A 57,671-nucleotide genomic window follows, 5' to 3' on the forward strand; every position below is an offset into this window, starting at 1 on the left:
CGGCCCAGGCGAGCACGACCGTGGTCAGCGTGTAGCTGACCACCGTGACCGCCACGCCCGCCGCCGCGCCGAGCGCCGCGTCGCCGCCGCCGGTCACCCCGCCGACCACCGCGGCGACGGCGCCGAGCACCGCCGACGCGGCCAGCAGCACCGGCAGGTGACGCAGCCGCCAGCGCGGGTCCGCGGTCAGCTCCGCGCCGCGCGTCCCCGGCTCAGCCACGGGGGTACGCCGGGAACGCGGTGACCAGCTCGGTGACCTCGGCGGCGATCCGGGTCAGCTCGTCGGCGCCCCCGGGGTCGCCGGGATCGGTACGAACCGCCCGGGCGACCAGGGCCGCCACCCGGCGCATCTCGCCCTCGCGCATGCCCTGGGTGGTGACGCTCGGGGTGCCCACCCGGATGCCGGAGGCGACCATCGGCTTCTGCGGGTCGTACGGGATCGCGTTCTTGTTCAGCGTGATGCCGGCGGCCTCGCAGCGCGCCTCCGCCTCGGCCCCGGTGACCCCTAGCCGGCGCAGGTCGACCAGGGCCAGGTGGGTGTCGGTGCCGCCGGAGACCGGCCGCATCCCCTCGTCGGCCAGCCCGGCGGCGAGCGCCTGCGCGTTGCCGACCACCTGGGCGGCGTACGCCCGGAAGTCGGGCTGCGCGGCCTCGCGCAGGGCGACCGCCTTGGCGGCGACGGCGTGCATCAGCGGCCCGCCCTGGGTGAACGGGAAGACCGCCTTGTCGATCCGCTGGGCCAGCGACTCCCGACAGAGGATCATGCCGCCGCGCGGGCCGCGCAGCACCTTGTGCGTGGTGGCGGTGACCACGTCGGCGTGGGGCACCGGGGACGGGATCGCCCCGCCGGCGACCAGGCCGACGAAGTGTGCCGCGTCCACCAGCAGGTAGGCCCCGACCTCGTCGGCGATCTCCCGGAACGCGGCGAAGTCGATCAGGCGCGGATAGGCGGTCGCCCCACAGATGATCATCTTGGGCCGGTGCGCCCGGGCCAGGTCGCGCACCTCGTCGTAGTCGATCAGCTCGGTGTCCGGACGCACGGTGTAGCCGACCGGGTGGAACCACTTGCCGGAGAAGTTCACCCGGCTGCCGTGGGTCAGGTGGCCGCCGTGCGGCAGGTCCATCGCCAGCACGGTGTCCCCCGGCTGCACCAGGGCGGCGTACGCGGCCAGGTTGGCGCTCGCGCCGGAGTGCGGCTGGAGGTTGGCGTGCTCGGCGCCGAAGAGCTCCTTCGCCCGGGCGACGCCGATCTCCTCCGCCCGGTCCACCTCGGCGCAGCCGCCGTAGTAGCGCCGGCCGGGGTAGCCCTCGGCGTACTTGTTGGTCAGCGTGGAACCGAGCGCGGCCAGCACCGCCGGGGAGGTCAGGTTCTCGCTGGCGATCAGCTGGAGGCCGCCGCGCAGCCGGTCCAGCTCGCCGAGCACCACCCCGGCGATCTCCGGATCGACGGCGCTGAGCTGCTGGAAGTCCGGTCCCCAGAAGGTGTCCCTCGCGTTCTCCACAGCGAAGCAGTCTACGGAGCCGCACACTGGAGATCGTGAGATGCCTGGTCACCGGAGCGACGGGTTACATCGGCGGGCGCCTGGCGCCCCGGCTGCTGGACGAGGGGCACCAGGTGCGCTGCCTGGGCCGCAAGGCCGGACGGCTGCGCGACGTGCCGTGGGCGGCCCGCGCCGAGATCGCCGAGGGCGACCTGCGCCGGCCGGAGACCCTGCCGGCCGCGTTCGACGGCGTCGACGTGGCGTACTACCTGGTGCACTCGCTGGGGCAGGCCGGTTTCGAGGCGGCCGACCGGGAGGCCGCGACCAACTTCGCCGCCGCCGCCCGCGCGGCGGGCGTACGCCGGATCGTCTACCTCGGCGGACCGGAGCCGAAGGAGGGCGGCGAGGTCCCCTCGCCGCACCTGCGGTCCCGGGCCGAGGTGGGGCGGATCCTGCTGGCCGGCGGGGTGCCGACCGTGGTGCTCCGGGCGGCGGTGATCATCGGTTCCGGCTCGGCCTCGTTCGAGATGCTGCGCTACCTCACCGAGCGGCTGCCGGCCATGGTCACCCCGCGGTGGGTGCGCAACCGGATCCAGCCGATCGCGGTCCGGGACGTGCTGCGCTACCTGGTCGGCTGCGCGACGCTGCCGCCCGAGGTGAACCGGGGCTTCGACATCGCCGGACCGGACATCCTGACCTTCCAGGAGATGATGCAGCGGTACGCGAAGGTCGCCGGCCTGCGCCGCCGGATGATCCTGCCGGTGCGGGCGCTCACCCCGTCGCTCTCCTCGCACTGGGTCGGCCTGATCACCCCGGTGCCGAACGCGATCGCCCGGCCGCTGGTGGAGAGCCTGATCCACGAGGCGGTGGCGCACGAGCACGACATCGCCGGGTTCGTCCCCGACCCGCCCGACGGGCTGACCGGCTTCGACCAGGCGGTCGGGCTGGCCCTGGCGAAGGTCCGCGACGCCGAGGTGGAGACCCGCTGGTCCACCGCGAGCGGGCCGGACGCACCGGCCGAACCACTGCCCAGCGACCCGAAGTGGTCCGGCGGCACGGTCTACACCGACGTCCGGGAGAGGACCGTGGACGCCCCGACCGCCGCGCTGTGGCGGGTCATCGAGGGGGTCGGCGGCGAGCACGGCTGGTACTCCTTCCCGCTGGCCTGGTCGGTGCGGGGCTGGCTGGACCGGCTGGTCGGCGGGGTGGGGCTGCGCCGGGGCCGGCGCGACCCGCACCGGCTCCAGGTGGGCGAGGCGCTGGACTTCTGGCGGGTCGAGGAGATCGTGCCGGGTGAGCTGCTGCGGCTGCGCGCCGAGATGCGGCTGCCCGGCCGGGCCTGGTTGGAGATGCGCGCCGAACCGGCCGGCGACGGCCGCAGCCGGTACGTCCAGCGCGCCGTCTTCCTCCCTCGCGGCCTGCCCGGGCACGCCTACTGGGGTTCGGTGGCCCCGTTCCACGCGATCGTCTTCGGCGGGATGGCCCGCAACATCGCCCGCGGCGCCGAACAGCTCGGCTGAGGGGCCGAGCAGCTCCGCTGAGGGGGCGCGAGCCCTCAGTTGCCGTCCCGGGGACCGGCCTGGCGGAACGCGATCGACTCGCTCGGTGGGACGAAGTCCCGCCGCGGCTCGTCGCGCAGCGTGGTGGCGAGCACCCGGCCGACGGCGTCGATCATCTCCTTCTGCACCGCCTTGCCCACCGCGTCGCGCGGGTCGTCCGGGTTCGCCGCGATCGAGGCGACCGCCAGCTGCGGGGTGAAGGCGACCACCGACTCGGTCTCGTTCCGCTCCGAGCTGCCGGTCTTGCCCGCCACCGGCCGGCCGAGCCGGGGGCCCAACTGCGGGGCGGTGCCGCCGTCGCAGCGGCCGTACATGGACTGGTCGCCGACCGGGCAGCGGGCCGCGTCGGTGGCCGCCCGGGCCACGTCGGTGTCGAGCACCTGGCGGCAGTCCGGCCGGCCGGCGGCCACCGGGCGCCCCGATGGGTCGATGATCGACCGGACCGGCGACGGCGCGCACCAGGTCCCCTCGGCGGCCAGGGTGGCGTACGCGCCCGCCAGGTCGAGCGGGGTGGTGGCGGAGACCCCGAGGGTGAACGCCCCCCAGTCCCGGGCCGAGTAGCGGGCCAGCTTGGCGTCGTCCTCGGCGCGGAACACGATGCCCAGCCGCTCGGCCATCTCCACCACCCGGTCCGCGCCGACCCGCTCCGCCAGCCAGGCGAAGTACGTGTTCACCGAGCGGCCGAAGGCGCTCCACATCGTCCGCTGCCCGTCCATCCCGGTGAGGTCGGCGTTGGCCGGGCACCAGCGGCCGGCGCAGCTGGCCGGGCCGCCCGAGGCCGGGAACCGGGTCAGCAGCCGGTGCGGGGCGTCGAACCGGGTGTCCAGCGGCAGGCCGGCCTCCAGGGCGGCGAGCAGGGTGAACAGCTTGAACGTCGAGCCGGCCTGGTAGCCGGCGATCGTCCCGCCGCCGGCGATCAGCTGGTTGACGGTGTTCGGGTAGTTCTTCTGGCCGGGCGGGTTGCCGGCGACGCCGTAGTCGCGGTTCACCGCCATGGCCAGCACCCGCCCGGTGCCGGGCTGCACCACCGCGGTCGGCACGGCCAGCGGGTCGTCGGTGGAGTAGATGCCCAGCACCTGGCTGCGGGTGGTGGCCTGCACCGCCGGGTCCAGCGACGAGACGATCCGGAAGCCGCCGCGCCGCAGCAGGCCCTGCCGCTCGTCGACCGACGCCCCGAACGCCGGCTGGGCTCCCCACCAGCGGGTGAACCAGTCGCAGAAGAAGCCCCAGTCGTTGTGCTCGGCGGGCACCGCCGCGCAGTCGTTCGGCGTCTCGCTCGGGTCCAGGGCCAGCTTCTCGGTCCGGGCCTTCGCCGCCTCGGCGGCCGGCACCTGGCCGGTCTCGACCAGCCGGTCCAGCACGTACGACCGGCGGGCCAGGGCGGCGGCGGCGTCGCCGTTGATCGGGTCGTCGGTGGCCGGTGAGCGGACCAGGCCGGCCAGCAGGGCCGCCTCGGCCAGCGTCAGTTGGGCCGGCGACTTGGAGAAGTACCGCTTGCTGGCGGCGGCGATCCCGTACGCCCCGGCGCCGAAGTAGGCGATGTTGAGGTAGCGGCTGAGGATCTGGTCCTTGTCCAGGGTGCGTTCCAGGGCCAGGGCGTAGCGCATCTCGCGCAGCTTGCGACCGGTGCTGATCTCGGTGGCCCGGGCCCGCTGCTGGGCGGTGAGCCGCGGGTCGCCGGCGAGCGCGTTGCGGACGTACTGCATGGTCAGCGTCGAGGCGCCCTGCCGGGTGGCGCCGTCGCGCCGGTTGACCGTGAAGGCACGTACCACCCCCCGGACGTCCACCCCCCGGTGCTGGTAGAAGCGGACGTCCTCGGCGGCCACGATGGCCTGGCGCATCACCGGCGCCACCCCGGCCAGCGGCACGTCCACCCGGTCCTCCACGTAGAAGGAGGTGATCAGGGTGTTGCCGTCGTTGGCGTACAGGTTCGACCGCTGGACGGTCGGTGGGGTACGCAGCGAGTCCGGCAGGTCGGACCAGGGCGTGGCGATCGCGCCGACGCCGAGCCCGAGGACCAGCGCGGCCGGCAGGGCCGCCACGGCCAGCACCAGCCCGGCCAGCGAACCGGCGATGAGCACGGTGAAGATCTTGTCGAGATGGGCCCGGATCATCAGCTCTCCCCGCAGGAGCCGGTCACGCTAGGACCCGTACAGAATGCCCTTTTCGCTCTTGTTTGCGGGCAAACCTGGAGAAAGCTCGCGAGGATTACACACGACCGGTCGACCCGGGGCGGCGCCCGGACGGGAGGTCAGGGCAGCAGACCGGCGGCGAGAGGGTGGACGGCTTCCTCGATCTCGTCGGCGACCCGGCTGAAGCACTGGTCGCCGCGACCCCACGGGTCGTCCAGGTCGTCCGTGGTCAACGCGGACGCGCCCCGGCGGGCCTCGTGGACGGCGGCCACCAGGGCGACACCGCGGGCGTGGACCGCGTCCGGCGTGGCCGCCGCCGCGGGCAGGGCGGCCAGGTCCACCGCCGGCAGCAGCCGGCCGAACTCACCCAGGACGAACGTCCGGGCGGCCGCGTCGGGGCGCAGCGCCAGCACGTACTCGTGCTGGTCGGCGGTGGCGGTGAGCACCAGGTCCGCGGCGTCGATGTGGTCCGAGCGCAGCTTGCGCGCGGCGAAGCCGTCGACGTCGCCGCCGCGGGCGAGCACCTGCCGGGCCGCCGGCGGGTTCATCTCCTCACCGGCGTGCCAGCCGCCGGTGCCGGCGCTGTGGCTGTGCAGCAGCTCGTCGGCCCGGGCCGGGTCGACGTCCAGCCGGCCCAACCGCTCCCGCAGGGCGAGCACCAGCAGCCGCTCGGCCATCGGGGAGCGACAGATGTTGCCCATGCACACGTGCAGGACGGTGAACGGCGGCACTCACGCCTCCCGGGCGTCGAGGATGTCCGGGACCACGTCGCGCAGCTTCTGGATCGGGATGGCGCCCCGACGGAGCACCTGCGGCACCTCGCCGGTCACGTCCACGATCGTGCTCGGCACCGGGTCCGGGCAGGGGCCCGCCTCCAGGTAGGCGCGCACCGAGTAGGCCAGCTGGTCACGGGCCTCCTCCGCGGTGACCGCGGCCGGCTGACCGGTCCGGTTGGCCGAGGAGACGGCCATCGGGCCGGTCTCCCGCAGCACCTCCAGGGCCACGGGGTGCAGCGGCATCCGGACCGCCACCGTGCCCGTGTCGTCGCCCAGGTCCCAGCTCAGCGTGGGCGAGTGCTCGACCACGATGGTGAGCGCGCCCGGCCAGAACGCCTCGACCAGGTCGCGGGCCGCCCGGGGCAGCGAGAAGACCAGGCCGTCGAGGGTGTGCCGGGAGCCGATCAGCACCGGCGGCGACGCCTGCCGGCCCTGGCCCTTCGCGTCCGCCAGGGCCTTGACCGCGTACGGGGTGAACGCGTCCGCGCCGATCCCGTAGACGGTGTCCGTCGGCAGGACGACCAGCTCGCCGTTCTTGACCGCCTCGATGGCCGCAGCGATGCCGCGGTCCCGGTCGGCGGGCGACCGGCAGTCGTAGAGCATCACGAGGAGCCAGTCTGCCACGCCGGGCCGGCATCGGCGCGGTCGCCGTCCGGACGGCGGGACGCGGTGGCGAACCGGGGACGCCCGGCCAGGTCGTGGTGCTCCGTCACGGACGTGAACCGGCCGTCGGCGGCGAGCAGTTCCGGCACCGCCGTGCCGTGCGTGTCGTCGTGCTCGATGCCGAGCACCCCGCCGGGGCGCAGCAGCTCCGCCGCCCGGCGCACCACCGGGCGGATCACCGCCAGCCCGTCCGCCCCGCCGAAGACCGCCTCGTCCGGGTCGTGCCCGGCCACCTCCGGGGGGACCACCACCGAGCGCGGCACGTACGGCGGGTTGCAGAGCAGCACGTCGACCCTGCCGGCCAGGTCGGCCAGCAGCTCCGGGTCGGTGACGTCGGCGACCACCACCTCGACCGGCCGGTCCCCCGCCGCGGCCCGGTCCGCCGCGTTGCGCCGCAACCAGCGCAACGCCTCGGGTGAGCGTTCCACCGCCACCACCCGGGCGGCCGGCAGCTCCTGGGCGACCGCCAGGGCGATCGCGCCGGAACCGCTGCACAGGTCCACCACCAGCGGTCGGTCCGCCGCCTCCCGGCCCCGGGCCACCCCCCAGCCGGCCAGCAGCTCGGTCTCCGGGCGGGGCACGAACACGCCCGGGCCCACCGCCAGCTCCAGGTGCCGGAAGCCGGCCGTCCCGGTCAGGTGCTGCAACGGCTCGCGGTCGGCCCGCCGGGCCACCAGCTCCTCGAAGCGGCGCAACTGCTCCGGGCCGAAGCCGTCGGCCAGGGCCAGCCGACCCCGCGGCACCCCCAGCACGTACGCGGCGAGCTGCTCCGCCTCGGCCCGGGCCGCGTCGACGCCGGCGTCGGCCAGCCGCCGGGCGGCGCCGGACACCGCCCGGGAGGGCCGTACGGGATCTGTCCCTTCGGACGGGTGTCGGGCATGGTGGGTCACGTCATAATCATGAGTCGTCGCCGGGGCGTACCGCGTCCGGGTGCGGCGCGGGACACACCGACAGGGAGGTCGCGGGTGGGCTGGTTCGACCGGGTCACCGACCAGGTTGACGCCCTGCAGCACGCCGAACGCCTCCAGGAGGTGAGCCGGTCCGCCGAGGCGTGCGAGATCCTGGACCGGGTCGTCGCCACCACCACCGACCCCTACGCCCGGGCGTACGCGCTGGTGCAGCGCCTCTCCGCGCTGATCAACCTGGGCCGCACGGCGGAGTACAGCCGGGCCATCGACCAGGCCTCCACCGCCGTCCGGGACCTCGCCGAGCCGTACCTGCACGGGCACCTCAACGCGCTGGCCGCCCTCGCCGCCCACCACCAGGGCGCGCTGGACCGCTGCGTCACCCACCTGGTGAAGGCGGCCCGGGCGTTGGGCGCGGCGGAGGACCCGGACTCGCGTACCGCCTGGGGCTGGCACGACCTGGCGATGGCCTACTCCTACCTCAGCTTCCACGGGTACGCGCTGGGCGCCATCGAGCGGGCCCGCCAGCTCGGCACCGCCGCCGGCATCCCCGAGGAGACCTTCGCCGCCCCCGGCATCCGGCTGCGCAACGCGGTCGCCCTGGACCACAACGGCGACAGCGACGGCTGCCTGCGGGTGCTGCGGGACGTGGCCGCCGACCTGGCCCGGTTCGTCCGCGCCGGGCGGGCGGGCCGGATCCGGCCGAGCAGCCTGGCCGCGTACGGCTACGCCGCCGCCCGCCGCGCCGCCTTCGGCGACCGGGTGGACAGCGGCACCGACGCCGACCCGGTCCGGCTGCTCGGGCACGGCGGGGACAGCGCCCGGGCCCGCGACATGCGGGAACTCGGGCGGGTCTGCCTGGCGGTGGCGGACGGCCGCCCGATCGAGGCGGTCACCCGGCTGGACCGGATCCGGGTCGGCGACGAGACGCTGGGCGCGGCGGAGCCGGCGCGGCTGCGCAGCATCGCGCTGTCCCGGGCCGGTGACCACGCCGCCGCGCACCGCACCGACCGGCTGGCGTTCCGGCTCGCCGCGCAACGCAACGACCGGCTCCGCGACGTCTACATCGACGGCATCGCCGCCCGGATCGACCACGAGGAGATGCGCCGCGAGGCCGCCCGGTACGAGGGTGAGGCGCTCACCGACCCGCTGACCGGGCTGCCCAACCGGCGCCGGCTGGAGCGCTACATCGGCGCGGTGGTCGGCCGTGGGGAGCGGGTGGTGATCGGCGTCTGCGACCTGGACGGCTTCAAGGCGGTGAACACCCGGCACGGCCACCACTCCGGCGACCTGGTGCTGCAACGGATCGCCGGGGTGATCAACCGGGTGATGCGCCGGGGCGACTTCGTCGCCCGCTACGGCGGGGACGAGTTCGTGGTGGTGCTCCCCGGCGCCGGCATGGGTGAGGCCGCCGAGGTGGCCCGCCGGATCGACGCCGCGGTCCGGGACGAGGACTGGGAGTCCCTGGTGCCGGGCACCCCGGTCGGGATCAGCATCGGCTTCGCCGAGGTCGGCGACGGCGCCGGGCCGTCCCTGCGGGACGCCCTGAGCGCCGCCTTCGAGGCCGCCGACCGGGAGATGCTGCGCGCCAAGGCCCGCCCCCGGGCCAGCTGACCCGGCTTCCCCGTCGGCCGACCCCGGTCCCGGCCGGTCGACCGGGCTTCCCGGTCAGCGGCGGGACAGGTCCGGCTCCCCGGCCAGGCGGGCGGCGCGGTCGGCCTCGGCGAGGGCGTCCAGGACACCGTCGAGGTCACCAGCGAGCGCCAGATCCAGGTTGTACGCCGTGTAGCCGATCCGGTGGTCGGTGATCCGGTTCTGCGGGAAGTTGTAGGTGCGGATCCGCTCCGAGCGGTCCACCGTGCGGACCTGCGCCTTGCGGGCGTCCGAGGCGGCGGCGTCGGCCTGCTCCTGGGCGGCGGCCAGCAGCCGGGCCCGCAGGATCCGCATCGCCTGCTCCCGGTTCTGCAGCTGCGACTTCTCGTTCTGGCAGGAGACGGTGATCCCGGTCGGCACGTGGGTGATCCGCACCGCCGAGTCGGTGGTGTTCACCGACTGCCCACCCGGGCCGGACGACCGGAACACGTCGATCCGCAGGTCGTTCGGGTCGATGGTGACGTCGACGTCCTCGGCCTCGGGCAGCACCAGCACGCCGGCGGCGCTGGTGTGGATCCGGCCCTGCGACTCGGTGACCGGGACCCGCTGCACCCGGTGCACGCCGCCCTCCCACTTCAGCCGGGACCAGACGCCGTTGCCGCCCTCGGGCACGCCCTTGGTCTTGATCGCCAGGGAGACGTCCTTGACGCCGCCGAGGTCGGAGTCCTGGGCGTCGATCACCTCGGTGAGCCAGCCGTGCCGCTCCGCGTACCGGGTGTACATCCGCAGCAGGTCGCCGGCGAACAACGCCGACTCCTCGCCGCCCTCACCGGCCTTGATCTCGACGATCACGTCCTTGGCGTCGTGCGGGTCGCGCGGGATGAGCAGCTCGGCGAGGCGCTCCTCCAGCGCCGGCAGGCCCGCCCCGATCGACTCCGCCTCCGCCGCGAAGGACGGGTCCTCGGCCGCCAGCTCCCGGGCCGCCGCCAGGTCGGCACGCGCCTGCTCCAGCTCGCCGGCCGCCTTGTGCAGCGGGACCAGCTCGGCGTACCGGCGGCCCACCCGGCGGGCGGTGCCCTGGTCGGCGTGCAGCGCCGGATCGGCCAGCCGCTTCTCCAGCTCGGCGTACTCGTCGAGGAGGGCGGCCAGGCGCTCACTGCTCATGCGGGGGATGCTCCTTCGACGACGACGGCACCGGCGGGCTGGCGGGGGCCAGGGAGGACTTCCGGGGGCGGAACGGACGAACGCCCGTGCCCGGCACAGGGCCGGACACGGGCGTCGTCGGAAGAGCTACTTGGCCTTCTTCGCCTGAACCTTGGCGTACTTCTGCTGGAACTTCGCGACCCGGCCCGCGGTGTCGAGGACGCGCTGCTTACCGGTGTAGAACGGGTGGCAGGCGCTGCAGGTCTCGACCGTGATCGAGCCGCCCTTGGCGGTGCTGCGGGTCGTGAAGGTGTTACCGCAGGAGCACTTGACCTCGGTCGAGGTGTACTCCGGGTGGATGTTGGGCTTCATGTCGCCTCGGTCCTTTCGTGGGTGGTCGCCGGGTCGCCCCCGCTGCCGTTCGCGGCGGGTCGGGCGTGAACCGGAACCGGTGGCCGATTGACCAGTGTGCCATGGGCTCGCGCCGGCCCGGCAGGCGGGCCGCACAGGTGGTCCGGCTGGCTCAACGCCCACCTCCCCGTCCGCATTCCCGCCCGCCGGAGGGGCATTCGTCCGGCACCCGCCGGGGTGGTCGTACGGTGGGGGCCGCCGGAGCCGGACGGCCCGGCGGCAACGGGACGAGCTCGAGGAGACGGGGATGTTCCGCCTGATCGCCACCCGCGGCCTGCCCGCCTCCGGCAAGACCACCTTCGCCCGCGGCCTGCAACCCGGGGTGGTCCGGATCAACCGGGACGACCTGCGCCGGATGATGCACGGCGAGCGGCTGTTCACCCAGTGGGCCGAGGGGCAGGTGGCCCGGGCCCAGCGGGCGCAGGTGGAGGCGCTGCTGGCCGCCCGGGTGAGCGTCTGCGTGGACGACACCAACCTGCGCTCCCGGACGCTGCGCGACTGGGCGGAGCTGGCCGAGCGTTACGGCGCGGCGTTCGAGGTGCACGACTTCACCGACGTGCCGCTGGACGAGTGCCTGCGCCGGGACGCCGCCCGCCCGGAGGCCGACCGGGTCGGCGAGGCGGCCATCCGCCGGCTGCACGAGCGCTACCTGGCCCACCGGCCGCTGCCGCTACCGGTGCCGACGGCCGGCACCGGCGGGCCGGGCCGGGTGAGCCGGGCCGAGCCGGAACGACCGGACATCGTCCTGGTCGACATCGACGGGACCGTGGCGTTGAACGTCTCCCGCAGCCCGTACGACATGACCCGGGTCGGCGAGGACGTCCCCAACGAGGCGGTGATCGCGGCGGTACGGGCGATGCACGCGGCCGGACACGGGGTGGTCTTCTGCTCCGGCCGGGACGCCTCCGCCCGGCCCGCCACGGTGGCCTGGCTGGCCCGGCACGTCCGGGTGCCGTACCTGGCGCTGCACCTGCGGGCGGTCGGCGACCAGCGCAAGGACGCCGTCGTCAAGCGGGAGATCTACGACCGGGAGATCCGGGACCGCTACCGGGTCGTGGGGGTCTTCGACGACCGGCAGCAGGTGGTCCGGATGTGGCGCTCGCTCGGCCTGACCGTCTTCCAGGTCGCCGAGGGCGACTTCTGACCGGCGCCGCCGGCGGGTTCCCTCCCCCAGCGAGGAACCCGCCGACGGCGCGGTCAGGCGGCGGGGGCCTCCCCAGGTGCCGCCGCCGTGAGGGTGATCGTCGCCTCGGCGCGTACGCCGTTGACAGTCACCACGAGCCGGACCTGCGCGCCGGGGCGCATGGCGGTGAGCTGCCCGGTGGCCGGGTCGAAGCGGGCCACGTGCCACGGCTTCACCCCGTCGGCCGGGCCGACGTGCAGGTTCGGTGAGCCGGCCCAGTCGGCGCTGACCGGGGCGGCCACCGGGACGGTACGCCCACCGGGCTGGGTGAGCGTGGCGGTGACCCGGGCCGGTGCCCCGACCGGCACGGTGGCCGGGGCGGTCAGGGCCAGCCGGTCGACGTGGGCGTGGAACTCGGCGGCCACCCACTCCGGGCCCTCGGCGAGCGGGTCGCGCCGGGCCTGTTCCGCCTCGGGCCCGGTCACCGGGTCGACCCCGAACTCGGTCCAGCCGGTGAAGCCGCCCTGCTCGGCCGGGGTGGACGGGTTCTTGCCGGAGTTGCCGTTGACCACGTACGGCACGCCGTCGACCCGGTCGGCGTGGAAGGTGCCGACGTGCCCGTTGACCATCAGCGCGCCCTTGCCGGTGCGGTGCTGGAAGTCGGCCAGCCACTGCTCCACCAGGGCGGCCTCCTTCCGGTCGCCGAGCTGGCTGGCCTTCGCCGGGCTGGGGTCGCGGGGCGGGTGGTGGAAGAGCACGGCCACCGAGCCGACGGCCGGGTCGGCGGCGGCCGAGTCGAGCGTGCGGCGCAGCAGCTCCACCTGGTCGAAGCCGCTGCCGCGCAGCGAGCCGGCGGAGCTGTTCAGCGTGACGAACCGGGTGCCGGCGTGATCGAAGACCCGGGAGGTGTCGCCGAACGCGGCCCGGAAGTTGCCGATCGGGGCGCCCATCACCTCGTGGTTGCCGGGGACGTAGTACCAGGGCAGGGCGTCGCCCAGCTCCTCGTCGAGGATCCGCTTCGCCAGGGCGAAGTCCGCCGGGTAGGCGGTGTCCACGAAGTCCCCGTCGATGACCAGGAAGTCCGGCTTCGCGGCCCGGATCTCGCGGAGCGTACGGCGGGCCTGGGCGACCAGGTCGCTGTCCGGGTCGGCGGCGACGAACTGGGCGTCGGACAGCACCGCGAAGCGCCAGGGCGCGCCGTCGACGGTGCCGTCGCGCAGCACCACCCGGTCGGTGCGGTACGGCTCGGCCGGCGCGTCGAGGGCCGGCGGCACCTTGGCCACCAGGTCGTCGATGACGAGCTCGCTGGTGTACTGCTTCGCCGGGTCGGTCTCGGCGACGTAGAACCGGCGCACCCGCACCGGGTACTGCACCCCGGCCGGGACGGCGAACTCGACGTACCGCCAGCCGGTCCAGGTGACGTACGGGCCGCGGAGCACGTGCTGGGTGTCCTGGGCGTCGTGCAGGTGCAGGCTGGGCCACTCGCCCCGGCCGTTGCCCTTGATCCACATGCCGAACGCCTGGGGCTGGCCGGGTACGTCGATCCAGGCGGGCGGGTCGGCGTACGCGGCCCGGGTGCCGGTGGACTGGCCGAAGTCGTACGCCAGCTTCAGGCCGGTGCCGGTGTGGCCCGGCGCGGGGGCGACCGAGCCGGTGGCCCGGGCCTGGCTGAACCGCCAGGCGGCGGCGTCGTCGAAGCCGGCGACCGGCACGTCGGTCAGCCCGACGGTGACCGGCAGGACGGTGGTGGAACCGCCGACGTGGGCGGTGAGCAGGGCGGATCCGCTGTCGCGCAGCGCCCGGACCGACAGGTTGCCGTCGGCGGTGGGGGTGACGTCCAGCAGCTCGCGGTCGTACTCCAGCCGCAGGTCGGCCGGCTCGATCGGGGCGGTGTTCCCCTCGGCGTCGTAGCCGACCACGCCGAACACCCCGGTGTCACCGGACCGGTTCAGGCCGAGTCGCTCCACGGTGGAGCCGATCCGGTCCAGCGGCCCGAGGACGGTGAGGTCCAGGGTGCCGCGCGCCTCCTCGCGCCAGGCGGTGACGGTGGCCCGACCGGCGGCGCCGGCCCGGAACACGCCGTCGTCGTCCACCGTGCCCTGCGCGGCGGGGTTGGCCCGCCAGCGGGGCTCTCCGGCCGCCGGCCCGTACGTCTCGTCGTAGCCGGCCGCGGTGAGCCGGCGGGTGAGGCCCGGGAACACCCGGTCCGGTCGGCCGCCGCGGACCGGGGCGACGCCGGGCGCGGCGGTCGGGTCGCTCGCCGTCTCGAGCCAGTAGCCGGTGAGCCGGCCGCTGCCCTGCGGCGCGTAGACGGCCAGTCCGTTGGGGACCGGGCGTTCCGTGCCGTCGGAGGGGGCGTTCTCCACCTGCACGGCGGCGGCGCCGGGCTCCCGGGCGAGCAGGGTCGACGAGCCGCCACCGTCGAGGTTGAGCGCGTTCGCCGCACCCAACTCGACCATCATCCGGCCCATCTCCGTCTGGGTGACGCCCCGGCTGTCCACCGACCGGCCGTCCACGGTCAGCATGACCATCCGGCGGCCGTCGGCGGAGAAGCCGACGGAGGTGCGCGGGGCGAGCGTCCGGTCGGCGATGTCCTGCACGACGCCGTCGCGGACCAGCACGTTGCCGCCGCCGACCGCCGAGCGCAGCTCACCCCCGTCGGCGGCCCTCGGCCGCCAGGTCACGTCCACCGGGTCACCGGGGCGCGGCGCGGCGAGGGCGTCCGCGCCGGCCTCCCGGCCGAGCAGCACGGTGGTCCCGGCGGGGACCGGACCGTCGCCGGCCGTGCCGGCCACGGCCGCGACCCGACCGCCGGTCACCGTCACCTCGACCGTCCGGGCCGCGCCGCCGACCGCCCGCGCCCGGGTGTACGTCCCCCAGAGCGGAGTGAACACGCCGATGCCGTCGCGCTGCACCATGTTGTTGAACTGGGTCAACCCGACCGGTCCGGTGGGCAATGTGGCGGTGCCCTCGAAGCCGACCTGGATGATCCGGCCCAGGCCGGCGCCGTCCAGCGCGGCGGCGTTGGGGTGCCCGGCTACCGGTGACTGGATCAGCTCGCCGGAGCGGATGCCGACGCCCTGGGCGGCGCCCGAGTTGTTGATGTCGAAGAAGTCGCCGTTGACGGCGGCCACCGCCCGGGAGCGGTCCACGGCGGCCCGCAGCGGCTCGTCGCGGGTGACCGCCCCGGAGTTGACGTAGTCGACCGTCAGGCCGCCGGAGAGATCGGCGGTGAGCGCGTCGGCGCGCAGCCAGCCCTCGGCGTCGTACCGGTCGAAGGAGGTCAGGTCCAGGCCGGGCGCGACCGGCCGGGTGGTCTTCGCGGTCTCCAGGCCACCGGCCGGCTCCAGCCCGGCGACGGGCGCGGCGGCCGGGGTGGGGCGGCGGGCCAGGGTGACCGGGCCGGCCGGCCCGGAGGAGGCGACCGGCGCGTCCTCGGCGGCGGTGTCGGTGGCCACGGTGGGACCCGCCGCCACGGCGGCGGGCGACGGACCGGGGAGGGCAAGCAGCGGGGTGAGCAGCAGGGCACCTGCCGCCCGAGCGGATCGACTGCGGGTACGCATGGACGACAGTCAACCCGAGACTGCACAGAAGTTTCAATACCTGACCGCTTACACGAAGGAAAACTCCACGCGGCCGGGGCGGGACCGGTCGGTGCGTACACGAAGGAAGGGCACGGCCGCGAACGGCCGTGCCCTTCCTTCGTCGGTCCTACCGGGGCGGTGTCACTCCCCCGGCGTCGACTTCGCGATCTGCATCAGGAACTCGATGTTGGTACGCGACTTCTTGAGCCGGTCCAGCAGCAGGTCCAGCGCCGCCTGCGAGTCCAGCGAGTGCATCACCTTGCGGAGCTTGTGGATGATCGCCAGCTCCTCCGGCGCGAGGAGGATCTCCTCCTTACGCGTGCCGGACGCGCTGACGTCGACCGCCGGGAAGGTCCGCTTGTCCGCGATCTTCCGGTCCAGCTTCAGCTCCGCGTTACCGGTGCCCTTGAACTCCTCGAAGATGACCGTGTCCGCCATGGACCCGGTCTCCACCAGCGCGGTGGCGAGAATGGTCAGCGAGCCGCCGTTCTCGATGTTGCGCGCCGCGCCGAGGAAGCGCTTGGGCGGGTAGAGCGCGGTGGAGTCGATACCACCCGACATGATCCGGCCGCTGGCCGGCGCCGCCAGGTTGTACGACCGCCCGAGCCGGGTCACCGAGTCGAGCAGCACGACCACGTCGTGGCCCAGCTCGACCAGGCGCTTGGCCCGCTCGATCGCCAACTCGGCGACCGTGGTGTGGTCCTGCGGCGGACGGTCGAACGTGGCCGCGACGACCTCGCCCTTCACCGAACGCTGCATGTCGGTGACCTCTTCGGGCCGCTCGTCCACCAGCACCACCATCAGGTGGCACTCCGGGTTGTTGTGGGTGATCGCGTTCGCGATCGCCTGCAGCACCATGGTCTTACCGGCCTTGGGCGGGGACACGATGAGCGCCCGCTGTCCCTTGCCGATCGGCATGACCAGGTCGATGACCCGGGTGGTCAGGATGTGCGGCTCGGTCTCCAGCCGCAGCCGCTCCTGCGGGTAGAGCGGGGTGAGCTTGTAGAACTCCGGCCGACGCCGGGCCTCCTCGGGCTCCATCCCGTTGACGGTGTCCAGCCGCACGAGCGGGTTGTACTTGTCCCGCCGCTGGTCGCCGCTGTTGCCGCCCTCGCGGCCGGCCCGCACGGCGCCGGTGATCGCGTCACCGCGCCGCAGGCCGTACTTCTTGATCTGGGACATCGAGACGTAGACGTCGTTCGGGCCGGCCAGGTAGCCGGTGGTCCGGACGAAGGCGTAGTTGTCCAGCACGTCGACGATGCCGGCCACCGGGACGAGGACCTCGTCCTCGCCGACCTGCGGCTCGCGGCCACCGCCGCCGCCCTCGTTGCCGCCCTCGGCACGGTCGCCACGGCCGCGACGGCGGTCACGGAACCGGCTACGCCGGCCCCGCCGGCCGCCGCCCTCGCCGTCGTCGTCGCCGTCGTTGTCCCGCTCGGCACGCTGACCACGGTCGTTGCGGTCACCCCGGTCGTTGCGGTCACCCCGGTCGTTGCGGTCACCCCGGTCGTTACGGTCACCCCGGTCGTTACGGTCGTTGCGGTCGCCACGGTCGTTGCGCTCGGCCCGCTCGCCGCCCTCGGCCCGGTCACCACGCTCGCCGCGCTCGTTGCGCTCCGCCCGCTCGCCGCCGCGCTCGTTGCGCTCGGCCCGCTCGCCACGCTCGGCCCGGTCGGTCCGCTCGCCACGCTCGGCCCGGTCGGTCCGCTCGCCACGCTCGGTCCGCTCGCCACGCTCAGCGCGGTCGGTCCGCTCGCCACGCTCGGTCCGCTCGCCACGCTCAGCGCGGTCGGTCCGCTCGCCACGCTCGGTCCGCTCGCCACGCTCGGCCCGGTCGGTCCGCTCGCCACGCTCGGCCCGGTCGGTCCGCTCGCCACGCTCGGCCCGGTCGGTCCGCTCGGCGCGGTCGGCCCGCTCGCCACGCTCGGCGCGGTCGGCCCGCTCGCCACGGTCACCGGCGCGCTCGGCACGGTCCCGGTCGCCACGATCCGCGGTCTCCTCGGCGCGCGGCTCGGCGGCCGGCGTTTCGACGGCGGTGGTCGCCGCCGCGGCCCGGCCACGCCGGGTGCGGGTACGACCCTCGGTCGGTGCGGCGGTCTGCTCGGCCGCCGGCTCGGTGGCCCGACGCTCCGCCTCGGGACGCTCGGCGCCCCGCACCTCGGCACGGACCTCGTCACGGGCGGGAGCGGCCGCGGCCGGCACCTCGGCCCGCGGTCGAGGGGTACCGGCGGCGGCGCCGCCCTGCCGCTCGGAGATGGCGCTGATCAGCTCGCCCTTACGCATGCGAGCGGTACCGGAGATGCCGAGCGACGCGGCCAGGCTCTGAAGCTCCGGCAGCAGCATCGCGGACAGGCCGGTGCCGCTGCGCCGACGGCGGGTGGGGGCGGCTGCGGCTTCGCCAGCGACGTTGGAAACATCCGACGTCATGTCGGTGGTGTCGCTCAATGGATTCCTTCCCTCGATAGGCCGGGACTGCCCGGAGTCGACGTACGAGGTGGCCGGGCGGCCTCGGTGCACCCGCCTCGCAGGGACGCGTCGCGGGAGTCTGTGACACAGCAGCCGGTCGGTCTCCCGACTCACCAGCCTCGGTGAGCAGGTCTCGCCGTCTGCGGCGACCTGTGGAAACTGCGGTGCGGCGTGGGCCTAGGCAGGGGTGACGGGCTTACCGCCGAAAGCTTCGGGGGTGCGCCGACCCGCAGGGAGATCGCATGCTTCGCGGCTGTGCTAGGTCTAGAGCGTAATCAACTCTTCCGACCTGCGGCAACAGGGTCCCGCTCGGCGTGTCCCAGTCTACCCCGTTCGACCCGGGCCCCGTGCACCTCTACCGGCAACCGCCAGGATCGCCAATCCATTCCCGGGGTGAAGCCCTCCGGCGGCTCGGTGAGTGCCAGCACCGTCGGCCCCGCCCCACTGACCACAGCCGCCACACCGGCCGCACGCAGCGCCGTGACCAGGGCGGCCGCGCCCGGCATCCCCTCCGCACGGTAGTCCTGGTGCAGCCGGTCGACGGTGGCCGGCAGCAGCAGCTCCGGCGCCGCGGTCAGCGCGTGCACCAGCAACGCCGCCCGCCCGGCGGTCAGCGCGGCGTCGGCGTGCGGCACCGCCGCCGGCAGCGCGGCCCGGGCGACCGCGGTCAGGCCCCGCTCGTCCGGCACGAACACCGTCGGGAATACGCCGTCGGCCACGGCCAGCGAGACCGCGCGGGCGCCGGTGGGCTCCGTCCAGGCCACCGTGAAGCCGCCGAGCAGGCAGGGGGCCACGTTGTCCGGGTGGCCCTCGATCTCCGCCGCCAGGCGCAGGACCGCCGCGTCGTCCAGCCGCTGCGGCCCGTCGACCACCAGGGCCCGGGCCAGCAGCACGCCGGCCACGATCGCCGCCGACGAGGAGCCGAGACCCCGGGCCTGCGGGATCCGGTTGACGCACTCCAGCGCGAGCCCGGTGGGCTGGCCGCCGAGCGCGTCGAAGGTCGCCCGCATCGCCCGGGCCACCAGGTGCCGGTCGTCGCCCGGCAGTTCCCCCGCGCCCTCGCCGGCGACCGACACCCGCACGCCGGGCCCGGCGGCGATCTCGGCGGCGACGTCGTCGTGCAGGCCCAGGGCGAGACCGAGCGCGTCGAACCCCGGCCCCAGGTTGGCGCTGGTGGCGGGCACCCGGACCCGGACCGGCCCGGTTTCGAAAGTCAACGGCACCGCCCCATGCTAGGGCCCGGCACCGACAGCCCGGCGGACCGCGGCCCGCCCGCCCGCAGCCTGGGACGGCCGGGTCAGCGGGGAACGGCCGGGTCCGGCGCGTCCGCCGGGTCGGTGAGCGACAGCCGGCGGGTGGCGACCCGCCAGCCCAGCGCGTAGAGCAGGGTGACCAGGCCGCAACCGGCCAGCACCACCCGCTCGTCCACCAGGTCCACCACGCCCGCCACCACCAACTGGCTGACCGAGATGGCCAGGGTCGCCAGCATCATGTCGGTGGCGAAGATCCGGCCGCGCAGCCGGTCCGGCACCTCCCCCTGGAGGGCGAAGTTCGACAGCACCCAGTTGCTGCCGCCGCCCAGGTGCGCCACGAAGACCAGCACCAGCACCAGCGGGAACCAGCCGGTCACCGAGGTGCCCAGGTACGCCAGGCCGTACAGCGACATGGACAGGGCCAGCCCGGGCAGCAGCCAGGACCGGTCGGTCAGCACCCGCCGCATCAGGATCGGCCCCACCAGTGCCCCGGCGCCCCGGGCGGCGAAGAGCAGCCCGGTGCCCACCGAACCCACGCCGAACACCCCGGCGAGCAGCGGGAAGACGGTCAGCACGCCGTTGCCCAGCCCGACCGCGGACTTCACCGTGACCAGCGCCAGCACCCGCGGGTGGTGGCCGATGTGGCCCAGCGCCTCCCGGATCGCCGGCCAGGTCCGCTGCACCGGCAGGGCCGCGTCCCGGGGCGCCTGCAACGGCCGGCGGATCCGGGTCGCCAGGCCCGCGGCCAGCGCCAGGCCGACCGCGGCGACCACGAAGGAGACGTACGGGCCGGTGACCGCGCTCAGCACGCCACCCAGTGACGCGCCGACCACCGTCATGGTCCCCCAGGCCGAGCCGGCCACCGCATTGCCGGCGGCCAGGTCGTCCGGGTCCAGCACGTTGGGCAGGGCGGCCTGGGCGGCCGGCGAGTAGAGCGCCTTGGCCACCGCCACCACCGCGATGCCGAGCATGGCCAGCCACGCCGTGCCGGCGCTGCGTACCCCGAGCAGCAGCAGCACGCCGGCCAGGGCGGCGAGGTTCGCCACCATCATGATCTTGCGGCGGTCGTACCGGTCGGCGATGGTGCCGGTCCAGGGCAGCAGCAGCGCCACCACACCGGTGTCCAGGGCGAGCACCAGCGCGCCCCAGACGCCGCTGCCGGTCAACTGCGGCAGCAGCACCAGCAGCGGGACCATGACGAACCAGTCCGCACCGAAGACCACCAGCTCGGCCAGGAAGAGGTTGCGGAAGTCCCGGTTGCGGGCCAGGACCGAGACGGTGGGTGACACCCCGGCACCCTAACGGCTCAGACCTCGGCGCCGGCATGCAGGAGTTGGGAAACCGTCACGAAGCGGTAGCCGCGACCGCGCAGGCCGCCGATCAGATCAGGCAGCCCGTTCAACGCCACCAGCCGCTGTCGCGTGCCGACGTCGTGCGCCAGCAGGATGGTGCCGGGGCGGACGTCGGCCACGATCCGCCGGGCGTGTCCCGCCGGGTCGCCGGGGAACTCGCCCTCCACCATCTGGAGGGTCCAGAGCACCAGCCGGTAGTCCAGCCGGGCGGCGGCGTGCAGCACCGCGCCGCCGAGGTGCCCCCAGGGCGGGCGGAGCAGCCGGGGCGCCACCCCGGTCACCTCCGCGATGGTGTCGTGGCTGCGGCGCAGGTCGTCGTGGACGGCGGTGGCGTCCATCCGGGCCAGGTCGCGGTGCGCCCAGCTGTGGTTGCCGACCTCGTGCCGGCCCAGCCGGCCGCGCACCACGTCGGCGTGCCGCCGGGCCCGCTCACCGACCAGGAAGAAGGTCGCCGGCACGTCGAGGCGGTCCAGGGTGTCCAGCACCATCGGTGTCCACTGTGGCCGTGGCCCGTCGTCGAAGGTGAGCGCCACCAGCGGGGTGTCCGTGCGTACCCCCCAGGTGACCGCGACGGCGCCCGCGCCGACCTCCTGGAAACGGTTGCCCAGGGTGGCGCTCGCCGGCCCCCCGCCCAGCGGCAGCCGGCGGTCGGCGATCCAGGCGCTCTCCGCCGTCGCCACCGCGCCCGCCGCGGCGCCACCGGCCAGCAGGACGGTCCGGCGCAGCAGGGCCCGCCGCCCCCACCGGCCCGCCTCGTCCGACATCCCCGCTCCGCTCCGCCACCCACCGGTGGCCGGGCACCCGTCGCCGAGGCCTCCCCGGCCGCGACCGCGTCCGCGACCATCGGGGCGGCGGACCCGGAACGGCGACAGGGAACGGATCGGCACGTACAGTATGCACCGCATCACTGAACGCGAAGAGTGGGATGTCGGATCCCCGCCCCGGAGCGCGGGGCGGGGATCCGACCGGAGTCACTCGGCCGGCGGCAGCGGGGAACGGCGGCTCTTCGGCAGGCGCAGCACCTCGAACTGGTCGGTCCCGTCCAGCAACGCGGCCGAGGGCGCGGAACGCTGCGCCGGCACGGTCACCGGGGCGGGTACGGGCGCCGCCGGCCCGTCGACCGGCGCGGTCCCGGCGACCGCGGCGGGGGCACCGGCCGGAGCCGTCGGTTCGGGCCCACCGGCGGGAGCGTCCGTCGTGCCGCCCCGTCCCCAGCGGCGTCGCACCGACTCCTTCGCGTACTCGACCATCGCGTAGAGCGTGGGCACCAGCACCAGGGTCAGCAGCGTCGAGCTGATCAGGCCGCCGATCACCACGATGGCCAGCGGCCGGGAGATGAAGCCGCCCTCGCCGGTCAGGCCGAACGCCATCGGCAGCAGCGCGAAGACGGTCGCCACGGCGGTCATCAGGATCGGCCGCAGCCGGCGCCGGCCGCCCTCGACCACCGCCTCCGCCACGCCCATGCCCTGCGCCCGGTACTGGTTGACCAGGTCGAGCAGGACGATCGCGTTGGTCACCACGATGCCGACCAGCATCAGCACGCCGATCAGCGCCGGCACGCCCAGCGGGGTGCCGGTGACCAGCAGCAGTCCGATCGCGCCGGTCGCCGCGAACGGCACCGAGACCAGCAGGATCAGCGCCTGGGTGATGCTCCGGAACGTGGCCACCATGATCAGGAAGACGATGGCGATCGCCGCCAGCACGGCCAGGCCCAGGTCGCCGAAGGCGTCCTTCTGCTGGGCGCTGGCCCCGCCGACGGTGAACGTCGCGCCCGGCACGTCGATCGCGTCCAGCCGCTGCTGGAGCTCCCGGGTGGTGGCGCCCAGGTTGGAGCCGGTGGCCGTACCGGTCACCGAGACGCTGCGCCCGCCGTCGATCCGGGTCACCTGCTGCGGCCCCTCGGCCTCGGTGACCTTCGCGACCGCGCCCAGCTTCACCGGACCCACCGGCAGCGCCTTGAGCTGCGCCACCGTCGCCGGCGGGGTGGCGGTGCTCCGCAGCACCACCTGCCGGGGCACGTCGTCGAAGGTCACCTCGCCCAGCGGGGCACCCCGGTACGCCTGCGCGACCAGCCGCCCGACGGCCGCCTCGCTGAGCCCGTACCGGGCCGCGGCGACCCGGTCGACGTCGACGTCCAGCCGGGGCGTCCGCTCGGCCAGGCCACTGGCGACATCCTCGACGCCCGGCGTGCCGGCCAGCGCCGTCCGGGCGGCCTCGGCGGCCCGGTTCAGCGCCTCCGGGTCGCTCGCCTGGACCACGACCTCCAGCTCGTCGCCGGAGGCGCCGCCCTGACCCCGGCCGAAGGTCAGCTCGCCGGCCGTCGCGCCGAGCCGGTCGAACTCCCGGCGCAGCTCCTCGCGTACCTCCGGGGCGTCGCGCTCGCCGTCCAGGGCGAGCGACCAGCGTGCGGTGTCGTTGCCCCCGCCGCCCTCCCACGGCCGGTCGCTGCCACCGATGCTGACCTGGTACGTCTCGACGCCCGCGGTCCGGGCCAGCACGTCCTCGACCGCCTTGGCCGCCTGGTCGGTGCCGGCCAGGCCGGTGCCGGCGGGCATCTGCTGGCTGATGTTCAGGGTGTCCTGGCCGGAGTCGTCCAGGAAGTTGGTCTCCAGCTGGCGGGAGAGGCCGAAGGTGCCGAGCAGCACCACCAGTCCCACCGCCACGGTCGCCCAGCGGGTCCGCCAGGAACCGGTGGCGAACCGCACCACCGGCAGGTACGCCCGCTGCAACGGGCTGCGCAGCTCCTTCTCCTCGGCGGCCCGCCGGGCCGCCGGGTCCTCGACGCCGGCCCGGGGGGCCCGCAGGAACCAGTACGCGAGCACCGGCACCACGGTCAGCGAGACCAGCAGCGAGGCCAGCAGGGCGACCGTGACGGTGATGGCGAACGGCGCGAAGAGCTGCCCGACGAAGCCGCCGACCAGCGCGATCGGGGCGAAGACGGCGACCGTGGTGAGGGTGGAGGCGGTCACCGCGCCGGCCACCTCGCGGACCGCGCCGAGGATGGCGTCCCGCCGGGGCTCGCCGTAGCCGAGGTGCCGCTTGATGTTCTCCAGCACGACGATCGAGTCGTCGACCACCCGGCCGACCGCGATGGTCAGCGCGCCCAGGGTGAGCAGGTTCAGCGAGTAGTCGCCGACCCAGAGGGCGATCAGGGCGACCAGCACCGACAGCGGGATGGAGACCGCCGTGACCAGGGTGGAGCGGACCGACAGCAGGAAGACCAGGATGACCACGACCGCCATCAGCAGGCCGAGCAGCCCCTCGGTGGTCAGGCTCTCGATGGACCGCTCGATGAACGGGGCCTGGTCGAAGACCACGGCGAGGTCGGCGCCGCCGGCGCCCTTCAGCTCGGCCAGCCGGTCCCGGATCTCGTGCGAGATGGTCACCGCGTTGCCGTCCGGGGCGGCGGTGACGGCCAGGCCCAGGCTGGGCCGGCCGTTGGTGCGGGTGATGGCGGTGGCCGGGGCGAGTTCCTCGGTCACGGTGGCCACCGACCCGAGGGTGACCGGCCGGGCCGGCGCGCGGCGCACCGGCGGGGCGGCGACGGGCTTGACCGCCGGCTTCCCGGGCACCGGCTTGGCGGCCGGCGGCCTGGGCGGCGCGGGCGGCGTCACGACCTTGAGGACCAGCCCGCGCAGCTCCTTCACCGAGCGGATCGGGCCACCCACCTGCACCGGAAGGGAGCGGCTGCCGTCGGTCACCGTGCCGGCGGGGACCGCCACGCCGTTGGTCCGGAGCAGCTCGGCGATGGCGCTGGGTTCGATCTTGTTGGCGGCCAGCTTCGCCGGGTCCGGCCTGACCACCACGATCGGGTCCCGGGCGCCGGTCAGCGCCACCGAGCGGACGCCCTCGATCCCCTCGAGCTCCGGCAGGACCGACCGGCGCAGCCGCTGGGCGAGCGCCTGCTCGTCCCCGTCACCGGAGGCGGCCAGCACCACGGCCGGCAGGTCGTCGGTGGAGCCGGCGAGCACCTGCGGCTCGACGCCCGCCGGGAGCTGGCCGGCGATCCGGCCCAGCGCGGCCTGCATCTTGTTGACCACGTCGTCCACATCGGTGCCGAACGTGTACTGCACCACGACGGTGGCCGAGCCCTCCCGCGAGGTGGAGGTGATCTTCTCCAGCCCCGGCACGCCCTGGAGGCTGTTCTCGATCGGCTCGGTCACCTGCGCCTCGACCACCTCGGGCGAGGCACCGGGCTGGACGGCCACGACGAACGCGGCGGGCAGCTCCAACGAGGGCAGGAGCTGCTGCTTCAACGACGGAACGGCGAACGCCCCGAACGCCGCGGTCACCACCGCGATGAGGGCGACCAGCCCTCGGTTGGCGAGGCTGGATCTGGCGAGCAGCGACATCGGGACGGCTCACTCCTGAGGGGAAGGGACGGCTCGGTGGGGCAAGTGTGCCGGAACCGATCTTCGTCACCCACGCCGCCCCCGCGCCCGGGGCGACGCGCTCAGGCCAGGTCGAGGGAGCGCGCCGCGGCCAGCGGGTCGTTGGCGATGGTGACCGGCGCGGGCGCGGTGGAGATGGCCCACTCCGGGTCCTTGAGGCCGTGCCCGGTGACCGTGCAGACGACGGTGGACCCGGCCGGCACCCGGCCGGCCGCGCCCTGCTGGAGCAGACCGGCGACGCTGGCCGCGCTGCCCAGCTCGACGAAGACACCCACCTCGCGGGCGAGGAGACGGTACGCCGACAGGATCTCCCGGTCGGTGACCGCGGCGATCAGCCCCTCGGAGGCGTCCCGGGCGTCGATCGCCCTGGTCCAGCTGGCCGGGTTGCCGATCCGGATGGCGGTGGCGATGGTGGACGGCTCCGGCACCACCTTGCCGCCGACCAGCGGCGCGGCCCCGGCGGCCTGGAAGCCGTACATCTTCGGGGCGCGGGTGGCGTTGCCGTCGTGCACGTCCTCGGAGTAGCCCATCCAGTACGCCGAGATGTTGCCGGCGTTGCCGACGGGCAGGCAGTGGATGTCCGGGGCGTCGCCGAGCGCCTCGACGATCTCGAACGCGGCGGTCTTCTGGCCGTGCAACCGGTTGATGTTGACCGAGTTGACCAGGGCCACCGGGTAGTCCTGGGCGAGCTTGCCGGCCAGCGCGAGGCAGTCGTCGAAGTTGCCGTTGACCTGGAGCAACTTGGCGCCGTGCACCAGCGCCTGGGCCAGCTTGCCCAGCGCGATCTTGCCCTGCGGCACCAGCACCGCGCAGGTGATCCCGGCGCGGGCCGCGTACGCCGCCGCGGAGGCGCTGGTGTTGCCGGTGGAGGCGCAGATGAGCGCCTTGTCGCCGGCCTCCACCGCCTTGGACACGGCGACGGTCATGCCCCGGTCCTTGAACGAGCCGGTGGGGTTGGCGCCCTCGACCTTCAGCCACACGTCGCAGTCGAGGCGCTCGGAAAGCGCCGGCGCCGGCAGCAGCGGGGTGTTTCCCTCGTGCAGGGTGACGACGGGCGTCGCGTCGGTGACCGGGAGCCGGTTCCGGTACGCGTCGATCAGTCCTCGCCACATGTCGTTGCTCCTATCGTCGTCCCCCGTCAGGGTGGCTCACGGCGTGCGGCCGGCCGGGGCCGCACCCGAGGTCATCCACCTGACGGGACGAGCCATCTCAGGCCCCGCCCTCGACGCGCAGCACACTCGCCACCGACCGGACGATGTCCAGCCCGCGCAGCTCGCGGACGGTCGCGGCCAGCGCGGCGTCCGGCGCGACGTGCGTGACGATGACCAGGTCCGCGTCCTCGCCCCGGCCGGCCGGTCCGCCACCCGCCGGGCCCTGCCGGACGGTGGCGATGGAGACGTCGTGCCGGGCGAAGACCCCGGCGACGGACTGGAGCACACCCGGACGGTCGGCCACGTCGAGGCTGATGTGGTAGCGGGTGAGCGCCTCCCCCATCGGCCGCACGGCCAGGTCGGCGTACGCGGACTCGCTGGCCGCCCGGGCCCCGGCGAGCCGGTTGCGGGCCACCGCCACCACGTCGCCGAGGACGGCGCTGGCGGTCGGCGCCCCGCCGGCGCCCCGGCCGTAGAACATCAGCTGCCCGGCCGCCTCGGCCTCGACGAAGACCGCGTTGAACGCGTCACCGACGCTGGCCAGCGGGTGGCCCAGCGGGATCATCGCCGGGTGCACCCGGACGCTGACCGTCTCCCGGCCCGCGTCGTCGACGCCCCGGGCGGCGATGCAGAGCAGCTTGATGGTGCAGCCCATCGCCTTGGCGCTGGCCACGTCGGCGGCGGTCACCTCGGTGATGCCCTCGCGGTGCACGTCGGCGGCGGTGACCCGGGTGTGGAAGGCCAGCGAGGCGAGGATGGCGGCCTTCGCGGCGGCGTCGAAGCCCTCCACGTCGGCGGTCGGGTCCGCCTCGGCGTACCCCAGCTCGGTGGCCTCCTCCAGCGCCTCGGCGAAGCCGGCGCCGGTGGCGTCCATGGCGGAGAGGATGAAGTTGGTGGTGCCGTTGACGATGCCGGTGACCCGGTTGATCCGGTCACCGTGCAGCGAGTCGCGCAGCGGGCGCAGCAGCGGGATCGCCCCGGCGACGCTGGCCTCGTAGTAGAGGTCCGCGTCGCCCTCGGCGGCGGCGTCGTGCAGCGCCGCGCCGTCCTCGGCGAGCAGCGCCTTGTTGGCGGTGACCACGCTCTTGCCGGCGCGCAGCGCCTCGACCAGCCAGCTGCGGGCCGGCTCGATGCCGCCGACCATCTCGACCACCACGTCGACGTCGTCGCGCTTGATCAGGCCGAGCGGGTCGGTGGTGAACAGCGCCGGGTCGACGGGCAGGCCGGCCCGGTCCCGGCCGACCCGGCGTACGGCGATGCCGGCGATCTCCAGCGGAGCCCCGATCCGGGCGGTGAGGTCGGCCGACTGCTCGTGCAGCAGCCGGACCACCTCACTGCCGACGGTTCCGCAGCCGAGCAGCGCCAAACGCACAGGTGACGTCATCCCACATCCAGAGTGAGCAGGTCCTCTTCGGTTTCCCGCCGGACGATCAGCCGGGCCCGTCCGGCACGCACCGCGACCACCGGGGGGCGCGGCACGTGGTTGTAGTTGCTGGCCATGCTCCGGCAGTACGCACCCGTGCCGGGCACCGCGACAAGATCTCCGGGCTGCACGTCGGCGGGCAGGAATTCATCCTTCACCACGATGTCCCCGGACTCACAGTGCTTTCCCACCACGCGGGCGAGCAGCGGCTCGGCCGACGACGCCCGGTTGGCCACCGTGGCCGAGTACGACGCGTCGTAGAGGGCGGTCCGGATGTTGTCGCTCATCCCCCCGTCGACGCTCACGTACGTCCGCAACCCGTCGACGTCCTTGACCGTGCCCACCTCGTAGAGGGTGAACACCGCCGGCCCGACGATGGCCCGGCCCGGCTCGATCGACAGCCGGGGCACGGCGAGCCGCTCCGCCGCGCACTCCGCGTCGACGATCTTGCGCATCCGCTTGGCCAGCTCGTGCGGCGACGAGGGGTCGTCCTGGGTGGTGTACGCGATGCCGAAGCCGCCGCCGAGGTCCAGCTCGGGCAGCTCCACCCCGCGCGCGTCGCGGATCTGCGCCTGCAGGCCGAGCACCCGGCGGGCGGAGACCTCGAAGCCGCTGGTGTCGAAGATCTGCGAACCGATGTGCGAGTGCAGGCCGCGCAGGTCGAGCACGTCCTCGTCGAGGACCCGCAGGGCCGCCGCCAGGGCCGCCCCGCCGGCCAGCGAGAAGCCGAACTTCTGGTCCTCGTGGGCGGTGGCGATGAACTCGTGGGTGTGCGCCTCCACGCCGACGGTCACCCGGACCAGCACGCCGGGGCGTACCCCGCGCTCGCGGGCCAGCGCGGTGAGCCGGTCGATCTCGGTGAACGAGTCCAGGACGATCCGCCCCACCCCGGCGTCCAGCGCCCGGGTCAGCTCGGCCACCGACTTGTTGTTGCCGTGGAAGGCGATCCGCGCCGGGTCCATCCCGGCCGCCAGCGCGGTGGCCAGCTCGCCGCCGGTGCAGACGTCGAGGAGCAGCCCCTCCTCGGCGATCATCCGCACCACCGCGCGGCAGAGGAACGCCTTGCCCGCGTAGTAGACGTCCGCGTCGCCGAAGGCGTCCCGGAACTCCCGGGCCCGGGCCCGCAGGTCGTCCTCGTCCAGGACGTACGCCGGGGTGCCGTACTCCCGGGCGAGTTCGTGGACCGACAGGCCGGCGACCCGCAGCGCGCCGTCGGCGCCGCGGGTGACGTTGTGCGGCCACAGGGCCGGCACCAGGGTGTTGACGTCCACCGGGGTACGCAGCCACGACGGGCCGCGGCTGCCGATGTCGCCGTGCAGGGCACCGGCCTCGTGCGCGCGCATGATGCCTACATCCTCTCGGGGGCGGAGACGCCGAGCAGGCGCAGGCCGTTGGCGATGACCGTGCGGGTGGCGTCGTTGAGCCAGAGCCGGGCGCGGTGCAGGTCGGTGACCTCCTCGTCACCCTGCGGCAGGACCCGGCAGTTGTCGTAGAACCGGTGGTAGGAGGCGGCCACGCTCTCCTCCAGGTAACGGGCCACCCGGTGCGGCTCGCGCAGCTCCGCCGCGGTGGCCACCACGGCGGGGAACTCGGCGAGCGCCTTGAGCAGCTCGTTCTCCTTGTCGTGGGAGAGCAGCTCGGGCTGGAAGTCGTCGGCCGCGCCCCGGGTCAGCCCCACCTCGGCGGCGTTGCGGGCGACGCCGGCGGTCCGAGCGGCGACGTACTGCACGTAGTAGACCGGGTTGTCGCGGGTGGCCCGGGTCCACAGCTCCACGTCGATGTCGATCGGCGAGTCGCTGGAGTAGCGGGCCAGCGCGTAGCGGGAGGCGTCCACGCCGATCGCGTCGACCAGGTCCTCCAGGGTGACCACGGTGCCGGCCCGCTTGCTCATCCGCACCGGGGCGCCGTCGCGGACCAGATTGACCAGCTGGCCGATGAGGATCTCCAGGTTGCGCTCCGGGTCGTCGCCGAAGCAGGCGGCCATCGCCTTCATCCGGCCGATGTAGCCGTGGTGGTCGGCGCCCAGCATGATCACTACCCGCTCGAAGCCGCGCTCGCGCTTGTCGAGATAGTAGGCGCAGTCGGCGGCGAAGTAGGTCCACTCGCCGTTGGACTTGCGCAGCACCCGGTCCTTGTCGTCACCGAAGTCGGTGGTGCGCAGCCAGGTGGCGCCCTCGGACTCGTAGAGGTGCCCCTGCTCGCGGAGCCGGTTCAGGGCCAGGTCCAGCTCGCCCCGGTCGTGCAGGTCCTTCTCGTTGAAGTAGGTGTCGAACTCCACCCCGAAGGCCTGAAGCGACGACTTGATCTCGGCGAACATCAGCGCGACGCCCTCGACCCGGAAGACCTCCTGGGCGGCGTCGTCGGTCAGCTCCAGCACGTCCGGGCGGATCCCGCGGACCGCCTCGGCGATCTCGGCGATGTACGCGCCGCCGTAGCCGTCCTCGGGGGCCGGCTCGCCCTTCGCGGCGGCCAGCAGCGACCGGGCGAACCGGTCGATCTGCGAGCCGGCGTCGTTGAAGTAATATTCCGTGCCCACGTCGGCGCCGGTGGCGCGGAGCAGCCGGCTCAGCGCGTCGCCGACGGCGGCCCAGCGGACCCCGCCGATGTGCACCGGGCCGGTCGGGTTCGCCGAGACGAACTCCAGGTTGATCTTCTCGCCGGCCAGCCGGTCGCTGCGGCCGTACCCGTCGCCGGCCTCCACGATCACCCGGGCCAGCTGCCCGGCGGCGGCCGCGTCGAGCCGGATGTTCAGGAAGCCCGGGCCGGCGATCTCCACCGACTTGATCCCCGGCGCCCGGCCGAGCTGCTCGGCGAGGCCGGCGGCCAGCTCGCGCGGGGGCACCCCGACCTTCTTGCTGAGCTGGAGCGCCAGGGTGGAGGCGTAGTCGCCGTGATCGGGGTTACGCGGGCGTTCCACGGCGGTGGTCTCCGGCAGCGCGGAACGGTCCAGCCCGCGCTCCGAGAAGACGGCATGGGCTGCGGAGAGGACGACGTCGGCGAGTTCTGCAGGAGTCACCGAACCATGTTATCGGGGGTAGACTCGGGCACTCGGCGGCGACCCTGCGCGACATTTCGACCGCCACTCCCCTGACCGACCGACCTGACGAGGCACGATGAGCATCAGCACCCCGGGCGGCCCGGAGCGCCGTCCGACCGTGGTCAGCACCGGCAAGAAGCCGGCGGCCGGCCGGCCCGCGGCTGCCGATCGGACGGCCAGGCCGGGCGCCGGGAAGGGCACCCCCCGGCAGGGCTCGGGCGGCAAGGGCCGCAAGCCGGTCACCCCGGTGAAGGTGAGCCAGGGCCGCTCCTGGGGGCCGATCGGGGTCATCGCCGCGGTCTGCCTGCTGGCCATCGGGATCATCGGTTACGGCGTGTACGCCTCGGTTCAGGGCTCCAAGCCGTGGGAGAAGCGGGCGGCCGACATCGACGGCGTCGTCGACTACCGCGCCAAGGACAAGGAGCTGGTCAAGGGCGGCAACCACCAGCAGGGCCCGATCAAGTACACGGTCCTCCCGCCGGTGGCCGGCCCGCACAACCCGGCCTGGCAGAACTGCATGGGCGACGTCTACGACGCCCCGATCGCCAACGAGCACGCGGTGCACAGCCTGGAGCACGGCACGGTCTGGATCACCTACCGGCCCGACCTGCCCGCCGACCAGGTGGCCAAGCTCAAGGAGAAGGTCGTCGGCAAGGAGAAGCTGATGCTCAGCCCGTACGAGGGGCTGGACAAGCCGATCGCCCTGCAGGCCTGGGGCTACCAGCTCAAGGTCGACAACGCCGACGACAAGCGGATCGACGAGTTCATCAAGACGCTGCGGGTGAACGCCTCGATCGAGGGCCCGAACGCGCTGTGCACCCAGGGCGTGACCGCCACCGGCACCACGCCGCGGGACATGGGCGACCAGATGTCCGACCAGACCCAGGGCTGAGGACGGAGATCATGACGGCTCCCACCACGACGGCGAACGCGCCCGACGAGACCCCGGTCACCGGCTCCGCCGACCGGGCGTCCGCACGCCGCTTCGGCATCCTGGCGTTGGCCGCCGCCGTCGTGGTGGGGCTGCTCCTCGGGTACGCGGGCGGCCTGCTCACCCCGAAGCTCACCCGCCCGGGGGACACCTCCGCCGAGGCGGGCTTCGCCCGGGACATGACCACCCACCACTCCCAGGCGGTCGCCATGGGGCTGATGGCCTTCCAGAAGGGCACCGACCCGGAGGTACGCCAGATCGGCGTGGACATCGCCACCGGGCAGCAGGGCGAGATCGGCACCATGCAGACCTGGCTGCGGTCCTGGGGGCTGGACCCGGCCGGTTCGGAGCCGGCGATGGCCTGGATGCCGGACGGCGCGGCCCTGGTCAAGAACGGGCTGATGCCCGGGATGGCCACCCCGGAGGAGATGACGAAGCTGGAGTCCGCCCAGGGGCGCGAGTTCGACGTCATGTTCCTGAACCTGATGATCCAGCACCACCTGGGCGGGGTGCACATGATCGACGGCATCCTGGACGCCGACGGCGACCCGGAGGTGGCCCGGGTGGCCCAGGTCATGAAGAACACCCAGCAGACCGACCTGGCCAACATGAACGCCGCGCTCAAGCGGCTGGGCGGCTGACCGCCCGCGTACGCCTGCCGAAGCCCGCATCCGGTCGACCCGGATGCGGGCTTCGTCCCTTTTGGGAACTTCGTCGGCCTAGCGGCTTACAACCCATTGCACTGGTTGGAGACTTTTCTACCCACATATCGTGACCAGTTCTGATTCGGGCTCGTTGCCCAAGACGTGGGGGTTGCACTCAGAGACGCACGGCGGTCGGTGACCAGTTGGTGCCGACGCCACACCATCGGCGGTGACGGGGCGGTGGCAGCCGTCCGTCGCGGACAGCGGCAGGGCGAGCCGGGAACGCTCAGTCGCGAACAGGAACTCGAACTGATCGACACCCTGCGGGGCACCTACCCCGACGAGTTCGGCCTCGACGAGGAGCTCTGGACGCGACAGAGCCTCACCACGTTGATCCAGCGCCGGTTCGCCGAGGGGATGGAGGCCGGTGAGGTCGGGGCGTACCTGCGGGCCTGGGGGTTGGGCCCGCGCGAGCCCCGGGAGCGGGCCTGCGGCCTCTGCGTGGGCGCCGTCGAGCGCTGGGTGCGCCTGGAGTACCCGGCGATCACCCGGGCCGCCCAGGAACACCTCGCCGAGGTCTACTGGATCGGCCGGGTACGCCTGCGCGGCACCATGCCGGCCGCCGACGTCATCTCGGCCGTCTCGGCCCGGGGCCGGGTCCGGTTCATGATCACCACACCGTCGGTCGACCCGCCGCTCCCCCGCGACTTCGTGTTGCGGCTCAGCGGCGCCGAGGAGCGGACCGTGCACCTGATCGTGGACGGCTCCTGGCCGAGGAACGAGTGGCCCCGCCGCCTCCCCCGCCGCATCGTCCTGCACCCCCTCCCCAGCTGCGGCCGCACCCTCGCCGCCGCCTGACCCCCACCCTCACCCCGTCGATCATGAAGTTGGCGGCAGTAGAAGAGATCGACTTCGCCGTGAACTTCATGATCGACGGGTCGGGGTGGGGCGGCGCGCGGGCGGGATACCGATTCGGAGTTCCGGGTGGGGGTTTGCTACTCTTCTCGGGTCGCTGAGCCCCCGTAGCTCAGGGGATAGAGCACCGCCCTCCGGAGGCGGGGGCGCAGGTTCGAATCCTGCCGGGGGCACCAGACACGAGAGCCCGGGCCGCAGGCCCGGGCTTCTTCGTATCCGGGAACCTGTCCGCTCCCCGCCCCGGCGGGCAGCACCCCGAGCGGGTCAGCCGGCCTCGCGGCGGGCGCGGGCCCGCCGCTTGCCCTCGTGCATCGCCTGGACCCGGGCCACCGGAACGGTCCGGCCGTGCTCCACCAACTCGGCGGGGAGCCGCTGCGGCGCCGGCATCAGCTCCGCCCACGGATCCCGGTCGGTCACCAGCCCCGGCACGGTGGCGACGGTGAAGTCGGCCGGCGTGACCTCGCCCAGGTCGTCCCACGGCACCGGGAAGGACACCGGCAGCCCCGGCCGCAGCCGCGGGCTGTACGCGGCCACCACGGTCGCCGAGTACGCCCGGGTCGAGTCGACGAAGACCCGGCCACCGCGGTCCTCCTTGATGAAGGCGGTGGTGGCCGACGCCGGGTCGAGCCGCTCCGCGCGTACGGCGATCGCCCGGGTCGCGGCGGCCATCTCCTCCGCGGTCCCGCCCGCCACCGGCACGAAGACGTGCAGGCCCTTGGCGCCACTGGTCTTCACCGCACCGGTGAGACCGGAGTCGGCCAGCGCCTGCCGGACCAGCCGGGCGACCGCCACCGCCGCGGCGAACGAGTCCCCCTCGGGCGGGTCGAGGTCCAGCACCAGGTGGGTGGGGCGGTGCAGGTCCTCCACCGTGGCCAGGGTCGGGTGGTACTCCACCGACCGCTGGTTGGCGAACCAGAGCAGCGTCCGCCGGTCGTCGCAGAGGCCGTACGAGATCTCCCGGTGCGACGCCTCGGCCCAGACCGGCGTCCGGCGCACCCAGTCCGGGGTGTACTTCGGCAGGTTCTTCTGCATGAACGCCGGCTGGCCGGGGCGGACCCGGATCACCGACAGCGGCCGGTCGCGCAGCCCCGGCAGGATCCGGTCCCGGACGGTGTCCAGGTAGTCGACCAGCTGCCGCTTGGTCGCGTCCGCCACGTCGGACAGCGGCTGGTCGAGGCTGGTCAGCGCCACCCCGTCCCGGGTCTCGTCGGCTCCGCTCATCCGCCCACCCTCCCGGCCCGCGCGCCGATGGTCAACCGATCCGGCGGCGCGGCGAACAGCTCCGCGGACTGCTCGCCGCGCCGCCGGCCTCGTCCGCACCGGGCCGGCCGGTGCCGAGCCGACCGGGTCAGTTCCCGGCGATGGCGTACGGGTTGTCGCCGTCCCGGACCGCGCCGATCATCCTGGTCAGATACCCCTTGGTGGTGTGGTACAGGCCGGCGCCGTAGCTGACCCGCGCCACGCCCAGCTTCGCCAGCTCGCCCGGAATGGGTCCGGCGCCCCGGGTCAAGACGTTGACCGGTGCGGCGACCGCCTCGACGAAACGGTGGATCAGCTCCGGGTCGGCGAGGAAGATCGGGTAGACGCAGTCGGCCCCGGCCGCCAGGTAACGCCGGGCGCGGTCCACCGCGTCGTCGAGGACGTCACGGTGGTCACCGGCCGTACGCAGGAAGACGTCGATCCGGGCGTTGACGACCAGGTCGGTGCCGGCCGCCGCCCGGAGCGCGGCGAGGAGGTCGGCCTGTTCCGCCGGGTCGACCAGCGCCCCGGTGCGCGGGTCGGAGTCCTCGATGTTGCAGCCGACCGCGCCGGTGGCGAGCAGCCGCTCGGCCAGTTCGCCCGGGCTCAGCCCGTACCCGCGCTCGATGTCGGCGGTGACCGGCACGTCGACGGCGGCGGCGATGCGGCCGATCGCGCCGAGCATCTCGGCGACCGGGGTGGCCTCCCCGTCGGCATGGCCGAGGGAGTCGGCCACCGCGCCACTGCTGGTGGCGACGGCCGCGAAGCCGGCCTGGACGACCGCCCGCGCCGAGCCGGCGTCCCAGGCGTTGGGCAGGATCAGCGGGTCGCCCGGTCGGTGCAGGGCGCGCAACGTGTTGGAGAGATCGGTCTGCGTCATCGTCCCATTGTGGAGCCTCGACGAGCCGGGCACGAGGGCCGACTCGCCGAAGCCGGAGTGCGCCGAGGGCCGCGGCGGAGCGCGGTCACGCCTTGACCGGGGCCGCCCAGTCGATGTGGTGGTCGTAGAGCCAGGCCAGCGCAGCCCCGTCGTTGCGGGCGGTCAGCCGGGCGAAGATCGGCATGGCCAGGTCGCGGGCCAGCCGGCCGACCGGCCCGGGCACCTTGCTGCCGCTGACCCGCTTCCCCTGGGCCACCACCCGCTCGACCCGTCGCCGGCGCAGCTTCTCGTACGCCGCGAAGGCCGCCGGGACGTCGGGCAGGTCGCGCAGGCAGCGAGCCAGCTGAACGCCGTCCTCGAACGCCATGGCCGCCCCCTGTCCGGAGGAGGGCGCGGCGGTGTGCGCGGCGTCGCCGATGACGATCATCCGGTCCCGGTGCCACACCGGCACCGACGGCAGGTCGTACGTCGGCCAGCCGTACTCGATCCGCTCGGTGTGGTCCAGGACGGCGAGGGCCGGGCCGGCGTCGCCGGCCAGCAGCGTCCGCAACCGGGCGCGGGCCTCGTCGTGCCCGATCGCGGCGAGCTGCTCCCGGGTCGGCTCGGTGGGCTGCGGCGGGTTGGCGAACCACCAGACCTCGTCGTCGCCGACCACCATCCAGCAGAAGAAGCAGCGCCGGCCGAAGAGCATGTGCATCACCCCGCGCTCGTCGGACAGGCGCAGCCCGCGGGCGAAGCCGCCGGCGTTGAGCAGCGGCACGTAGCGCGGCGCCGGGGCGGCCGGGTCGATCAGGGTACGGACCCGGGAGCGCAGCCCGTCGGCCCCGATCAGCAGATCGCCCTCGACCGTCCGGCCGTCGGCGAACCGGGCGAGCACCCCCGTGCCGCTCGCCTCGGCGTCGACCAGCCGGGCGCCGGGCACGATCGCCACGCCCCGGCGGACCGTCTCGTCCCGCAGGGCGCGGTAGAGGTCGGAGCGCCGCACCGTGCTGCTGCCGGCGCCCCGGGTCCGGGTGCCGCTGGTGCCGAACTCCCCCAGCTCGCGCCCGTGGTGGTTGTGCAGCGCCATCCGGGGCGTGGGATGGCCGAGCCCGCCGACCAGACCGTCCACCCCGACGGCGCGCAGCGCGTCGACCCCGTTGACCGAGAGGGTGAGGAAGGCGCCGACGCCGACGGCGTCCCGCTCGTACGCCTCGTAGACCGTCGCGTCGATGCCTGCGCGGTGCAGCGCCATGGCGGCGACCGGACCGGCCAGACCCCCGCCCACCACGATTGCCTTAGTCATAATATGACTATACATAGAACAGGCAGTGGTCGACACCCGGTCACCTAAGGTGATGTCATGGCCGCCCGCGCGCACCGCCGCTCCCCGCTGGCGATGATGGTGCTGGCCCTGCTGGTCGAGGAGCCGATGCACGCGTACCGGATGCAGCAGCTGATCCGGCAGCGCGACAAGCAGGACGTGGTCAACGTCGCGCAGCGCAACAGCGTCTACCAGACGATCGACCGCCTGCACCGCGACGAGTTGATCCGCGTCGCGCACACCGCCCGCGAGGACCGCCGCCCCGAACGCACCGTCTACGCCCTCACCGAGCAGGGCCGGCGCACCCTCGACGGGTGGCTCGCCGAGGCGCTGGCCACTCCCGCCCGGGAGTTCCCCGAGTTCCCCGCCGCGCTCTCCTTCCTGCCGATCCTTCCGCCGGAGGAGGCCGTCCGGCAGCTCGACCGGCGTGCCGGGACGCTGGCGGCCCGACTGGCGGAACGCGAGGCGGTGCTGGCGGCGGTGGACCTGCCCCGGCTCTTCCTGATCGAGGACGAATACCGGCTCGCCCTGCTCCGCACCGAGCTGGAGTGGGTACGCGCCGTGGTCGCCGAACTGCGGGCCGGCACGATCACCTGGTCCGGCGAGTGGCTCGCGGACTGGACGGGCGGCGGCGAGAACTGACCGGACGGCCGCTTGTGGCGAACACCACCGAAGTTCTCTGACCGATCGGTCAGCGTCTGACCGATCGGTCAGGCATGCTGGACGGCATGGCCAGAGCGGTGTCCGAGACCCACGACGAGATCCTCACCGCGGCCTCCCGGCGATTCGCCGTCACGGGTTACAAGGGCACCTCGTTGCAGGACATCGCCCGCTCGGTGGGCTGCTCCAAGGCCACCGTGCTCTACCACTTCGCCAACAAGGAGGCCCTGCTCGGCGAGCTGATGGCCCCGGCCATCAGCGTGCTGGAGGCGCTCGACGCCCGGCTCGCCGGGCAGACCGGCGCCGCCGCCCAGCAGGTCGCCACCGAGGGCTTCGTCGACCTGGCGGTCCGCTTCCGCCGGGAGATCGCCCTGCTCCGCGGCGAATTCCCCGACCTGCTCCAGCAGCCCGCCTTCGCGCACATCCAGCAGATCTCCGAACGCCTGATCGACGCCTTCGCCGGCCACAGCGACCGGCCCGTCGCCCGGATCGCCGCCCTGGTGGTGCTCGCCGGGATCGCCGAGACGTGCGCCGAGTTCATCGACATCCCCGACGACGAGCTGCGGCCGGCGCTGCTGGCCGTCGTACGGCGGGCCGTCGAACCCGTCAGCTGACCCGTACCGACCCCGAGGACAAGGAAAGACTCCATGGCGACCCTGTTGTACCGGCTCGGCCGGGCCTCGTTGCGGCGGCGGCGACTCGTCGCCGTCGCCTGGCTCGTCGTGCTCGTCGGCCTCGGCATCGCCGCGGCCACCCTGAAGGGCCCGACGGCGAGCAACTTCACCATGCCCGGCACCGAGTCGCAGCGGGCCATCGACCTGCTCGCCGACCGGTTCCCGGCGGCCAGCGGCGCCACCGGCACCATCGCCGTCAAGGCGCCGCAACCCGGCGGACTGGCCACTGCAGAGGGCCAGGCCGTGGTCAAGCAGGTCACCCAGGAGGCGGCCACCCTGCCCGGCGTGGTCGGCGCCGTCGACCCGTACCAGGTCAAGGCGCTGAGCCAGGACGGCCGGTACGCGCTGATCCAGGTGCAGTTCGCCGGCCGCGCGGACGACGTCACCGACGAGCAGCGCGACGCGTACGAGAAGGTCGGCGCGCAGGCCGAGGCGAAGGGCTGGCAGATCGCCCCCGGCGGTGAGGTGCTCAACGCGGAGCCCGAGGTCGGCTCCACCGAGGCGCTGGGTGTGCTGGTCGCCGCGATCGTCCTGGTGATCACCTTCGGCTCGCTGGTGGCGGCCGGGATGACCATGCTCAACGCGCTGATCGGCGTGGGCGTCGGCATGGCCGGCCTGTTCGCGCTCAGCGGCGCCGTCGAGCTGACCAGCACCGCGCCCATCCTGGCCCTGATGCTCGGCCTCGCCGTCGGCATCGACTACTCGCTGTTCATCACCTCCCGGCACCGGCAGAACCTGCTCGACGGGCTCTCCCCGGAGGAGGCGGTCGGCCGGGCCGTCGGCACCGCAGGCTCCGCCGTGGTCTTCGCCGGCGCCACCGTGGTCATCGCGCTCGCCGGCCTCGCCGTGGTGGACATCCCGTTCCTGACCGTGATGGGTCTGGCCGCCGCCGGCACGGTCACCGTCGCCGTGCTGGTCGCCATCACCCTCGCCCCCGCGCTGCTCGGCTTCGCCGGCCGCCGGGTGCTGCCCCGCAAGCTGCGCGGCCGGGAGGCCGTCGAGTCGGACGCCACCGGCTCCGAGGACCGCTCCGGCTTCGGCTTCCGCTGGGCGAACTGGGTGACCCGGCTGCGGATCCCGGTCATCCTGGTCGGCCTGCTCGGCCTGGGGCTGCTCGCGCTGCCCGCGCAGGACATGCGGCTGGCGCTGCCGGACGCCGGCACCGCCCCGGAGGGCTCCGCCGCCCGGGTCAGCAACGACCTGATCAAGGAGGGCTTCGGCCCCGGCTTCACCGGCCGACTCGCGGTGGTGGTCACCGCCGACTCGCCGCAGGCCACCCAGGCCGCCGTGCCGCAGGTGGCCGCGCTGATCCAGCGCACCGAGGGGGTGCTGGCGGTGGCCCCGCCGCAGACCGACCCGTCCGGCCGGACCGCCCTGCTCGGGGTCATCCCGAAGACCGGCCCCACCGACGCGGCCACCGAGACGCTGGTGCACGACATCCGGGACAACGTCGGCCGGATCGGCAACGCCGAGGTGCTGCTGACCGGCGTCACCGCGATCGGCATCGACGTGTCCGAGAAGCTCTCCGACGCGCTTCCGGTCTATCTGCTGCTGGTCGTCGGCCTGTCGATCCTGCTGCTGATGCTGGTGTTCCGGTCGATCCTGGTGCCGGTCAAGGCCGCGCTCGGCTTCCTGCTCACCGTGGCCGCCACCTTCGGCATCACCGTGGCGGTCTTCCAGCAGGGCCACCTGGCCGACCTGGTCGGGCTGGACACCCCCGGCCCGCTGATCAGCTTCCTGCCGATCCTGCTGATCGGCATCCTGTTCGGGCTGGCCATGGACTACGAGGTCTTCCTGGTCTCCCGCATGCGGGAGGACTTCGTGCACGGGGACACCGCCCGGCAGGCCACCATCAACGGGATGGGGCACGGCGCGCGGGTGGTCACCGCCGCCGCGCTGATCATGATCTCGGTCTTCGGCGGCTTCGTCTTCCTCGACGACCCGGTCATCAAGTCGATGGGCTTCGCGCTGGCCGTCGGCGTCGCGGTGGACGCGTTCATCGTCCGGATGACCATCGTGCCGGCGGTGATGTCGCTGCTGAACAACGCGGCCTGGTGGCTGCCGCGCTGGCTGAACCGGATCCTGCCCAACGTGGACGTCGAGGGCGAGGGCCTGCGCGCCCACCTCGCCGACCGCGAACCGGCCAAGGTGTGAACCCGGCGGAGGCCCCCAGCGGCGCAGGGGGCCTCCGCCCGTTCAGACCCCCGCCGGGTACGTCTCCATCTCACCGAAGCCCGTCAGCGCCGGCAGCGGATGCAGCGCGGTGGTCTCGTCGCACCAGATGAACGCGTCGTAGCGTTCGGCCAGCCGGGTCGGCACGTAGTTGCCCCACGACTCGAAGCTGGGGTCGTAGACCACCCCGATCGCCCGGTGGTCGGCCTCCCCGGTGACCCAGCCGGGCTGGTCGGCACCGCCGAAGACCAACACCGCCCGCTCCGGCATCAGCTCGTGCAGCCGCCGCTCGACCGAACCCTCCCGGGCCGGCGGCACCACCATCGCCTCGGCCGGTGACCCCCAGCGGGGCGCGGCGATCACCGTACCCCGGTAGCTGCCGAAGCCGACCAGCGCGACCGCCGCGTCGCCGTGCCGCTCGCGGGCCAGTTGGCCGATGTTGACCATCCCGTCGGCGGCCATGTCGGTGGCCCGGGCGTCTCCCACGTGCGTGTTGTGCGCCCAGACGATGCCCCGGGCGTCCCGGCCGTACCGGTCGAGGAGGCGGTCCAGGGTGTCGGTCATGTGGATGTCCCGGATGTTCCACGACTCGGGGCCGCCGTGCACCATGGCCCGGTAGTAGCGCTCCGCGCCGGCGATCACCTCCGCGTTCTGCCAGGCCGAGAAGCGGTCCGGGCCGTCCGCGGCGGCCTGTTCCCGGGTACGCGCCAACAGCCGGACCACCTCCTCCTCGCAGCGGGCGGAGACGAACCGGCTGGCCGCGCCGTACTCCTCGACCCGCTTGCCGTACGGCTCGAAGCACCGGTACGCGTCCTGCGCCGCCTCCAGCGAGGTCGGGTCCTCCTCGCCCAGGTAGTCGAAGATGGCCTGCATCGAGTCCCAGAGGCTGTAGACGTCCAGCCCGTGGAAGCCGGCCCGCTCCCCCTCCGGCCGCTCCAGGTTCCAGGCCCGCAGCCAGCGGCAGAAGCGGGCCACTTCGGCGTTGGCCCACATCCACGTCGGCCACCGTTGGATGCGTTCCAGGGCGGTCTGCGGGTCGGGCAGGCCGCCGGGCGCGCCGACCACCGACCGGTGCACCCGGTCGCAGTCGGGCCAGTCCCCCTCCACGGCGACGAAGTCGAAGCCCTGCTCGGCGACGAGCCGCCGGGTCAACTGCTCGCGCAACCGGTAGTAGTCGTAGGTGCCGTGCGTGGCCTCGCCGATCATCACGATGCGGGCGTCCCGGACGCGCTCCAGCAACGGATCGAAGTCGCTCGGCGCGCCGAGCCGCTGAACCAGCATGCCGGGGGCTACCCGGCGGGTCGCCGGGCAAACCGCCGCCGGTCGCGGCGGCGTGGGTGTGCGGGGCGACCGAACGGGTAGCCGGGCGGCATGAGCGTCACCGGGGTGCAGTTGCAGGAGTACCTGGCCGGCCTCGACTATCCGGTCTCCCGGGAGGACCTGGTCCGTTGGGCCCAGGAGAACGGGGCCAGCACGGCGTTGTTGCAGGTGCTGATGGCCCTGCCGGCGGAGCAGTTCGACGACCCGGCGGAGCTGAGCCACGCCCTCGCCGCCCTCGCCTGAGCGGGCCGCTCACGCGACGGTGACGCTGACCGTGTGCCAGCCGGTGGCCCCGTCCGGGAAGGGCGTGCGGCGTTGCTCCGGCTGCACCGCGCCGGTGCCGTCGGTGGCGCGTACCCGCAGGCTGTGCCCACCCGGCGTGGCCGGCCAGGCGTACCGCCACTGGACCCAGGTGTCGGCGGAGGCGGTGGGCAGCAGCTCGGCCGCCCGCCACGGGCCGCCGTCCACCGACACTTCGACCGTGGAGATGCCCCGGTGCTGCGCCCAGGCCACCCCGGCCACCGTCACCCGGCCGGCGGGCAACCTGGCGAACGGCGCCGGCCGGTCGATCCGGGAAGCGGTCCGCACCGGTGCCCGCCGTGCCCAACCCCGCCGCACCCAGTACGCGTCGAAGGCGTCGAAGGTGGACACCTCCAGCTCGACCAGCCACTTGCAGGAGCCGGCGTACCCGTATAGGCCAGGGGTGAGCATCCGCACCGGGAAGCCGTTGGTGAACGGCAGCGGCTCGCCGTTCATGCCGACCGCCAGCATCGCGTCCCGCCCGTCGAGCAGGGTGTCCAGCGGGGTGCCGATCGTCATCCCCTCCCGCGAGCGGGCGACCAGTTGGTCGGCCCCGGACCGGATCCCCGCCTCCCGCAGCAGCGGCGCGAGCGGCGCGCCGAGCCAGCGGGCGGTGCCCACGTACGGGCCGCCGACCTCGTTGGAGACGCAGCTGAGCGTGACGTCGCGCTCGATCAGCCCCCGGTCCAGCAGCTCGGCGTAGGTCAGCTCGACCGGCCGGTCGACCATCCCGTGCAACCGCAGCCGCCAGGAGTCGGCGGCCAGTCGAGGCACGGTGAGCGCGGTGTCCACCCGGTAGAAGTCGGCGTTGCGGGTGTGGAAGCCGGCAGCGGCCCCGGCCGGCAGCGGCTTCGCCGGGCTCACCGGCGCGGGCAGCCGCACCGCCGAGCGGGAGCGCGCCGCCTCGGCGACGTCGTCCCGGCGGAGCACCACCGCGCCGGTCCCGGCCAGCACCGTGCCGGCGGCCACCGCCACGGTGTCCCGTACCAGCTGCCGCCGGGTCGGCCCGACGGAGCCGGCGGGTCCGGTCCGGGTGGCCGCGCCGCCGGGCAGTGGGACGAACCGGAGCAGGACGGCCGCGGCGCCCGCCCCGGCCAGCGCGGGCAGGACGTCTACGGGCCCCGCGTCGGGGCGGGACAGCGCCGCCGCCGCGCCGACGACACCCAGCAGCGCCGGGCCGGCGAGCCCGAGCAGCGGGCGCCTTCGCGCGAGCACCCCGGTCACCGCGGCCAGCACCGCCAGGACCAGGGCGATCCCGCCGAGCAGCAGCGGCTTGTCGTACGTCCCGAAGGTGCGTACGGCGAACTCCTTGACCGGCGTCGGCGCCGCGTCGATGGCGGCGCCGCCGACCGCGACGAGCGGCGCCGCCTGTGGCCGGACGGCCGTGGCGAGCAGTTCCGCGAGCGCCACCCCGGCGGCGGCGACCAGCAGTCCCGATCCGGCCGGTACGAGGATCCTGCGCACTCGTTACTCCCCTCCACGGTCCGTCCGGCTGCGGTCAGGACTTCGGCATCAGCACCGAGTCGACGATGTAGACGATGGCGTTCGCGGTCTGCACGTTGCCGCAGACCACCATGGAGGTGCCGTTGACGGTGAACTCGGTGCCACCGCCGCTGACCGTCACCTCGCCGCCCTGGAGGGTCTTGTGGCTGCCGGCGAGCTGCTCCGGCGTGAGCTTGCCCTCCACCACGTGGTAGGTCAGCACGTCGGTGAGCATCTTCTTGTCGGCGAGCACCTTGTCCAGGTCGGCCTTCGGGATCTTGCCGAAGGCGTCGTTGGTGGGGGCGAAGACGGTGACCGCCGGCGCGCTGTTCAGGGAGTCGACCAGGTTGGCCTGCTTGACCGCGGTGACCAGGGTGCTCAGCAGCGGGTTGCCGGAGGCGGCGGTGGCGACCGGCACCTTGGCCATCGCCTCGAAGCTGCCCGGGTTCGACGCGTCGGTCGGCACCGCCGCGCAGCCGGGGCCGAACTGGCCGTCTGCCATGGCGGCCGGGGCGCTGGTCGACATCTCGGGCGCGGCGCTGGTCATCGGCGGATTGGCCGGCGTCGCCGGGTCGTTCCCGTCGCTCTCCCCACCGCACGCGGTGAGGCCGAGGCTGACGGTGGCGGCGATCGCGACGGCGGTGAACTTCATCGGACGCATCGGGGCGTTCCCTCCATGTCGGTTCTCTGGATGTCTGAGAGGGATTCGGCACCGGATCCGCCCCGGATTGGTCCCGCCGGGAAAAAGATCCCCTCCGCTCACCCCAGGGTGAGCACGGTGAGCGGGTCGCTGGTGGGCCGGCGGGAACCGCCGGCGGGCTCCTCGGTCACCCCGAACAGCCCCTTGCCGCGTACTCCGGCCAGCAGCACCGTCGCCCCGGCGCGCCCGACGGGCAGCACCCCCGCCGAGGTGGCCGTACCGCCCTCGATCAGCCAGAGCTGGTAGGCCCGCCCGGCGGCCGGAGCGGCGAGCCCGTCCAGCAGCGCCACCCCCTCGTCCCGCCGCGCCGAGACCACCACCGTGACCCGGCCACCGGCCGGCACCGGGGCGGTCCGCACCACCGCGTCAGGGGCGGCCAGCACCGCGCGGACCCGGGTGGCCTCGTCACGGGCCGCCGCCACCTGTTCGCGTGCGTCGCGTACCCGCTGCTCCTGGACACCCCAGACGGCCGCGCCCGCGCCGCCGGCCAGCACCGCGGCGGCGGCCGCGACGGCCAGCCGGCGACGCCAGCGCGGCGGCGTCGCCCGGCCGTCCCGGCCGGCCCGACCCGGGCGCTCCTGCGGCGTACGCCGGATCTCCGCCAGCACCGCGTCGCGCAGCCCGGGCGGCGGTACGGACCAGGTCGGGTCCGCCAGCCGGGCCGCCGCCTCGCGCAGCTCGGCCACCTCCAGGGCGCAGGTCTCGCAGTCGTCCAGGTGCCGGACGAACGCGGCCCGCTCGACGTCGTCCACCGCGTCGAGCACGTACGCGCCGGCCAGCGCGTGGATGTCGGTCATCGGCCCAGCTCCACTCCGAGGCAGTCGCGCAGACGGATCAGCCCGTCCCGCATCCGGGTCTTCACGGTCGGCAGCGCGGTGTCCAGCAGGCCGGCCACCTCCCGGTAGCTGTGCCCGCCGTAGTAGGCCAGCGTGATCGCCTCCCGCTGGACCTCGGTCAGCTCGGTGAGGCAGCGGCGCACCTGCTGGCGTTCCAGCCGCGCCGCCGCCTCCTCGGCCACCTCGTCGTACGGGGTCTCGGCGGAGCCGGCGGCGACCTTGCGGGTCCGCTCGGCGCCGGCCTGCTCGGAGCGGACCCGGTCCACCGCCCGCCGGTGGGCGATGGTGAAGACCCAGGAGGTCGCCGACCCGCGGGCCGGGTCGAAGCGGGCGGCGGTCCGCCACACCTCGACCAGCACCTCCTGGGCCACCTCCTCGGCCTGCGCGGGGTCCCGCAACACCCGGCGGGCCAGCCCGTACACCCGGGGCGAGACGACGGCGTAGAGCCGCTCGAAGGCCGCCTCGTCGCCCCGGGCCACCGCGCGGAGCAGGTCGTCCGCCTCGGCGCGGGGCTCGGTCGGCGGCGGTGGCACCGCCCGTAGGCGCGGCCCGTCGTCCGGCTCACCGACGATGTCGCCGTGGGTCATGCGCGCCCGCCTTCCGTCCGTTTCCGGTGCCCGTACGGTAGGCATTCGTAGCGGCGGCCCGGCCGGATGGGTGCGGGTCGGCGGGCCGACGGTGGCGCTGGTCACCAGGGTGGTGGGCGTGCAGCAGGCGGAACAGGACCAGCCACTGTTCCGGCCAGACCAACCCGACCGGCGTGGCCGGCTCGATCCGGGCCGCGCGCAGCGCGCCGTCCACCCGGGCCCGGGGATGGGCCGTGCGCAGCGAGGCCGCGAGCGAGCCGCCGGCCCCGCCGAACCCCAGCTCCACCATCCGCGCGTACGCGGGCAGCGCCGCCGGTGCCAGCAACGGCTCGGGCCGGCGGTCGATCCGCAGGATGCCCCCGTCGGCGCCCGGCACCGGCCGGAACGCGGTCCGGGGTACCCGGCCGGCCAGCCGCCAGTGGTGCTCCGGCCAGGTCGACACGGTCAGCCGGCTCCACCGGCCGTGGTCGCCGGTGCGCTTGCGGGCGTACTCGAGCTGGGTGAGCAGCGTCGCCGAGCGCAGTCCGGGCGCGGTGAGGCACCAGCGGACCACGGCGGCGGTCAGCGACCAGGGGATGTTGCCGACCACGGCGAACGGCTCCGCCGGCGGTTCGGCGGCCAGGAAGTCGGCGTGCCGGACGGTGACGTGCGGGTGGTCCCGGCGGACCCGGTCCAGCTGGTCGAGGACGACCGGGTCCACCTCGTACGCGACGAGCCGGCCACAGCCCGCCGCCAGCGGTCGGGTGAGCTGTCCCCGGCCGGCGCCCACCTCCACGATCAGATCGTCGGGGCCGGGGCGGGCCACCCGGACCAGGCGGTCGACGGCGGTGGGGTCGGTGAGGAAGTTCTGGGACAGCACGCGACGGGACCGGTCGCGGGCGGTGGTACGGGGTCGGCGGGGCGCCACGGAGATCGTCCTGTCTGCCACCGGACGGCGGCGGTACGGACAGGCAGCGCGCAGCGGGGCCTGTCCGAGCGGATCGGGACTCGGACGACCCTGGAACGTCGACGGGAACGCGGAAACGGGCACGTGCTGACCACCCCGGCCCGGTCACGGGCGCGGGCTCACCGCGCGGCCCGGTCACGGGCGCGCGAACTCACCGCCGGCCGGTCATCGGCACGGTCGGGTGATCGGTCGGGTCAGGCGCGCTGGGCGTCCCGGCCGGCCAGGGCCGGGCGCCGGGTCCGCGGGCGGGCCACCAGCAGGAGGCCCCGGGCGGCCGGCGCGGCGGCCACGTCGATCAGGGCATGCGTGAACATGCCCCGCACGTTAGCGGCGGCGTCCGGCGCCCCGCGAGGGAATTTTCGCCGTCCGCACGACGGCAGGCGAGCGTGGAAAGCGGGCCCGGGCGGCCGGGAGCGGCGGCCGAGGCCGAACATCGCCGTGAGCGTGATACCTCTCGGTCATATCGATACCTCAGAGGTATCGCGCTCGTTTCCGTTCCGTCTTCCTCAGCGCGACCGCCGGGAGCGGGCCGGTCAGACGTCGACGGTGCGGCCCTGGGCGCGGGCCACCTCGGCGGCCTGGAGCACCGCCACCACCTCGCGGCCGAACCGCACGTCGCAGCGATGGTCGCGGGTGCCGGCGTTGATCTCCTCCAGCAGCTGGTCGAGCGCCGTGGAGTACGCGGTCAGCGCGCTGCCGTCGCCGGGCGGCACCACCTCGATGCCGTTCTCGCCGAAGAAGACGAAGTCGCGGGCGACCGCCGCGGGCGGCGCGTCCAGGGTGAGCGCCAACGAGCTGGTGGCGCCGCCGTCGTGGGTGAGCAGCAGGTGCACCAGACCGCTCGGCCCGTCGACGGCGGCGACCCGGGTCACCCGGCCCAGCACCGGCAGGACCAGCGACAGCGCGTGCGGGCCGATGTCCCACAGCGCGCCCTTCTCGTGCCGCCAGCGGGAGTCGCCGTACGGGTTGCCTGGCTGGTAGATCGAGGCGAACTGGGTGCCCCGGACGTGCTGCCAGCCGCCGGCCGCCGCCGTGGCGGCGAGGAAGCCGGTGATGTTCGGGTGGAACCGCTGGGTGAAGAAGACCACCGAGGCGACCCCGCTCTGCCGCGCGGCGGCGACCACCCGGTCGGCGTCGGCGAGGCTGAGCGCCAGCGGCTTGTCCAGCAACAGGTGCCGCCCGGCGGTGGCGGCCCGGAAGGCGATGTCGGCCTGCACGTCCGGCGGCAGGGCGACGGCGACCGCGTCGGCGGCGTCGATCAGCGCGTCCGCGTCGTCGAAGGCCGGTACGCCGTGCCGCGCGGCCAGCTCGGCGGCCTTGTCCCGGTTACGGCCCCAGACCCCCACCAGGGCGGTCGCCGGGTGCGCGCCGATGGCGGCGGCGTGTGTCTCCGCCGCCCACTGACCGGTGCCGAACAGACCGAACCGCAGCACGTGGACCCCCGTCTCGTCACCCCTGGCGTCACGGCGGCGCCGCGACGTGATCCACGCTAGCCGCCACACCCCGCCGACGCAGGCGACGCGGCCGACCCGCGGTACGCCCACCGCACCGGCGGTGAGTACTACACGGGTTAGTAGGCTGTGCCGGTGACCGAGAACGGGACCGGAGTCCCCCGATGACCAGCGCGGCCGCGGCCGGTTCGCCGGTGGACGGGATCCTCGCGACGGCCGGCATCGTGCTGTCGCTCGTACTCGCGGTGTGGGCGCTGGTGGCGACGCTGCGGCACCGCGCCCCGGACCGCGTGCAGTTCGCCGGCCTGGCGGTGCTGGAGCTGCTGTTGCTCGCGCTGGCCGTGGTGGCGCTGGTCGCCGTCGGCGGCGGCGAGCGACCGGGCGAGCCGGGGGCCTTCTTCGGCTACCTGGTGACGCTGGTCTGCCTGCCGCCGCTGGCGTGGGTGCTGGCCCGGATGGAACCGACCCGTTGGGGTTCGGCGATCGTCTGCGCGGTCTGCCTGGTCGCCCCGGTGGTCGTCGTCCGGCTCCAGCAGACCTGGGAGGTCGTCGGTGGTTGAGACCCAGGCCCCGGAGCGGGCCACCAACCGTGGACCGGGCCGGCTGCTGATCGCGGTCTACATCCTCTTCGCGATCGCCGCCACCTCCCGCGCCGGCCTCCAGATCGTCACGAAGTTCGGCGAGGCGCCGGTGGCGTACCTGCTCTCCGCGGTGGCGGCGCTGATCTACATCGTGGCCGCGGTGGGGCTGGCCCGGTCCGGGCACGCCGGCCGGCGCACCGCCCTGGTGTGCTGCTCGGTGGAGCTGGTCGGGGTGGTCGCCGTCGGCATCCTCAGCCTCGTCGACAAGGAACTGTTCCCGGACGAGACGGTCTGGTCGCAGTTCGGCAGCGGCTACGGGTACATCCCGCTGGTGCTGCCGATCCTCGGCCTCGCCTGGCTCTGGCGCACCCGCAGCTGACCGGCCCCACCGAGCGGGCCGCCCGGTTCAGTCCTTCGGGCCACCGGCGACGTAGATGACCTGGCCGGAGACGAAGGACGCGCCCTCGCTGACCAGGAACGAGATGGTGTGCGCGACGTCCTCCGGCCGGCCGGTGCGGCGGACCGGGATCTCCCCGGCGGCGTGCTTCTGCAGGTCCTCGAAGCTGACCTTCATCCGGGCGGCGGTCGCGGCGGTCATCTCGGTGACGATGAAGCCGGGCGCCACCGCGTTGACCGTCACCCCGAACGGGCCCAGCTCGATGGCGAGGGTCTTGGTGAAGCCCTGCAGGCCGGCCTTGGCCGCCGAGTAGTTCGCCTGGCCCCGGTTGCCCAGCGCGGAGGTGCTGGACAGGTTGACGATCCGGCCCCACTTCCGCTCGACCATGTGCTTCTGCACGGCCTGGCTGAACAGGAACGAGCCGCGCAGGTGCACGCCGAGGACGGTGTCCCAGTCGCCGTCGGTCATCTTGAACAGCAGGTTGTCGCGGAGCACCCCGGCGTTGTTGACCAGCACGGTGGGCGCGCCCAGCTCGGCGGCGACCCGCTCCACGGCCGCCTCCACCTGAGCCCGGTCGGCCACGTCGGCGCCGACCCCGAGGGCCCGGCCGCCGGCGGCGACGATCGCGTCCACCGCGTCCTTGGTGGCCGACTCGTCGATGTCGACGACGGCGACGGCCAGCCCGTCGGCGGCCAGCCGGCGCGCGGTGGCGGCACCGATCCCCCGCGCGGCTCCGGTCACGATGGCGACCCGCTGCTCCTCCGACATGATTACCTCCCGGTAACTTGTGGCTCGATCGAAGGAGCTTAACCCAGGCGTACGCGCGCCGGCCCGGCACCGATCGACGGTGCCGGGCCGGGTGCGGGTCGGGTCAGTGCGCCCAGCTGCGGCAGAGCCGGATCCAGCGGTAGCCGTGCCCGGCGACCTTCAACTGGTCCAGCTTGCCCACCTCGTCGTAGCCACGGTCGGAGAGCACGTCGATCGGCAGGTCCGCCTCGGACTCCAGGGTGCTCAGGTCCACCTCGACGTCCTCGGTGCCCAGGTTGTGCAGGAAGACCATCGTGCCCGTCGGCCCGTCGGCCCGGTGCGCGAGCACACCGGCCGGCATCGGCACGTCGATGTGGGTGGTGGTGCCGGAGCCGATCTCCGGGGCCTCCCGCAGGGTACGGATCATCCGCTCGAACCAGCCGAGCAGCGACCGCGGATCCTTGCGCTGGGCGGTGACGTTGACCTTGTCGTACGCGTAGTCGCCCTTGTCGATCACCGGGCGGACCAGCTTCTCCGGCTCGGCGGTGGAGAACCCGCCGTTGGCCTGGTACGACCACTGCATCGGGGTACGGATCGCGTCCCGCCCCTTGAGCGACAGGTCCTCGCCCATGCCGATCTCCTCGCCGTAGCGCAGCACCGGCGTGCCACGCAACGAGAACTGCAGCGCGTACGCCAGCTCGATGTGCCGGCGGTCGTTGCCGAGCATCGGGGCGAGCCGGCGCCGGATGCCCCGACCGTAGAGCTGCATCTCCTCGTCCGGGCCGAACCTGGCCAGCACGTCGTTGCGTTGGTCGGCGGTGAGCCGGGACAGGTCGATCTCGTCGTGGTTGCGCAGGAAGGTCGCCCACTGGCCGCCGGTGGGCAGCTTCGGGGTGTCCCGCAGCGCGTCGACGATCGTCTCCGGGTCCTCCCGGGCCAGGGCGAGCATCAGCCGGCCGTTGAGCATGAAGTCGAAGAGCATGTGGATCCGGTTGCCCGAGCCGCTGCCGTCACCGAAGTAGATGGGCAGCTGGTCCGGCTCCACGTTCGCCTCGGCCAGCAGGACGGCGTCGCCGCGCCGCCACTGCACGTGCTGGCGCAGCTCGGTGAGGAACTCGAAGTCCTTTGGCGAGTTCGCGTTGCCCGGCTCGGTCTGCTCGATGATGAACGGCACCGCGTCCATCCGGAAGCCGGAGACGCCGAGCTGGAGCCAGAACGCGGTGATCTTCTTGATCTCCTCGCGCACCTTCGGGTTGGTGATGTTCAGGTCCGGCTGGAACTTGTAGAACCGGTGGTAGTACCACGCCTTGGCGGTCCGGTCGTAGCTCCACGTCTCGTGCTGCTCGCCCGGGAAGACCATGCCCTGGTAGCGGTCGGCGGGCTCCTCGTCGGCCCAGACGTACCAGTCGCGGTACGGCGAGTCGGGCGAGGAGCGGGCGGACTGGAACCAGGGATGCTGGTCGGAGGTGTGGTTCACGACCAGGTCGATGATCACCCGGATGCCCCGGTTCTGCGCCTGGTGCAGCAGCTCGGCGAAGTCCCCCAGGGTCCCCAGCCGCGGGTCGACGTTGTAGAAGTCGGTGGCGTCGTACCCGTCGTCCTTGTTCGGCGACGGGTGGATCGGGTTCAGCCAGATGCAGGTCACTCCCAGCCGCGCCAGGTAGTCGAGCCGGCCGATGAGGCCACGGATGTCACCGACCCCGTCGCCGTCGGAGTCCGCGTACGTGTCGATGTCGAGGCAGTAGACGACCGCCTCGGAGTACCACCTGTCAGCCATGCCCGGTTAACTTCTCCGCCGGGCCGTCCCGGCAAACGCGAGGATCGGTCGATGCCGGCCGGTAGCGTGCCGGCCATGGACGAGGAATCCGGCCTGCGGACGGTCGACTGGAACGCCGGCACCTGGTCGCACCCACCGGTCCGGGTGGAGCGCGCCGGGGACGGCGGGCTGCTGGTGGAGCCGGCCGAGGGCAGCGACCTGTGGCGGCACACGAGCTACGGCTTCGTGCACGACGACGGGCCGGGGCTGCTCACCCCGCTGCCCGCGGGGACGGCGGTCGAGGTGAGCTTCCGGCTGGACTACGCCGAACAGTTCGACCAGGCCGGCGTGCTGGTCCACGTCGACGAGCGGCACTGGGTCAAGGCGGGGGTCGAGGTCAGCGACGGACATCCGCAGCTGGGCGCGGTCGTCACCCGGGAGGTCTCGGACTGGTCGGTGGCGCCGGTGCCGGACTGGTCGGGACGGGAGGTGACCATCCGGGCCAGTCGGGCCGGGGACGCGCTCACCGTACGGGCCCGGGTGGCCGGTGAGTCGTGGCGGCTGGTCCGGCTCGCGCCGCTGCCGCCGGAGGCCGACGCCTCGGCCGGACCGTTCTGCTGCTCCCCCACCCGAGGTGGGCTGACGGTCCGCTTCACCGGTTGGCGCACCGGCCCGGCGGACGCGGAGCTGCACCCGGAGGGCTGAGCCGCGCGGGCATGGGCTGACCGGGCGATCAGTGTGCCGGCTCACCGGCAGGTGTGTGCGGCCGGCTGGCGGGTACCACTCTCCGATCCCCGCCGGTCCACGGAAGGATGCCCATGGCCCTCGCCCAGAACGTCGACCCGTCCCAGTTCAGCGGGCTGACCGGGTGGGTGGCGAGCGTCATCGACTCGCTGGGCGCGTTCGGGGTGGCCTTCCTGGTCGCGCTGGAGAGCGTCATCCCGCCGATCCCGAGCGAGATCGTGCTGGCCATGGCGGGCTACCTGTCCTCGCAGGGCCGGTTCAACGTGGTGCTGATCGTGCTCGCCGCCACCGTCGGGTCGCTGGTCGGCGCGCTGATCCTCTACTGGCTGGGCGCCGCGCTCGGCGAGGAGCGGCTCAAGCGCTGGCTGGACCACATCCCTCTGGTGGACCGGGACGACCTGGAGCAGGCCGACCGCTGGTTCGAGCGGCACGGGAAGTGGGCGGTGCTGATCGGCCGGGTGGTGCCGGTGGTCCGCAGCCTGGTGTCGGTGCCGGCCGGCGCGAACCGGATGCCGCTGGGCGAGTTCGTCCTGCTGACCACGCTGGGCAGCGGGGTGTGGAACGCGTTGATCGTCGGCCTGGGCTTCGTGCTGGGTTCCCGCTGGCAGGAGGTCGACAGGTACAGCAGCTGGTTCAACTACGCGATCTTCGCGATCTTCGGGATCATGATCGTGAGCTGGGCGGCGAAGAAGGTCCGTCGGCGCCGTGAGCGGCGCGACCGGCAGTCGACGGCCGCCGGCCGCTGACGGCTTCGCGGGACGTGGACAGGGCCCCCCGCTGTGCCCATCGGCGACAACGAGGGGCCCCGGATCGTGGGGGCGCCGCCCTTCGGAACGAAGCCGAGAGAGCGCTCTCTCAGGATTTCTACGCCGCCGCCCACCCCGTGTCAACGCCCGTCGGCCACCGGCACCGGCCGGGGCCGGCGCAGCACCACCTGCTCCAACGCAGTCCACGCCGTCGTGGTCACCAGGTACAGCACCGCGGCCAGCGGCACCACCAGCGCCACCAGCACGGTGGTGAACGGCAGCAGCGGGATCAGCCGGCCCAGCACCGCCGCTCCGGGCCCCTCGGTCGGCGCTCCCGCCACCGTCCCGGTGGCCGCCGCCGCCCGCTTCGCCCGCCGCGAGGAGAACCAGGCCAGGCCGAGCAGGGCGGCCAGCAGCACCCCGAACACGGCGACCACCGGGCCGGAGAGCCCGTCACCCAGGTGCCAGCCCAGCGGCACCCCGGCCAGCCGCTCCGCCATCAGGCCCGTGCCGCCGTCGGAGGTGGCGAAGAGCCGGTACATGACCAGGAAGAACGGCGCCTGGAGCAGGGCCGGCAGGCAGCCGGCCACCGGGCTCGCCCCGGCCGACCGGTAGAGCGCGAACAGTTCCGACTGCATCCGGGCCGGGTCGTCGGCGTGCCGGCGTTGCAGCTCGCGGACCTGCGGGGCGAGGGCGGCCCGGCGCCGCTCGCCGCGGACCTGCGCCACGGTGAGCGGCGAGATCAGCAGCCGGACGGCGACGGTGAACAGGACGATCGCGGCGGCGGTGGCCACGCCGCCGGTGAGCGGGCCGAGCGCGTCGGCGAGCCAGGAGACGGCGGCGCCGGCGGCGCCGACGACGGTGTGCAGCGGTGCGAAGGCGAGCATGGGAGACCCCTCGGTCGGTTCCGGGACGCTCCGGCACCGGCGGGCGCCCGACGGGCGCCGACGACCGGCGGTGGAGCGGATGACGACGGAACCGGTCGGGCACACCGCACCGACGCCCGTGACGGGCGCCGGAGCCAGCCCACGGCGGGAGGGATCGACGCGCCCCGGGCGCGGAGATCAGCCCGCCGTCGGGAGCCACCCGACCGGCGGGCGTACACCCGGTGCCCGGGGCCGGGGCCGGCCGGCCGCGTCCGGATCGACCTGGCGGGGCACCCCACGGCGGCGGGCCCGTTCCCGCAGCCCCGCCGCCCGGCCCACCCGGCCCGGCACCGGTCCGCGTCGTGGCCGGGCCGCCAGCAGGACCGCCAGCAGCAGCGCGGCCATCACCGCCGCACCGGCCAGGAGGTCGCCCGGGCGGTCCGCGAGCAGCGCCAGCCCGGTGAGCGCGTACGCCCACAGACCCGTCACCACCGCCATCGCACCCGGCACGGAACCCAGCCTAGGACCCGCTGTCACGCCCGACGGCCGTGATGGCGGTGGCCACCACCCCCGGGTGGTCCCGGTGCACCAGGTGCCGGGCGTCGCGCAGCACCTCCTGCCGTCCCGCCGGGAAGCTCTCGGCCAGCCGGGCGTGCGCCGTCCGCCAGGTCGCCCGCCCGCGCGCCGACCCGAGGTCCCCCAGCGCGGTCAGCACCCGGACCGGCACAGCCGGCGCGGCGGTCCGCTCGCGGAGCAGCACCAGCTCCGCCGCGAGCGCCGGATGCGCCAGCCACTCCACCATCAGCCGCACCAGCACCGTCGGCCGTCCGTAGGCCACGGCGTGGACCGGATCCGGCGGCCCCTCACCCATCCGACGCGCCGCCCGCCGCCACGCCCACGGGCCGAACCGCCCCGGCAGACCCGCGCGGTCCAGGGCCCCGGCCAGGACGGGCGTGCCGGCGGTGAGCAGTCGGGCGGTCGCCGCCCGCAGCCGGCCGGTGGTCCCCGGCTCCACCACGCTCGGGTCCACCAGCACCAGCCCGGCGACCCGGCCCGGCCGGAGCCGGGCGTACGCCTCGGCGGCCAGCGCGCCCGCCGAGTGCGCCACCAGCACCGGTACCCGGTCACCGGCCAGCACGGCGATCCGGGCCACCTCCCCGGCCAGCGTCGGCGACGGACCACCCGCCGCCCGGTCCAGGACCGTCACCGCCCCGGCGAGCAGCGGAACCAGCCGGTCCCAGGTCTCCGCGCCCTCACCCATCCCCGGGCAGAGCAGCACGGCCGGAGCCCGCCGGGGTGTCCCGGCCGGACCCGTCACCATCACCCGTGCCCGGGCCGTCCGACCGGCCAGCCGCCCGACCGGCCGGACCCGGTCCGGCCGTCGCCCGTCACCGCGTCGGGCCGGGCCGCCACGGCGGCGGCCAGCAGCAGCCAGCCGGAGAGACCGACCAGCTGCACCCGCTGCCAGGCCCCCAGGGCGCCGTCCGGACCGGCCACCTCCAGCAGCGTGGTGACCGTGCCGACCAGCAGCACCAGCGCCAGCACGACCCCGACGCGCCGCCACACCGGGGCGCGCAGCACCGCCACCAGCGCGATCAGCGAGACCACCCCACCGGCCACCGCCAGCGCCGAGCTGACCGTGTGCAGCTCGTGCCGCCACGACAACCCGCCGACCCGCTCCAGCCGGTCGCACCGCGCCTCCCGCGTCGGCGAACAGTCCATCGAGGTGAAACCGCCGTCGAACACCGTCGCCACGCCGAAGACCGCCAGCCCCCACCAGGCCACGCGGGGAGCCCGCCGCACCGCCAGCAGCACCCCCGCGGTGGCGGCGAGCAGCCCGGTGAGCACGTCCCCCAGCCCGAACACCAGGTGGTACGGCTGGTCCCGGGCGGCCAGCTCGCTGGCGTACCCGGTGGTGAGGCCGAGCGCCGGGTTCAGCAGCGGCCCGAGCAGCCACGAGGCGTAGAGCACCGCCGCCACGGCCAGCGCCGCCGCCGGCAGCGCCCGGGACAGCCTCACGAGGACTCCCGAACCAGCGGGAACGGCAGGGTCTCCCGGATCGACCGGCCGGTCAGCAGCATCACCAGCCGGTCCACGCCCAGGCCCAGGCCGCCGGTGGGCGGCATCGCGTACTCCAGGGCGGTGAGGAAGTCCTCGTCCAGCTCCATCGCCTCCGGGTCGCCACCGGCCGCCTTCAGCGACTGCTCGGTGAGCCGACGCCGCTGCTCGACCGGGTCGATCAGCTCCGAGTACGCGGTGCCCAGCTCCATCCCGTACGCCACCAGGTCCCACCGCTCGGCCAGCCGCGGGTCGGTGCGGTGCGGCCGGGTCAACGGCGACACCTCGGTCGGGAAGTCCAGGTAGAACGTCGGCGCCCCGGTACGCGCCTCGACCAGCCGCTCGTAGAGCTCCAGCAGCACCTCGCCCCGCCCCCAGCGCGGGTCGTACGGCACCCGGGCCGCGTCGCAGAGCTTGCGCAGGACGCCGACCTCGGTGTCCGGGGTGACCTCCTCCCCCAGCGCCGCCGAGACCGCCTCGTCCACCGTCCGGGTCGGCCACTGCCCGCCGATGTCCACCAGCTCACCGTCCGGCCGGCGGACCACGGGCGCGCCGTGCACCGCCACCGCCGCCGCGACGATCAGCTCCCGGGCCAGCTCCCGCATGGTGTGGTAGTCGGCGTACGCCTGGTACGCCTCCAGCACGGTGAACTCCGGGTTGTGGCTGTGGTCGACGCCCTCGTTGCGGAACGCCCGGCCCAGCTCGTACACCCGCTCCACCCCGCCCACGGCCAGCCGCTTCAGATAGAGCTCGGGGGCGATCCGCAGGCTCAACCGCAGGTCGTACGCATTGCTGTGGGTGACGAACGGGCGCGCGTTGGCCCCGCCGTGCACCCGTTGCAGGATCGGCGTCTCGACCTCCAGGAAGCCCTGCCCGACCAGCGTCCCGCGCAGGCTGTGCAGCGCGGCGCCCCGGGCCCGCAGCAGCTCCCGCGACCCGGGGTCGATCGCCAGGTCCAGGTAGCGCTGCCGGACCCGGGCCTCCGGATCGGCCAGCCCGTGGTGCTTGTCCGGCAGCGGCCGCAGGCACTTGGCGGTGAGCCGCCAGTCGGCCACCCGGACCGACACCTCGCCGCGCCGGGTGGCGTACACCTCGCCGGTCGCCCCCACGTGGTCGCCGACGTCGACGGTGGACCGCCACCGGTCCAGGTCGTGTTCCAGCAGCAGCTGGAGATCGCCGCTGCCGTCCCGGATGGTGACGAAGCAGAGCCGCCCGTGGTCGCGGACCAGCAGTACCCGGCCGGCCACCCCGACGGTCTCGCCGGTCCCCGTGTCCGGCGCCAGGCCGGCGTGCCGTTGGCGCACGTCCGCGCAGCTGGTGGTGCGCGGATAGCCCACCGGGTACGGGTCGACGCCGTCGGCGCGCAGCCGCTCCAGCTTGGCCCGGCGGACCAGCACCTGCTCCGGGGCACGTTCCTCGGCCGGCTCCGGTGGCACGGCGTGCACGGCGGCGTCGGCCGGCGGCACGAACCCGACGCCGCCACCGGCCGGTGGTACGCCCTGCAGCGGGGCGGGCCGGCCGCCCGGCAGCGCGAGGAAGCCCTCCGCGACGGCCGCCGCCAGACCCACCCGGGCCAGTTCCCGCCGCTCGGCGAAGCAGAGATAGCGGGGCGTCCAGTGCGGCTGGTACTTGGCGTTGGAGAGGTAGAGCGACTCCAGCTGCCACCAGCGGGAGAAGAAGAGCAGCAGGCCCCGCCAGAGCCGGATCACCGGGCCGGCGCCGATCCGGGCGCCCTGCTCGAAGACCGACCGGAACGCCGCGAAGTTCAGCGACACCCGTTCGACGCCGAGCCGGTGGCCGGCGCCGAGCAGCGCGGCCACCATGAACTCCATGACGCCGTTCTCGGCGGTCCGGTCCCGGCGCATCAGGTCCAGCGACACCCCGTCGGTGCCCCACGGGCTCAGCGACAGCATGGCCCGTACGTGACCGTCGGCGTCGACCGCCTCGACCAGCACACACTCGCCGTCGGCCGGGTCACCGAGGCGGCCCAGCGCCATCGAGAAGCCGCGCTCGTGCTCGGTGTCCCGCCACCGGGTGGCCAGCCGGGCCGCCTCGGCCAGTTCGTCGGCCGGGATGTCGGCGTGCCGGCGGACCCGGGAGGTGTAGCCGGCCCGCTCCACCCGGTGCACCGCCTGCCGGACCGGGCGCATGTCCCGGCCGGTCAGGTCGAACTCGCGGGTGGACAGGATGGCCTCGTCGCCCAGGTGCAGCACCTTCAGCCCGTGCCGGTGGTACGCCCGCGCCGCGGCCTCGCTCGCCCCCATCACCGCCGGCGTCCAGGCGTACTCGCGGG

Annotated in this window: 48 protein-coding genes, 1 tRNA gene and 1 pseudogene (2 of these 50 only partly in view); 15 read left to right on the forward strand and 35 right to left on the reverse strand. The window is 74.3% G+C overall.

Annotated features, from left to right (window positions below; genetic code table 11):
- On the reverse strand, positions 1-220 hold the 5' portion of the coding sequence (locus GA0074704_RS26160; RefSeq protein ID WP_088972939.1) for a hypothetical protein. 212 nt of this gene lie to the left of the window's left edge; the window shows 220 of its 432 coding nt (coding positions 1-220); the start codon lies at positions 218-220; its stop codon lies beyond the left edge, outside the window.
- A complete protein-coding gene (locus GA0074704_RS26165; protein ID WP_172880789.1) occupies positions 213-1,502 on the reverse strand; it encodes a serine hydroxymethyltransferase in 1,290 nt (429 codons plus the stop codon). The genes GA0074704_RS26160 and GA0074704_RS26165 overlap by 8 nt, the downstream gene beginning before the upstream one ends.
- 35 nt (positions 1,503-1,537) lie before the next feature.
- Here GA0074704_RS26165 and GA0074704_RS26170 point away from each other — a divergent pair, with 35 nt between their 5' ends.
- Positions 1,538-3,001 carry an SDR family oxidoreductase gene (locus tag GA0074704_RS26170; protein ID WP_088972941.1) on the forward strand — a complete coding sequence of 488 codons (1,464 nt, stop codon included), beginning with the start codon at positions 1,538-1,540 and terminating at the stop codon, positions 2,999-3,001.
- Between the two features lie 35 nt (positions 3,002-3,036).
- On the opposite strand, the gene GA0074704_RS26175 is transcribed toward GA0074704_RS26170, so the two are convergent.
- The 4 genes from GA0074704_RS26175 to prmC all read right to left on the reverse strand — a co-directional run bounded on the left by GA0074704_RS26175 (position 3,037) and on the right by prmC (position 7,441).
- Positions 3,037-5,154: a transglycosylase domain-containing protein gene (locus tag GA0074704_RS26175; RefSeq protein WP_088972942.1), complete on the reverse strand. Its 2,118-nt coding sequence runs from the start codon at positions 5,152-5,154 to the stop codon at positions 3,037-3,039.
- Positions 5,155-5,291: 137 nt separating this feature from the next.
- A complete protein-coding gene (locus GA0074704_RS26180) occupies positions 5,292-5,903 on the reverse strand; it encodes an arsenate reductase/protein-tyrosine-phosphatase family protein (RefSeq protein ID WP_088972943.1) in 612 nt (203 codons plus the stop codon).
- A complete protein-coding gene (locus tag GA0074704_RS26185) occupies positions 5,904-6,551 on the reverse strand; it encodes an L-threonylcarbamoyladenylate synthase (RefSeq protein WP_088972944.1) in 648 nt (215 codons plus the stop codon). It abuts the gene before it with no gap.
- Entirely contained in the window at positions 6,551-7,441 is an 891-nt protein-coding gene (prmC, locus tag GA0074704_RS26190; protein WP_231926685.1) for a peptide chain release factor N(5)-glutamine methyltransferase, read from the reverse strand. The genes GA0074704_RS26185 and prmC overlap by 1 nt, the downstream gene beginning before the upstream one ends.
- Positions 7,442-7,576: 135 nt before the next feature.
- Here prmC and GA0074704_RS26195 point away from each other — a divergent pair, with 135 nt between their 5' ends.
- Positions 7,577-9,130 (forward strand): GGDEF domain-containing protein, encoded by a 1,554-nt coding sequence (locus GA0074704_RS26195; protein WP_088972946.1) that lies wholly within the window; start codon positions 7,577-7,579, stop codon positions 9,128-9,130.
- 54 nt (positions 9,131-9,184) lie between these two features.
- On the opposite strand, the gene prfA is transcribed toward GA0074704_RS26195, so the two are convergent.
- Together prfA and rpmE are read right to left on the reverse strand one after the other, a co-directional pair.
- Complete coding sequence (prfA, locus tag GA0074704_RS26200; RefSeq protein WP_088972947.1) at positions 9,185-10,273, reverse strand: peptide chain release factor 1; 1,089 nt, start codon at positions 10,271-10,273, stop codon at positions 9,185-9,187.
- Positions 10,274-10,399: 126 nt separating this feature from the next.
- Positions 10,400-10,624, reverse strand: coding sequence for a 50S ribosomal protein L31 (gene rpmE, locus GA0074704_RS26205; RefSeq protein ID WP_088972948.1), 225 nt, complete (start codon positions 10,622-10,624; stop codon positions 10,400-10,402).
- 286 nt (positions 10,625-10,910) lie between these two features.
- Here rpmE and GA0074704_RS26215 point away from each other — a divergent pair, with 286 nt between their 5' ends.
- On the forward strand, positions 10,911-11,807 hold the full coding sequence (locus GA0074704_RS26215; protein WP_088972949.1) for a phosphatase domain-containing protein: 897 nt from the start codon (positions 10,911-10,913) through the stop codon (positions 11,805-11,807).
- Positions 11,808-11,860: 53 nt separating this feature from the next.
- Here GA0074704_RS26215 and GA0074704_RS26220 read toward each other — a convergent pair whose 3' ends face one another.
- From GA0074704_RS26220 to argS, 10 genes are all read right to left on the reverse strand, one after another.
- Entirely contained in the window at positions 11,861-15,349 is a 3,489-nt protein-coding gene (locus tag GA0074704_RS26220) for a phosphodiester glycosidase family protein (RefSeq protein WP_088972950.1), read from the reverse strand.
- A gap of 162 nt (positions 15,350-15,511) precedes the next feature.
- Positions 15,512-17,815, reverse strand: coding sequence for a transcription termination factor Rho (gene rho / locus GA0074704_RS26225; protein ID WP_088972951.1), 2,304 nt, complete (start codon positions 17,813-17,815; stop codon positions 15,512-15,514).
- 296 nt (positions 17,816-18,111) lie between these two features.
- A complete protein-coding gene (gene thrB, locus GA0074704_RS26230) occupies positions 18,112-19,059 on the reverse strand; it encodes a homoserine kinase (RefSeq protein WP_088972952.1) in 948 nt (315 codons plus the stop codon).
- Positions 19,060-19,133: 74 nt separating this feature from the next.
- The gene (locus tag GA0074704_RS26235; RefSeq protein WP_088972953.1) at positions 19,134-20,378 is read right to left on the reverse strand and encodes an MFS transporter; all 1,245 of its coding nucleotides are present in this window, start codon (positions 20,376-20,378) and stop codon (positions 19,134-19,136) included.
- A gap of 17 nt (positions 20,379-20,395) precedes the next feature.
- Entirely contained in the window at positions 20,396-21,205 is an 810-nt protein-coding gene (locus GA0074704_RS26240; RefSeq protein ID WP_088972954.1) for a polysaccharide deacetylase family protein, read from the reverse strand.
- Positions 21,206-21,412: 207 nt separating this feature from the next.
- On the reverse strand, positions 21,413-24,793 hold the full coding sequence (locus GA0074704_RS26245) for an efflux RND transporter permease subunit (protein ID WP_088972955.1): 3,381 nt from the start codon (positions 24,791-24,793) through the stop codon (positions 21,413-21,415).
- Between the two features lie 101 nt (positions 24,794-24,894).
- A complete protein-coding gene (thrC, locus tag GA0074704_RS26250) occupies positions 24,895-25,944 on the reverse strand; it encodes a threonine synthase (RefSeq protein ID WP_088972956.1) in 1,050 nt (349 codons plus the stop codon).
- 97 nt (positions 25,945-26,041) lie between these two features.
- A complete protein-coding gene (locus GA0074704_RS26255) occupies positions 26,042-27,355 on the reverse strand; it encodes a homoserine dehydrogenase (RefSeq protein ID WP_172880989.1) in 1,314 nt (437 codons plus the stop codon).
- 8 nt (positions 27,356-27,363) lie between these two features.
- Positions 27,364-28,749, reverse strand: coding sequence for a diaminopimelate decarboxylase (gene lysA / locus GA0074704_RS26260; RefSeq protein ID WP_088972958.1), 1,386 nt, complete (start codon positions 28,747-28,749; stop codon positions 27,364-27,366).
- 5 nt (positions 28,750-28,754) lie between these two features.
- The gene (argS, locus tag GA0074704_RS26265; protein WP_088972959.1) at positions 28,755-30,422 is read right to left on the reverse strand and encodes an arginine--tRNA ligase; all 1,668 of its coding nucleotides are present in this window, start codon (positions 30,420-30,422) and stop codon (positions 28,755-28,757) included.
- A gap of 97 nt (positions 30,423-30,519) precedes the next feature.
- On the opposite strand from argS, the gene GA0074704_RS26275 reads away from it, so the two are divergent.
- The 4 genes from GA0074704_RS26275 to GA0074704_RS26290 all read left to right on the forward strand — a co-directional run bounded on the left by GA0074704_RS26275 (position 30,520) and on the right by GA0074704_RS26290 (position 33,109).
- Entirely contained in the window at positions 30,520-31,335 is an 816-nt protein-coding gene (locus GA0074704_RS26275) for a DUF3105 domain-containing protein (RefSeq protein WP_088972960.1), read from the forward strand.
- Positions 31,336-31,346: 11 nt separating this feature from the next.
- Positions 31,347-32,015, forward strand: coding sequence for a DUF305 domain-containing protein (locus tag GA0074704_RS26280; protein ID WP_088972961.1), 669 nt, complete (start codon positions 31,347-31,349; stop codon positions 32,013-32,015).
- Between the two features lie 165 nt (positions 32,016-32,180).
- Positions 32,181-32,876 carry a winged helix-turn-helix domain-containing protein gene (locus GA0074704_RS26285; RefSeq protein WP_088972962.1) on the forward strand — a complete coding sequence of 232 codons (696 nt, stop codon included), beginning with the start codon at positions 32,181-32,183 and terminating at the stop codon, positions 32,874-32,876.
- Between the two features lie 158 nt (positions 32,877-33,034).
- A tRNA-Arg gene (locus tag GA0074704_RS26290) sits at positions 33,035-33,109 on the forward strand.
- Positions 33,110-33,197: 88 nt separating this feature from the next.
- Here GA0074704_RS26290 and GA0074704_RS26295 read toward each other — a convergent pair.
- From GA0074704_RS26295 to GA0074704_RS26305, 3 genes are all read right to left on the reverse strand, one after another.
- The gene (locus GA0074704_RS26295; protein WP_088972963.1) at positions 33,198-34,154 is read right to left on the reverse strand and encodes a DNA polymerase domain-containing protein; all 957 of its coding nucleotides are present in this window, start codon (positions 34,152-34,154) and stop codon (positions 33,198-33,200) included.
- Between the two features lie 127 nt (positions 34,155-34,281).
- Positions 34,282-35,052, reverse strand: coding sequence for an isocitrate lyase/PEP mutase family protein (locus GA0074704_RS26300; RefSeq protein WP_088972964.1), 771 nt, complete (start codon positions 35,050-35,052; stop codon positions 34,282-34,284).
- A gap of 85 nt (positions 35,053-35,137) precedes the next feature.
- Positions 35,138-36,337, reverse strand: coding sequence for an FAD-dependent oxidoreductase (locus GA0074704_RS26305; RefSeq protein WP_088972965.1), 1,200 nt, complete (start codon positions 36,335-36,337; stop codon positions 35,138-35,140).
- A 57-nt stretch (positions 36,338-36,394) separates the two neighbouring features.
- On the opposite strand from GA0074704_RS26305, the gene GA0074704_RS26310 reads away from it, so the two are divergent.
- The 3 genes from GA0074704_RS26310 to GA0074704_RS26320 all read left to right on the forward strand — a co-directional run bounded on the left by GA0074704_RS26310 (position 36,395) and on the right by GA0074704_RS26320 (position 39,843).
- Positions 36,395-36,997 (forward strand): PadR family transcriptional regulator, encoded by a 603-nt coding sequence (locus tag GA0074704_RS26310; protein ID WP_088972966.1) that lies wholly within the window; start codon positions 36,395-36,397, stop codon positions 36,995-36,997.
- 86 nt (positions 36,998-37,083) lie between these two features.
- Positions 37,084-37,629, forward strand: a complete 546-nt coding sequence (locus GA0074704_RS26315; RefSeq protein ID WP_088973994.1) for a TetR/AcrR family transcriptional regulator — start codon at positions 37,084-37,086, stop codon at positions 37,627-37,629.
- 33 nt (positions 37,630-37,662) lie between these two features.
- Positions 37,663-39,843 carry an MMPL family transporter gene (locus GA0074704_RS26320; protein WP_088972967.1) on the forward strand — a complete coding sequence of 727 codons (2,181 nt, stop codon included), beginning with the start codon at positions 37,663-37,665 and terminating at the stop codon, positions 39,841-39,843.
- Between the two features lie 42 nt (positions 39,844-39,885).
- Here GA0074704_RS26320 and GA0074704_RS26325 read toward each other — a convergent pair whose 3' ends face one another.
- On the reverse strand, positions 39,886-41,142 hold the full coding sequence (locus GA0074704_RS26325) for an erythromycin esterase family protein (protein ID WP_088972968.1): 1,257 nt from the start codon (positions 41,140-41,142) through the stop codon (positions 39,886-39,888).
- 90 nt (positions 41,143-41,232) lie between these two features.
- Between GA0074704_RS26325 and GA0074704_RS26330 the strand changes: the two genes are divergently transcribed.
- Positions 41,233-41,424 (forward strand): DUF2795 domain-containing protein, encoded by a 192-nt coding sequence (locus tag GA0074704_RS26330; protein ID WP_088972969.1) that lies wholly within the window; start codon positions 41,233-41,235, stop codon positions 41,422-41,424.
- Between the two features lie 9 nt (positions 41,425-41,433).
- On the opposite strand, the gene GA0074704_RS26335 is transcribed toward GA0074704_RS26330, so the two are convergent.
- From GA0074704_RS26335 to GA0074704_RS26360, 6 genes and pseudogenes are all read right to left on the reverse strand, one after another.
- Positions 41,434-42,945: a molybdopterin-dependent oxidoreductase gene (locus tag GA0074704_RS26335; RefSeq protein WP_088972970.1), complete on the reverse strand. Its 1,512-nt coding sequence runs from the start codon at positions 42,943-42,945 to the stop codon at positions 41,434-41,436.
- 34 nt (positions 42,946-42,979) lie between these two features.
- A complete protein-coding gene (locus GA0074704_RS26340) occupies positions 42,980-43,624 on the reverse strand; it encodes a fasciclin domain-containing protein (RefSeq protein ID WP_088972971.1) in 645 nt (214 codons plus the stop codon).
- 98 nt (positions 43,625-43,722) lie between these two features.
- Positions 43,723-44,460: an anti-sigma factor gene (locus tag GA0074704_RS26345; protein WP_088972972.1), complete on the reverse strand. Its 738-nt coding sequence runs from the start codon at positions 44,458-44,460 to the stop codon at positions 43,723-43,725.
- On the reverse strand, positions 44,457-45,086 hold the full coding sequence (sigK, locus tag GA0074704_RS26350; RefSeq protein WP_088972973.1) for an ECF RNA polymerase sigma factor SigK: 630 nt from the start codon (positions 45,084-45,086) through the stop codon (positions 44,457-44,459). The genes GA0074704_RS26345 and sigK overlap by 4 nt, the downstream gene beginning before the upstream one ends.
- A gap of 115 nt (positions 45,087-45,201) precedes the next feature.
- A pseudogene (gene erm, locus GA0074704_RS26355) lies at positions 45,202-45,993 on the reverse strand (ErmE/ErmH/ErmO/ErmR family 23S rRNA (adenine(2058)-N(6))-methyltransferase); the annotation flags it as partial.
- Positions 45,994-46,565: 572 nt separating this feature from the next.
- A complete protein-coding gene (locus tag GA0074704_RS26360; RefSeq protein WP_172880790.1) occupies positions 46,566-47,465 on the reverse strand; it encodes a Gfo/Idh/MocA family protein in 900 nt (299 codons plus the stop codon).
- Positions 47,466-47,647: 182 nt separating this feature from the next.
- Here GA0074704_RS26360 and GA0074704_RS26365 point away from each other — a divergent pair, with 182 nt between their 5' ends.
- A complete protein-coding gene (locus GA0074704_RS26365) occupies positions 47,648-48,043 on the forward strand; it encodes a hypothetical protein (protein ID WP_088972975.1) in 396 nt (131 codons plus the stop codon).
- Positions 48,036-48,443 (forward strand): hypothetical protein, encoded by a 408-nt coding sequence (locus GA0074704_RS26370; protein ID WP_088972976.1) that lies wholly within the window; start codon positions 48,036-48,038, stop codon positions 48,441-48,443. The genes GA0074704_RS26365 and GA0074704_RS26370 overlap by 8 nt, the downstream gene beginning before the upstream one ends.
- 27 nt (positions 48,444-48,470) lie before the next feature.
- On the opposite strand, the gene fabG is transcribed toward GA0074704_RS26370, so the two are convergent.
- Together fabG and GA0074704_RS26380 are read right to left on the reverse strand one after the other, a co-directional pair.
- Complete coding sequence (gene fabG / locus GA0074704_RS26375; RefSeq protein WP_088972977.1) at positions 48,471-49,229, reverse strand: 3-oxoacyl-ACP reductase FabG; 759 nt, start codon at positions 49,227-49,229, stop codon at positions 48,471-48,473.
- A gap of 103 nt (positions 49,230-49,332) precedes the next feature.
- Complete coding sequence (locus GA0074704_RS26380; protein ID WP_088972978.1) at positions 49,333-50,985, reverse strand: alpha-amylase family protein; 1,653 nt, start codon at positions 50,983-50,985, stop codon at positions 49,333-49,335.
- 75 nt (positions 50,986-51,060) lie between these two features.
- On the opposite strand from GA0074704_RS26380, the gene GA0074704_RS26385 reads away from it, so the two are divergent.
- Entirely contained in the window at positions 51,061-51,669 is a 609-nt protein-coding gene (locus tag GA0074704_RS26385) for a DUF1349 domain-containing protein (protein ID WP_088972979.1), read from the forward strand.
- Between the two features lie 113 nt (positions 51,670-51,782).
- Complete coding sequence (locus tag GA0074704_RS26390; protein WP_088972980.1) at positions 51,783-52,454, forward strand: DedA family protein; 672 nt, start codon at positions 51,783-51,785, stop codon at positions 52,452-52,454.
- 140 nt (positions 52,455-52,594) lie between these two features.
- On the opposite strand, the gene GA0074704_RS26395 is transcribed toward GA0074704_RS26390, so the two are convergent.
- From GA0074704_RS26395 to lysX, 5 genes are all read right to left on the reverse strand, one after another.
- Positions 52,595-53,341, reverse strand: a complete 747-nt coding sequence (locus GA0074704_RS26395) for a YidC/Oxa1 family membrane protein insertase (RefSeq protein ID WP_088972981.1) — start codon at positions 53,339-53,341, stop codon at positions 52,595-52,597.
- Positions 53,342-53,518: 177 nt separating this feature from the next.
- Positions 53,519-53,830: a DUF6412 domain-containing protein gene (locus GA0074704_RS26400; protein ID WP_231926686.1), complete on the reverse strand. Its 312-nt coding sequence runs from the start codon at positions 53,828-53,830 to the stop codon at positions 53,519-53,521.
- Positions 53,831-53,840: 10 nt separating this feature from the next.
- Positions 53,841-54,641 (reverse strand): alpha/beta fold hydrolase, encoded by an 801-nt coding sequence (locus GA0074704_RS26405; protein ID WP_088972982.1) that lies wholly within the window; start codon positions 54,639-54,641, stop codon positions 53,841-53,843.
- Positions 54,641-55,339 (reverse strand): DUF998 domain-containing protein, encoded by a 699-nt coding sequence (locus tag GA0074704_RS26410; RefSeq protein ID WP_088972983.1) that lies wholly within the window; start codon positions 55,337-55,339, stop codon positions 54,641-54,643. Before GA0074704_RS26410 ends, GA0074704_RS26405 begins: the two co-directional genes overlap by 1 nt.
- On the reverse strand, positions 55,336-57,671 hold the 3' portion of the coding sequence (gene lysX, locus GA0074704_RS26415) for a bifunctional lysylphosphatidylglycerol synthetase/lysine--tRNA ligase LysX (protein WP_088972984.1). It continues 979 nt past the right edge of the window; 2,336 of the gene's 3,315 nt are visible here — the last part of the coding sequence; its start codon lies beyond the right edge, outside the window — the gene reads right to left on this strand; it ends in the stop codon at positions 55,336-55,338. Before lysX ends, GA0074704_RS26410 begins: the two co-directional genes overlap by 4 nt.

Source organism: Micromonospora siamensis (genome assembly GCF_900090305.1).
Classification (GTDB): Bacteria; Actinomycetota; Actinomycetes; order Mycobacteriales; family Micromonosporaceae; genus Micromonospora; species Micromonospora siamensis.

Coding starts and splice junctions, on each gene's coding strand:
- GA0074704_RS26175 (WP_088972942.1), bottom strand. CDS start 5,154: ATGATCCGGGCCCATCTCGACAAGATCTTCACCGTGCTCATCGCCGGT.
- GA0074704_RS26185 (WP_088972944.1), bottom strand. CDS start 6,551: ATGCTCTACGACTGCCGGTCGCCCGCCGACCGGGACCGCGGCATCGCT.
- prfA (WP_088972947.1), bottom strand. CDS start 10,273: ATGAGCAGTGAGCGCCTGGCCGCCCTCCTCGACGAGTACGCCGAGCTG.
- rpmE (WP_088972948.1), bottom strand. CDS start 10,624: ATGAAGCCCAACATCCACCCGGAGTACACCTCGACCGAGGTCAAGTGC.
- GA0074704_RS26215 (WP_088972949.1), top strand. CDS start 10,911: ATGTTCCGCCTGATCGCCACCCGCGGCCTGCCCGCCTCCGGCAAGACC.
- GA0074704_RS26220 (WP_088972950.1), bottom strand. CDS start 15,349: ATGCGTACCCGCAGTCGATCCGCTCGGGCGGCAGGTGCCCTGCTGCTC.
- GA0074704_RS26240 (WP_088972954.1), bottom strand. CDS start 21,205: ATGTCGGACGAGGCGGGCCGGTGGGGGCGGCGGGCCCTGCTGCGCCGG.
- GA0074704_RS26245 (WP_088972955.1), bottom strand. CDS start 24,793: ATGTCGCTGCTCGCCAGATCCAGCCTCGCCAACCGAGGGCTGGTCGCC.
- thrC (WP_088972956.1), bottom strand. CDS start 25,944: ATGTGGCGAGGACTGATCGACGCGTACCGGAACCGGCTCCCGGTCACC.
- lysA (WP_088972958.1), bottom strand. CDS start 28,749: ATGCGCGCGCACGAGGCCGGTGCCCTGCACGGCGACATCGGCAGCCGC.
- GA0074704_RS26275 (WP_088972960.1), top strand. CDS start 30,520: ATGAGCATCAGCACCCCGGGCGGCCCGGAGCGCCGTCCGACCGTGGTC.
- GA0074704_RS26280 (WP_088972961.1), top strand. CDS start 31,347: ATGACGGCTCCCACCACGACGGCGAACGCGCCCGACGAGACCCCGGTC.
- GA0074704_RS26295 (WP_088972963.1), bottom strand. CDS start 34,154: ATGAGCGGAGCCGACGAGACCCGGGACGGGGTGGCGCTGACCAGCCTC.
- GA0074704_RS26300 (WP_088972964.1), bottom strand. CDS start 35,052: ATGACGCAGACCGATCTCTCCAACACGTTGCGCGCCCTGCACCGACCG.
- GA0074704_RS26305 (WP_088972965.1), bottom strand. CDS start 36,337: ATGACTAAGGCAATCGTGGTGGGCGGGGGTCTGGCCGGTCCGGTCGCC.
- GA0074704_RS26310 (WP_088972966.1), top strand. CDS start 36,395: ATGGCCGCCCGCGCGCACCGCCGCTCCCCGCTGGCGATGATGGTGCTG.
- GA0074704_RS26315 (WP_088973994.1), top strand. CDS start 37,084: ATGGCCAGAGCGGTGTCCGAGACCCACGACGAGATCCTCACCGCGGCC.
- GA0074704_RS26320 (WP_088972967.1), top strand. CDS start 37,663: ATGGCGACCCTGTTGTACCGGCTCGGCCGGGCCTCGTTGCGGCGGCGG.
- GA0074704_RS26325 (WP_088972968.1), bottom strand. CDS start 41,142: ATGCTGGTTCAGCGGCTCGGCGCGCCGAGCGACTTCGATCCGTTGCTG.
- GA0074704_RS26330 (WP_088972969.1), top strand. CDS start 41,233: ATGAGCGTCACCGGGGTGCAGTTGCAGGAGTACCTGGCCGGCCTCGAC.
- GA0074704_RS26340 (WP_088972971.1), bottom strand. CDS start 43,624: ATGCGTCCGATGAAGTTCACCGCCGTCGCGATCGCCGCCACCGTCAGC.
- GA0074704_RS26345 (WP_088972972.1), bottom strand. CDS start 44,460: ATGACCGACATCCACGCGCTGGCCGGCGCGTACGTGCTCGACGCGGTG.
- sigK (WP_088972973.1), bottom strand. CDS start 45,086: ATGACCCACGGCGACATCGTCGGTGAGCCGGACGACGGGCCGCGCCTA.
- GA0074704_RS26365 (WP_088972975.1), top strand. CDS start 47,648: ATGACCAGCGCGGCCGCGGCCGGTTCGCCGGTGGACGGGATCCTCGCG.
- fabG (WP_088972977.1), bottom strand. CDS start 49,229: ATGTCGGAGGAGCAGCGGGTCGCCATCGTGACCGGAGCCGCGCGGGGG.
- GA0074704_RS26380 (WP_088972978.1), bottom strand. CDS start 50,985: ATGGCTGACAGGTGGTACTCCGAGGCGGTCGTCTACTGCCTCGACATC.
- GA0074704_RS26385 (WP_088972979.1), top strand. CDS start 51,061: ATGGACGAGGAATCCGGCCTGCGGACGGTCGACTGGAACGCCGGCACC.
- GA0074704_RS26390 (WP_088972980.1), top strand. CDS start 51,783: ATGGCCCTCGCCCAGAACGTCGACCCGTCCCAGTTCAGCGGGCTGACC.
- GA0074704_RS26395 (WP_088972981.1), bottom strand. CDS start 53,341: ATGCTCGCCTTCGCACCGCTGCACACCGTCGTCGGCGCCGCCGGCGCC.
- GA0074704_RS26405 (WP_088972982.1), bottom strand. CDS start 54,641: ATGGTGACGGGTCCGGCCGGGACACCCCGGCGGGCTCCGGCCGTGCTG.